At 64.0% G+C, this 56,083-nt stretch carries 58 protein-coding genes (2 of these 58 running past the window's edge); 19 read left to right on the top strand and 39 right to left on the bottom strand.

What is annotated here, in order from left to right:
* The 19 genes from ftsA to K3165_RS09785 form a co-directional block, all read right to left on the bottom strand.
* Positions 1-48, bottom strand: the 5' portion of a protein-coding gene (gene ftsA, locus K3165_RS09875; protein ID WP_221548716.1) for a cell division protein FtsA. Its footprint begins 1,251 nt before the window's first position; only the first 48 of its 1,299 coding nucleotides appear in the window; its start codon is at positions 46-48; its stop codon lies beyond the left edge, outside the window.
* Positions 48-956 (bottom strand): cell division protein FtsQ/DivIB, encoded by a 909-nt coding sequence (locus tag K3165_RS09870; protein WP_221548715.1) that lies wholly within the window; start codon positions 954-956, stop codon positions 48-50. Before K3165_RS09870 ends, ftsA begins: the two co-directional genes overlap by 1 nt.
* On the bottom strand, positions 949-1,929 hold the full coding sequence (locus K3165_RS09865) for a D-alanine--D-alanine ligase (protein ID WP_221548714.1): 981 nt from the start codon (positions 1,927-1,929) through the stop codon (positions 949-951). Before K3165_RS09865 ends, K3165_RS09870 begins: the two co-directional genes overlap by 8 nt.
* A gap of 9 nt (positions 1,930-1,938) precedes the next feature.
* On the bottom strand, positions 1,939-2,868 hold the full coding sequence (gene murB / locus K3165_RS09860; RefSeq protein ID WP_247714095.1) for a UDP-N-acetylmuramate dehydrogenase: 930 nt from the start codon (positions 2,866-2,868) through the stop codon (positions 1,939-1,941).
* A gap of 38 nt (positions 2,869-2,906) precedes the next feature.
* A complete protein-coding gene (gene murC, locus K3165_RS09855; protein WP_221548712.1) occupies positions 2,907-4,316 on the bottom strand; it encodes a UDP-N-acetylmuramate--L-alanine ligase in 1,410 nt (469 codons plus the stop codon).
* On the bottom strand, positions 4,313-5,509 hold the full coding sequence (gene murG, locus K3165_RS09850; protein WP_221548711.1) for an undecaprenyldiphospho-muramoylpentapeptide beta-N-acetylglucosaminyltransferase: 1,197 nt from the start codon (positions 5,507-5,509) through the stop codon (positions 4,313-4,315). The genes murC and murG overlap by 4 nt, the downstream gene beginning before the upstream one ends.
* Positions 5,506-6,774, bottom strand: a complete 1,269-nt coding sequence (locus K3165_RS09845; protein WP_221548710.1) for an FtsW/RodA/SpoVE family cell cycle protein — start codon at positions 6,772-6,774, stop codon at positions 5,506-5,508. Before K3165_RS09845 ends, murG begins: the two co-directional genes overlap by 4 nt.
* Positions 6,771-8,048: a UDP-N-acetylmuramoyl-L-alanine--D-glutamate ligase gene (gene murD / locus K3165_RS09840; protein WP_221548709.1), complete on the bottom strand. Its 1,278-nt coding sequence runs from the start codon at positions 8,046-8,048 to the stop codon at positions 6,771-6,773. The genes K3165_RS09845 and murD overlap by 4 nt, the downstream gene beginning before the upstream one ends.
* Positions 8,045-9,115, bottom strand: a complete 1,071-nt coding sequence (gene mraY / locus K3165_RS09835) for a phospho-N-acetylmuramoyl-pentapeptide-transferase (protein ID WP_221548708.1) — start codon at positions 9,113-9,115, stop codon at positions 8,045-8,047. The genes murD and mraY overlap by 4 nt, the downstream gene beginning before the upstream one ends.
* 16 nt (positions 9,116-9,131) lie before the next feature.
* Complete coding sequence (locus K3165_RS09830) at positions 9,132-10,589, bottom strand: UDP-N-acetylmuramoyl-tripeptide--D-alanyl-D-alanine ligase (RefSeq protein WP_221548707.1); 1,458 nt, start codon at positions 10,587-10,589, stop codon at positions 9,132-9,134.
* Positions 10,586-12,064 carry a UDP-N-acetylmuramoyl-L-alanyl-D-glutamate--2,6-diaminopimelate ligase gene (locus K3165_RS09825; protein WP_221548706.1) on the bottom strand — a complete coding sequence of 493 codons (1,479 nt, stop codon included), beginning with the start codon at positions 12,062-12,064 and terminating at the stop codon, positions 10,586-10,588. Before K3165_RS09825 ends, K3165_RS09830 begins: the two co-directional genes overlap by 4 nt.
* Positions 12,051-13,763 carry a peptidoglycan D,D-transpeptidase FtsI family protein gene (locus K3165_RS09820; RefSeq protein ID WP_221549012.1) on the bottom strand — a complete coding sequence of 571 codons (1,713 nt, stop codon included), beginning with the start codon at positions 13,761-13,763 and terminating at the stop codon, positions 12,051-12,053. Before K3165_RS09820 ends, K3165_RS09825 begins: the two co-directional genes overlap by 14 nt.
* Before the next feature lie 41 nt (positions 13,764-13,804).
* The gene (locus tag K3165_RS09815) at positions 13,805-14,326 is read right to left on the bottom strand and encodes a hypothetical protein (protein ID WP_221548705.1); all 522 of its coding nucleotides are present in this window, start codon (positions 14,324-14,326) and stop codon (positions 13,805-13,807) included.
* Positions 14,323-15,261, bottom strand: coding sequence for a 16S rRNA (cytosine(1402)-N(4))-methyltransferase RsmH (rsmH, locus tag K3165_RS09810; RefSeq protein ID WP_221548704.1), 939 nt, complete (start codon positions 15,259-15,261; stop codon positions 14,323-14,325). Before rsmH ends, K3165_RS09815 begins: the two co-directional genes overlap by 4 nt.
* Positions 15,258-15,743, bottom strand: coding sequence for a division/cell wall cluster transcriptional repressor MraZ (locus K3165_RS09805; RefSeq protein WP_221548703.1), 486 nt, complete (start codon positions 15,741-15,743; stop codon positions 15,258-15,260). The genes rsmH and K3165_RS09805 overlap by 4 nt, the downstream gene beginning before the upstream one ends.
* A 361-nt stretch (positions 15,744-16,104) precedes the next feature.
* Positions 16,105-16,872, bottom strand: coding sequence for a motility-associated ABC transporter substrate-binding family protein (locus K3165_RS09800; RefSeq protein ID WP_221548702.1), 768 nt, complete (start codon positions 16,870-16,872; stop codon positions 16,105-16,107).
* Entirely contained in the window at positions 16,850-17,215 is a 366-nt protein-coding gene (locus K3165_RS09795) for a hypothetical protein (protein WP_221548701.1), read from the bottom strand. The genes K3165_RS09800 and K3165_RS09795 overlap by 23 nt, the downstream gene beginning before the upstream one ends.
* 32 nt (positions 17,216-17,247) lie before the next feature.
* Positions 17,248-18,264 carry a cysteine synthase A gene (locus K3165_RS09790; protein WP_221548700.1) on the bottom strand — a complete coding sequence of 339 codons (1,017 nt, stop codon included), beginning with the start codon at positions 18,262-18,264 and terminating at the stop codon, positions 17,248-17,250.
* Positions 18,265-18,306: 42 nt separating this feature from the next.
* Positions 18,307-18,624, bottom strand: coding sequence for a 2Fe-2S iron-sulfur cluster-binding protein (locus tag K3165_RS09785; RefSeq protein WP_221548699.1), 318 nt, complete (start codon positions 18,622-18,624; stop codon positions 18,307-18,309).
* A gap of 88 nt (positions 18,625-18,712) precedes the next feature.
* Here K3165_RS09785 and K3165_RS09780 point away from each other — a divergent pair, with 88 nt between their 5' ends.
* Together K3165_RS09780 and K3165_RS09775 are read left to right on the top strand one after the other, a co-directional pair.
* Positions 18,713-19,330, top strand: a complete 618-nt coding sequence (locus K3165_RS09780) for a DNA-3-methyladenine glycosylase family protein (protein WP_221548698.1) — start codon at positions 18,713-18,715, stop codon at positions 19,328-19,330.
* 15 nt (positions 19,331-19,345) lie between these two features.
* On the top strand, positions 19,346-20,152 hold the full coding sequence (locus K3165_RS09775; RefSeq protein ID WP_221548697.1) for an SDR family oxidoreductase: 807 nt from the start codon (positions 19,346-19,348) through the stop codon (positions 20,150-20,152).
* Positions 20,153-20,162: 10 nt separating this feature from the next.
* Here K3165_RS09775 and K3165_RS09770 read toward each other — a convergent pair whose 3' ends face one another.
* Positions 20,163-21,242, bottom strand: a complete 1,080-nt coding sequence (locus K3165_RS09770) for a hypothetical protein (protein WP_221548696.1) — start codon at positions 21,240-21,242, stop codon at positions 20,163-20,165.
* Entirely contained in the window at positions 21,239-21,529 is a 291-nt protein-coding gene (locus K3165_RS09765; protein ID WP_221548695.1) for a 4a-hydroxytetrahydrobiopterin dehydratase, read from the bottom strand. The genes K3165_RS09770 and K3165_RS09765 overlap by 4 nt, the downstream gene beginning before the upstream one ends.
* 57 nt (positions 21,530-21,586) lie before the next feature.
* Between K3165_RS09765 and ccmA the strand changes: the two genes are divergently transcribed.
* The 3 genes from ccmA (at position 21,587) to K3165_RS09750 (ending at position 23,501) form a co-directional block, all read left to right on the top strand.
* Positions 21,587-22,165 carry a heme ABC exporter ATP-binding protein CcmA gene (gene ccmA, locus K3165_RS09760; RefSeq protein WP_221548694.1) on the top strand — a complete coding sequence of 193 codons (579 nt, stop codon included), beginning with the start codon at positions 21,587-21,589 and terminating at the stop codon, positions 22,163-22,165.
* Complete coding sequence (locus tag K3165_RS09755; RefSeq protein WP_221548693.1) at positions 22,165-22,824, top strand: heme exporter protein CcmB; 660 nt, start codon at positions 22,165-22,167, stop codon at positions 22,822-22,824. Before ccmA ends, K3165_RS09755 begins: the two co-directional genes overlap by 1 nt.
* 95 nt (positions 22,825-22,919) lie before the next feature.
* A complete protein-coding gene (locus K3165_RS09750; protein ID WP_221548692.1) occupies positions 22,920-23,501 on the top strand; it encodes a J domain-containing protein in 582 nt (193 codons plus the stop codon).
* Between the two features lie 4 nt (positions 23,502-23,505).
* Here the strand turns inward: K3165_RS09750 and map are convergent, their stop codons facing one another.
* On the bottom strand, positions 23,506-24,333 hold the full coding sequence (gene map, locus K3165_RS09745) for a type I methionyl aminopeptidase (RefSeq protein ID WP_221548691.1): 828 nt from the start codon (positions 24,331-24,333) through the stop codon (positions 23,506-23,508).
* 41 nt (positions 24,334-24,374) lie between these two features.
* Complete coding sequence (locus K3165_RS09740; protein ID WP_221548690.1) at positions 24,375-25,193, bottom strand: PdaC/SigV domain-containing protein; 819 nt, start codon at positions 25,191-25,193, stop codon at positions 24,375-24,377.
* 44 nt (positions 25,194-25,237) lie between these two features.
* On the opposite strand from K3165_RS09740, the gene K3165_RS09735 reads away from it, so the two are divergent.
* From K3165_RS09735 to K3165_RS09695, 9 genes are all read left to right on the top strand, one after another.
* Positions 25,238-26,626 carry a leucyl aminopeptidase family protein gene (locus tag K3165_RS09735; protein ID WP_221548689.1) on the top strand — a complete coding sequence of 463 codons (1,389 nt, stop codon included), beginning with the start codon at positions 25,238-25,240 and terminating at the stop codon, positions 26,624-26,626.
* 69 nt (positions 26,627-26,695) lie between these two features.
* Positions 26,696-27,049 carry a hypothetical protein gene (locus K3165_RS09730; protein WP_221548688.1) on the top strand — a complete coding sequence of 118 codons (354 nt, stop codon included), beginning with the start codon at positions 26,696-26,698 and terminating at the stop codon, positions 27,047-27,049.
* Entirely contained in the window at positions 27,039-27,977 is a 939-nt protein-coding gene (argC, locus tag K3165_RS09725) for an N-acetyl-gamma-glutamyl-phosphate reductase (RefSeq protein WP_221548687.1), read from the top strand. The genes K3165_RS09730 and argC overlap by 11 nt, the downstream gene beginning before the upstream one ends.
* A gap of 174 nt (positions 27,978-28,151) precedes the next feature.
* Positions 28,152-28,490: a P-II family nitrogen regulator gene (locus K3165_RS09720; RefSeq protein WP_221545638.1), complete on the top strand. Its 339-nt coding sequence runs from the start codon at positions 28,152-28,154 to the stop codon at positions 28,488-28,490.
* A 60-nt stretch (positions 28,491-28,550) separates the two neighbouring features.
* Entirely contained in the window at positions 28,551-29,960 is a 1,410-nt protein-coding gene (glnA, locus tag K3165_RS09715; protein WP_221548686.1) for a type I glutamate--ammonia ligase, read from the top strand.
* Positions 29,961-30,133: 173 nt separating this feature from the next.
* Positions 30,134-31,135: a PilZ domain-containing protein gene (locus K3165_RS09710; RefSeq protein WP_221548685.1), complete on the top strand. Its 1,002-nt coding sequence runs from the start codon at positions 30,134-30,136 to the stop codon at positions 31,133-31,135.
* A gap of 86 nt (positions 31,136-31,221) precedes the next feature.
* The gene (locus K3165_RS09705) at positions 31,222-31,815 is read left to right on the top strand and encodes a lysozyme (protein WP_221548684.1); all 594 of its coding nucleotides are present in this window, start codon (positions 31,222-31,224) and stop codon (positions 31,813-31,815) included.
* 85 nt (positions 31,816-31,900) lie between these two features.
* Complete coding sequence (locus K3165_RS09700) at positions 31,901-32,896, top strand: hypothetical protein (RefSeq protein ID WP_221548683.1); 996 nt, start codon at positions 31,901-31,903, stop codon at positions 32,894-32,896.
* Between the two features lie 14 nt (positions 32,897-32,910).
* Positions 32,911-33,483 carry a fasciclin domain-containing protein gene (locus tag K3165_RS09695; protein ID WP_221548682.1) on the top strand — a complete coding sequence of 191 codons (573 nt, stop codon included), beginning with the start codon at positions 32,911-32,913 and terminating at the stop codon, positions 33,481-33,483.
* A gap of 4 nt (positions 33,484-33,487) precedes the next feature.
* Here K3165_RS09695 and K3165_RS09690 read toward each other — a convergent pair whose 3' ends face one another.
* The 4 genes from K3165_RS09690 to K3165_RS09675 all read right to left on the bottom strand — a co-directional run bounded on the left by K3165_RS09690 (position 33,488) and on the right by K3165_RS09675 (position 42,058).
* Positions 33,488-37,681, bottom strand: coding sequence for a translocation/assembly module TamB domain-containing protein (locus K3165_RS09690; RefSeq protein WP_221548681.1), 4,194 nt, complete (start codon positions 37,679-37,681; stop codon positions 33,488-33,490).
* Positions 37,681-39,876, bottom strand: coding sequence for an autotransporter assembly complex protein TamA (locus K3165_RS09685; protein WP_221548680.1), 2,196 nt, complete (start codon positions 39,874-39,876; stop codon positions 37,681-37,683). The genes K3165_RS09690 and K3165_RS09685 overlap by 1 nt, the downstream gene beginning before the upstream one ends.
* Complete coding sequence (locus K3165_RS09680; RefSeq protein WP_221548679.1) at positions 39,812-40,654, bottom strand: arginyltransferase; 843 nt, start codon at positions 40,652-40,654, stop codon at positions 39,812-39,814. Before K3165_RS09680 ends, K3165_RS09685 begins: the two co-directional genes overlap by 65 nt.
* 150 nt (positions 40,655-40,804) lie before the next feature.
* Positions 40,805-42,058, bottom strand: a complete 1,254-nt coding sequence (locus K3165_RS09675; protein WP_221548678.1) for a threonine ammonia-lyase — start codon at positions 42,056-42,058, stop codon at positions 40,805-40,807.
* Positions 42,059-42,165: 107 nt separating this feature from the next.
* Here K3165_RS09675 and K3165_RS09670 point away from each other — a divergent pair, with 107 nt between their 5' ends.
* Complete coding sequence (locus K3165_RS09670) at positions 42,166-43,815, top strand: amidohydrolase (protein ID WP_221548677.1); 1,650 nt, start codon at positions 42,166-42,168, stop codon at positions 43,813-43,815.
* Here the strand turns inward: K3165_RS09670 and tatC are convergent.
* The 9 genes from tatC to K3165_RS09625 form a co-directional block, all read right to left on the bottom strand.
* Positions 43,800-44,609, bottom strand: a complete 810-nt coding sequence (gene tatC, locus K3165_RS09665; protein WP_221548676.1) for a twin-arginine translocase subunit TatC — start codon at positions 44,607-44,609, stop codon at positions 43,800-43,802. The genes K3165_RS09670 and tatC overlap by 16 nt on opposite strands.
* Before the next feature lies 1 nt (position 44,610).
* Positions 44,611-45,054 carry a Sec-independent protein translocase protein TatB gene (tatB, locus tag K3165_RS09660; protein WP_221548675.1) on the bottom strand — a complete coding sequence of 148 codons (444 nt, stop codon included), beginning with the start codon at positions 45,052-45,054 and terminating at the stop codon, positions 44,611-44,613.
* 23 nt (positions 45,055-45,077) lie between these two features.
* The gene (tatA, locus tag K3165_RS09655) at positions 45,078-45,308 is read right to left on the bottom strand and encodes a twin-arginine translocase TatA/TatE family subunit (protein ID WP_221430548.1); all 231 of its coding nucleotides are present in this window, start codon (positions 45,306-45,308) and stop codon (positions 45,078-45,080) included.
* 64 nt (positions 45,309-45,372) lie between these two features.
* Positions 45,373-45,936 (bottom strand): SMC-Scp complex subunit ScpB, encoded by a 564-nt coding sequence (gene scpB, locus K3165_RS09650; protein ID WP_247714089.1) that lies wholly within the window; start codon positions 45,934-45,936, stop codon positions 45,373-45,375.
* A gap of 50 nt (positions 45,937-45,986) precedes the next feature.
* Positions 45,987-46,790 carry a segregation and condensation protein A gene (locus tag K3165_RS09645; protein ID WP_221548673.1) on the bottom strand — a complete coding sequence of 268 codons (804 nt, stop codon included), beginning with the start codon at positions 46,788-46,790 and terminating at the stop codon, positions 45,987-45,989.
* Positions 46,787-47,806, bottom strand: coding sequence for a beta-N-acetylhexosaminidase (nagZ, locus tag K3165_RS09640; RefSeq protein ID WP_221548672.1), 1,020 nt, complete (start codon positions 47,804-47,806; stop codon positions 46,787-46,789). Before nagZ ends, K3165_RS09645 begins: the two co-directional genes overlap by 4 nt.
* A 91-nt stretch (positions 47,807-47,897) precedes the next feature.
* Positions 47,898-48,596 carry an SPOR domain-containing protein gene (locus K3165_RS09635; protein ID WP_221548671.1) on the bottom strand — a complete coding sequence of 233 codons (699 nt, stop codon included), beginning with the start codon at positions 48,594-48,596 and terminating at the stop codon, positions 47,898-47,900.
* Between the two features lie 3 nt (positions 48,597-48,599).
* Entirely contained in the window at positions 48,600-50,336 is a 1,737-nt protein-coding gene (gene argS, locus K3165_RS09630) for an arginine--tRNA ligase (RefSeq protein WP_221548670.1), read from the bottom strand.
* 60 nt (positions 50,337-50,396) lie between these two features.
* Positions 50,397-51,047, bottom strand: coding sequence for a hypothetical protein (locus tag K3165_RS09625; protein ID WP_221548669.1), 651 nt, complete (start codon positions 51,045-51,047; stop codon positions 50,397-50,399).
* A 93-nt stretch (positions 51,048-51,140) separates the two neighbouring features.
* Here K3165_RS09625 and ispH point away from each other — a divergent pair, with 93 nt between their 5' ends.
* From ispH to rnhA, 3 genes are read left to right on the top strand one after another with little or no spacing between them, the layout of a single operon-like run.
* On the top strand, positions 51,141-52,127 hold the full coding sequence (ispH, locus tag K3165_RS09620) for a 4-hydroxy-3-methylbut-2-enyl diphosphate reductase (RefSeq protein WP_221548668.1): 987 nt from the start codon (positions 51,141-51,143) through the stop codon (positions 52,125-52,127).
* Positions 52,128-53,078 carry a homoserine kinase gene (gene thrB, locus K3165_RS09615; RefSeq protein ID WP_221548667.1) on the top strand — a complete coding sequence of 317 codons (951 nt, stop codon included), beginning with the start codon at positions 52,128-52,130 and terminating at the stop codon, positions 53,076-53,078.
* A gap of 27 nt (positions 53,079-53,105) precedes the next feature.
* Positions 53,106-53,552, top strand: coding sequence for a ribonuclease HI (rnhA, locus tag K3165_RS09610; protein WP_221548666.1), 447 nt, complete (start codon positions 53,106-53,108; stop codon positions 53,550-53,552).
* A 2-nt stretch (positions 53,553-53,554) separates the two neighbouring features.
* Here rnhA and K3165_RS09605 read toward each other — a convergent pair whose 3' ends face one another.
* The 3 genes from K3165_RS09605 to K3165_RS09595 form a co-directional block, all read right to left on the bottom strand.
* Positions 53,555-53,731, bottom strand: coding sequence for a YegP family protein (locus K3165_RS09605; RefSeq protein ID WP_221548665.1), 177 nt, complete (start codon positions 53,729-53,731; stop codon positions 53,555-53,557).
* A gap of 69 nt (positions 53,732-53,800) precedes the next feature.
* Positions 53,801-54,898, bottom strand: a complete 1,098-nt coding sequence (locus K3165_RS09600; protein ID WP_221548664.1) for an NAD(P)/FAD-dependent oxidoreductase — start codon at positions 54,896-54,898, stop codon at positions 53,801-53,803.
* The gene (locus K3165_RS09595; protein ID WP_221548663.1) at positions 54,895-55,887 is read right to left on the bottom strand and encodes an alpha/beta fold hydrolase; all 993 of its coding nucleotides are present in this window, start codon (positions 55,885-55,887) and stop codon (positions 54,895-54,897) included. The genes K3165_RS09600 and K3165_RS09595 overlap by 4 nt, the downstream gene beginning before the upstream one ends.
* Positions 55,888-55,950: 63 nt before the next feature.
* On the opposite strand from K3165_RS09595, the gene K3165_RS09590 reads away from it, so the two are divergent.
* On the top strand, positions 55,951-56,083 hold the beginning of the coding sequence (locus tag K3165_RS09590; RefSeq protein ID WP_221548662.1) for an A24 family peptidase. The gene runs 581 nt beyond the window's last position; only the first 133 of its 714 coding nucleotides appear in the window; its start codon is at positions 55,951-55,953; the stop codon falls past the right edge of the window.

Raw genomic sequence — 56,083 nt, 5'->3', positions numbered from 1 at the left:
GAAGACGCGGGTGACGCGCGGGAGCGGGGCGCTTGCAGGAGTAGCCATTATTCCGCCTCCACCTGTGCGCTCATGCCCTGCGGACAGGGCCCGTCGGCACAGCGAAGATAGGCCCGGTCGGGCACGCGCATGTCGATGGCAATCGCCTTGCCGCCGATGAGCCGGTTGCGCCCGTCCATTTCGGCGAACTTGACCAGCGCCGCGGGACCCTTGTCGCCTTCCGGCAGGGCAAGCAGCTGGTCGGTCTTGAAGGTGAGGTTCCAGCGCCTGTTACCGACCCATTCCGCCCCTGCGATCTGCGGCTTGAGCGCTGGCGCAGCATCGAGCAGGCGGTTTAGTTCGGCGACCTGCTTTTGCGCGCCGGGGCCGGAGATCAGCAGCATTCCCTTTGCCTGCTCACTCGAGACGGGTTCGAGTTCATGCCCTGTCGCATCGACGAGGATCAGCCGGTCGGGCTTGCGAACCACGGCATGCGGTTCTCGCTCGACGATATCGATGCGCAGGAGATCGGGCAGCTGACGCGAGACCCGCGCGTCCTTGACCCAGGAGAGCTCAAGCAGCCGCTCGCGGATTTCGTCGACCTCGACCAGCGGCATCGGGCGATCCTGCTCGCCCAGCACGCGTTCATAGACCGCCTGCCGGTTGAGCCGCTCGACCCCGGTGACGCGCACCCTTTCCACTTCGAAACCCGCACGGCTCGCCGATTTCGCTATTTCCGTCCGCGCCATTTCCGGCACGCCCGCATAGCTTGCGACAGTCCATGCAATGCCGAGACCGGCAGCGACGATCAGGAACAGGAAGAACTTGTGCCACTGCTCTTCGGTAAACGGCAGCGCGGCCATCGCCCGGTCGAGCAGGCCGGAAGTGTGTTTCTTGGCCGCCCGCGCTTTCTGGGTACGGCTACGCGCCGCGGCGGAACGCCGGACGCCTGTCGGTTTGCGCTTGACCTTAGCCATCGCGCCCCGCGTCCCGTTTTCTGGCTGTGTGATCGCGCAGCGCGGCCGCAATGACCGTCTCGACCAGTTCCGCATATTCGATACCGGCGTGCTTCGCCTGTTCGGGAACGAGGCTGAGCGGCGTCATGCCCGGCTGCGTGTTGGTTTCGAGCACGAAAAGGCCGTCCTCGCCCTGTTCCTCGTCCCAGCGGAAGTCGGTGCGGCTGGTGCCCTTGCACCCCAAGAGCTTGTGCGCCTTCAACGCGATCTCGAGGCACAGGTCGCGGATGTGGTCGGGTATGTCGGCAGGACAGATATGATCGGTCATGCCGTCGGTGTATTTGGCGTCGAAATCGTAGAAGCCGCTTTTGGGCTTGAGTTCGGTCACGGCAAGCGCGCGCGGACCGTCCTCGAAATCGACGACTGCCGAGGTCATCTCGCGACCCTTGATATAGGGTTCGGCGAGCAGTTCGTCGAAATCCTGCCACGGGCCCTTCGCATCACGCGAAATCGGATTGCCGTAATTGCCCTCGTCGGTAACGATGGCGACGCCCACCGAACTGCCCTCGTTGACGGGCTTCAGGACATAGGGTCGCGGCAGCGGATCGCGTTCGAACACGTCGGCGCTCTTCACGATGCGCCCGCCGGGCATTGGAATGCCATGTGGGACCAGCGCCTGCTTGGTCAGTTGCTTGTCGATCGCGATGACCGAGGTTGCGAGGCCCGAATGCGTATAGGGCACGCCCATCAGGTCGAGCATGCCTTGCACGCTGCCATCTTCACCCGGCACGCCGTGAAGCGCGTTGAAAACGACATCCGGCGCAGTCTCGGCGATGCGGGCAGCGACCTGCCTGTCCATGTCGATCCGCGTGACCTTGTGGCCCCGGCCTTCGAGCGCCTTGGCGACGCCTTCGCCAGACATGAGACTCACGGGCCGTTCATTGGCCCAGCCACCCATCAGGACGGCGACATGCAGTTTGGGAAGATCGGTCATGCTGTGTTCCTACGGACGCCCCACGCGCTGGATTTCCCATTCGAGCTCAATGCCCGAATTCTCGTAGACGCGGCGCTTCACTTCCTCGCCCAGCCCCTCGATATCGGCACTGGTCGCATTATCGACATTGAGCAGGAAGTTGGTGTGCTTCTCGCTCACCTGGGCCCCGCCCATCTTCAGGCCGCGGCATCCCGCAGCATCGACCAGCTGCCAGGCTTTCTCGCCCGGCGGGTTCTTGAAGGTGGAGCCACCGGTCTTGGTGCGCAGCGGCTGCGAATTCTCGCGCGCTTCGGCGATCTCGTCCATCTTCGCGCCGATGACTTCAGGGTCGCCCGGCTCACCCTTGAAACGGGCGGACACGACCACGGCCCCTTCCGGCAGCGCCGAGTGGCGATAAGAATACTGGAGGTCGGAGGCTGGCAGCGTATGGCACTCGCCATTGGGCATGATGACCGTGCAGTCGACCAGCACGTCAGCGACTTCGGTGCCGTAGGCTCCGCCGTTCATGCGAACGAAGCCGCCGACAGTACCGGGAATCCCGCGCATGAATTCGAGGCCTGCGACACCAGCGTCTCGCGCCGCGCTGGCGACGAGGATGCCATGCGCACCTCCGCCGCATTCGACGATGCAGCTGTCTGCGTCGATCGAGACATCGGCGAACGGCTTGCCGAGCTTGATCACGACGCCGGGAACGCCGCCATCGCGCACGATCATATTGGAGCCGAGACCCAGCGCCATGACAGGCAGGTCGCCGTCGAGGCGGCCGAGGAATTCTTCGAGGTCGGCGCGGTCTTCGGGTTCGAACAGCCAGTCCGCCTTGCCGCCGGTCTTGAACCAGACGAGCTTGGCGAGCGGCGCCTGCGGGGTCAGCTTGCCGCGCAGCCCTTCGGTGTCGATCGGCGCTTCGATACCGCCTTCGACGGCGCAATCGGGCGCCATGCCGTTATCCCAGTTCCAGACGTCGTCGGGCTGATCCATTACGAAGCGCGTTCCTTCTCGATGGCATCCGCCAATCCGGCTGCCCACTTCGTGATATCGCCTGCACCGAGGCAGACGATAAGGTCGCCTTCCTCGATATCGCCTGCCAGCTTGGCCGCGAGATCCTCGCAGCTTTCGACCGTGGCTGCCGAGCGGTGCCCGCGCGACTTGAGACCGGCGACGAGGCTTTCGGAGCTCACGCCCTCGATCGGGTCTTCGCCCGCGGCATAGACCGGGGTGACATAGACCTGGTCGGCTTCGTTGAAGGCGCTCTGGAAGTCGTCCATCAGGTCGTTGAGGCGCGTGTAGCGATGCGGCTGCATCACGGCGATCACGCGGTTGCCGGTCGCCTCGCGCGCTGCCTCCAGCACGGCGCGGATTTCGACCGGGTGGTGGCCGTAATCGTCGATGACAGTCGCGCCTGCAACGGTTCCGACATTGGTGAACCGGCGGCGCACGCCGCTAAAGCTGCCGAAGCCATTGCAGATCACCTCGTCCGGACAGCCCATCTCGATGGCGACCGCAATCGCGGCGAGCGCGTTCTGGACATTGTGCCGTCCGGGCATGGGCAGCGTCACATTCTCGATCCGGCGATCTTCCTCGCCGCGCTGGCGCACGATGACGTCGAAGCGGTTGCCGCCTTCATGCGGCTGGACGTTCACGCCGCAAATATCCGCCTGCAGGTTGAAACCATAGGTCATCACCCGGCGGTCGCGCACCTTGCCGATTACGGCCTGCACTTCGGGATGGTCGATGCACAGGATCGCCGCGCCATAGAAGGGCACGTTATGGATGAACTCGACGAAAGCATCCTTGACCCCGTCGAAATCGCCGTAGTGGTCGAGATGTTCGGGATCGATATTGGTGACGACCGCAATCGTCCCGTCGAGCCTCAGGAAGCTGCCGTCGCTTTCATCGGCCTCCACGACCATCCAGTCGCTGTCGCCGAGGCGCGCATTCGAGCCGTACTGCTCGATGATGCCGCCGTTGATGACGGTCGGATCGATCTCGCCGCAATCGAGCAGCGCGGCAATCATGCTGGTGGTGGTCGTCTTGCCGTGCGTGCCGGCCACCGCGATGGTGGACTTCAGGCGCATAAGTTCGGCGAGCATTTCCGCGCGCCGCACGACCGGAATACGGTTTTCGAGCGCATGGGCGACTTCGGGATTGGTCCGTTTGACCGCAGTCGAGGTCACGACGACGGCTGCGCCTTCGACGTTTTCCTTCTCGTGGCCGATCTTGACCGAGATGCCCTGCCCACGCAGCCTCTCCACGGTCGGGCTTTCGTTGAGATCGCTGCCCTGGACCGTGTAGCCGAGGTTGTTCATCACCTCCGCAATACCGGACATGCCGATCCCGCCGATGCCGACGAAGTGGATGATACCGATATCTGTCGGAACGCCCCTCATTTCATGCGCTCCCTTTTCGCACCCTGGCCCGCGACCTGCCCCTGAGTGGCGCCGCGAGCATTGTTTCCGCCGACGCGGATTACATCCATCATGTCTGCCCCGCCGAAGCTTTCGACGAGGTCAGCAAGGTCTTCCACCGCCTTGGGGCGGCCGCAGTTCCACGCAGCATGGGCCGCATTGGCGAGCCCCTGCGGATTATCCGCCAGCGCGCGGATCTGCTTTGCGAGTTCCTTGCCCTCGAACTTCTCCTGCCGGATCATCCGCGCGCCGCCTGCTTTTACCATCTCGCGCGTATTGGCGGCCTGGTGATCATCGGTCGCAATGGGCAGCGGGATCAGGATAGCCGGACGACCCACGGCCGTGAGTTCGGCAATCGTGGAAGCACCAGCGCGGCCGATGAACAGGTGCGCATCGGCCAGCCGCTCGGCCATGTTTTCGAAATAGGTCGCAAGCTCCGCGGGAATACCGTGATTGCTGTAACGCTCGCGCACGGCATCGAGGTCTTCGGGGCGGCACTGCTGCGTCACCTGCAACCGCTGGCGGATCGCGGGCGGCAGCATAGCAAGCCCGTCGGGCACGATTTCGGACAGCACCCGCGCACCTTGGCTACCGCCGGTAACGAGCACGCGCAGCAGCCCGTCCTCGTCATAGGCGGGAAAAGGCTCGTCGCGCAGCGAGAGCACCTCGTGGCGAACGGGATTGCCGACCAGATAGGTCTTGCCCTGGTGGCCCGCCTTCAGGCGCTGGACGTCGGGATAGGCGGTTGCGATCGCCTGCACGCGGCCAGCCAGCAGGCGGTTCACGCGGCCCAGAACGGCGTTCTGTTCGTGAACGACTGTCGGGATGCCTGCCGAAGTGCTGGCAAGGATCGCGGGAAGCGAGGGATAGCCGCCGAAGCCGACCACCGCGCTCGGCTGGAAGCTGTCGAAGAGGCGAAGCGCCATCTTGCGGCCTTCGAGCACGGCCTTCGTGCCCTTGATCCACTGCAGCGGGTTCTTGCCGAAGCGACCCGCAGGAATGACATGCGCGGGCATGAAGTCGGGCTTGCCCGGGATCGCCTCACCGCGCTCGTCGGTGATCAGCGCGACGTGATGCCCTCGCCGGTCGAGTTCGGCCGCCAGCGCGAAAGCGGGAAGCAGGTGCCCCCCGGTGCCGCCGGCGGCGAGTACGTAATGGCGGGAAGAGCGGGTCACTGGTGAATCTCGCGCGAGCTGCGCGCCTGTTTTGCATTCATTCCATCCCCCTGCCCGAAGCCCAGCAGGTCGCCAAGTCCCCTTGTCGTGGTTTTGAGGTAGGGATTGCGCCGCGTGACGGCGATCAGAAGGCCGACGGTCAGGCAGATGGCGATGGTCGACGAGCCGCCATAGCTCACCAGCGGCAAGGTCATGCCCTTGGAGGGGAACAGCTGCAGGTTGACGAGGATATTGATGAAGGCCTGCCCGCCGAACAGCGCGACGAGGCCCGTTCCGGCAAGAAGTGCGAAAAGGTCTTCCTCGTCCACCAGCCGCATCAGCACCCGCACGACGATTGCAAGGTAAAGGGCAACGATAACGCCGCAGACGATCAGTCCGAATTCTTCGCCGATGACGGAGAAAATGTAGTCGGTATGCGCTTCTGGAAGGCTCATCTTGCGAATGCCGAGGCCATAGCCAGCGCCCGTCCAGCCACCGGCGACCAGCGTCCGGCTCGCAAGATCGACCTGGTCGAAAGCCGTGCCGCCGCCGAAGAAGGCATCGATACGGTGGCGCGCATTGTCATAGAGGAAATATGTTGCGGTCAGCGCCACCGTAACGCCGCCGATGACTGCCCCGAGCTTCTTCACCTCCACGCCGGAGAGGATTACCATCACGAACCAGACGCCTGCGAACAGGATCGCTTCGCCAAGGTTGGGCTGGAGCATCAGTAGCGCGGCGATCAGCGCCAGCAGGCCGGTGCCGACGACAAGGACGGGCAGATTGGGATCGCGCATCCGCCACGATAATATCCACGCAAGCGTAATCGCGAAGGCAGGCTTGAGGAATTCCGATGGCTGGAACTGCATACCCAGGTTGATCCAGCGCCGCGCGCCGTTGATCTCCACACCGATGAAGGGAACGAGGAACAACAGGCCGATCATGCCTGCCGCAAGTAGCACGCCGAACCTGCGCGCATTCTCCCGCGTCAGTAGCGAAGCCCCGATCAGCACGCCGAGCGCGATCACCTGCCAGACGAGGTGTCGCCAGAAGAAGTAGAGTGGGTCGAGAGTTTCGGCAGAGGTCGACAGCCTGTTTGCGCTCGCCGGACTTGCCGCGGCAACGGCGATGGTGCCCAAAGTCATCAGCGCAAGGATGAGCGTGAGGAGCACGCGGTCGATCTCGCGCCACCAGATCTTGATCTGGCTCCAGCGCGACAGCTTGCCGCCCGGTATATGGGCGGGCTTGCGCTTGGCACCGGGGACGAAGGGCTGCGGCGCGTTCATGCGAGCGCCTCCACGAGCTCGCGGAAATGCTCACCGCGCTTTTCGAAGTCGGTGTACTGGTCGAAACTCGCGCAGGCGGGCGAAAGGAGGACGGTATCGCCGGCCTCGGCATTGGAGGCCGCTGCGGTTACCGCGCGGTCCAGCGTTTCGCACTGCTCCACCGGCACGCGGCCTTCCAGCAGCGCGGCAAAGTCCGGACCGGCCTTGCCGATGGTGTAGGCGGCTTTGACGTGGCCTAGTTTGGCCTCGCACTCACCCAATCCCGCTTCCTTGGCCAGCCCGCCGAGGATCCAGTGGATCTCGTCGAACGCCGCCAGCGCGGGCGCGGAGGCGGCGGTGTTGGTGCCCTTGCTGTCGTTGACGTAGGCGACACCGGAGATTTCGGCAACCCGCTCCATGCGGTGCGGGAGGCCGCCATAGGTTTGCAGGCCCTGCTCGATCTGCTCGACGGACAATCCCAGCCAGGCACAGGCTGACATCGCCGCACCGGCATTCTCGGCATTGTGCGGTCCGGAAAGCGACGGCCAGTTTGCCTGTGCCTCACTGTCGGCGGCCATGATACCGTTGAAACCGGCCTTGCCCGAATGGATCAGCCCGGAAGTGAAAGCGGGCCAGTTCACCAGCGCGTAGCTTTCTTCGCCCTGCATATCGAGCAGGCGGTTCTTGCTCGCCGCATAAGCGTGAAAGTCACCGTCATAGCGGTCGAGGTGATCGGGCGTGATATTCAGCAGCACCGCCACATCGCAATCGAGCGAATAGGTCAGGTCGATCTGGTAGCTCGACAGTTCCAGCACATAGACCCCGCCTTCCGGGAGCGGCTCCTGCTCGAGGATCGGGAGGCCGATATTGCCGCCCATGGTGGTCGGCACGCCGGCGGTCTTGAGGATGTGGTTGACCAGCGCGGTGGTGGTCGACTTGCCGTTGGTGCCGGTAATGCCGACGACCTTGTGCGGCGGCAGGTGCTCGCGCGCCTGCGCGAAAAGCTCGATATCGCCGATCACCGGCACGCCGAAGCTGTCGGCATGGGGCTTGATCGGGTGGGTGTTGAGCGGGACGCCGGGGCTGACGACCACGCCAGCATAGCCGGTCAGGTCAGCCTCCAGCGGATCACCGATGGCGCATCGCCCGCTGTACGGTTCGCGCGCTTCCTCGCGGTCGTCCCACACCAGAACGTCCGCGCCAGCCGCCAGCAGCGCCTCGACCGTCGCCCGGCCGGACCGCGCGAGGCCTAGCACCGCGTACTTCTTGTCCTTCCAGGCGGGCGAGGTGATCATCTGAGCTTGAGCGTTGCCAGTCCCAGAAGTGCGAGCACGATGGCGACGATCCAGAAGCGGATCACGACCTTGCTCTCGGACCAGCCGAGCTGCTCGAAATGGTGGTGGATCGGGGCCATGCGGAACACCCGCTTGCCCGTGCGCTTGAACCAGAAGACCTGGATGATGACGCTGAGCGCTTCGAAAACGAACAGTCCGCCGACGATCGCCAGCACGACTTCGTGATGCGTCGCCACCGCGATTGCGCCCAGCGCGCCGCCAAGAGCCAGGGAACCCGTGTCACCCATGAAAACGGCGGCAGGCGGCGCATTGAACCACAGGAAGGCGAGACCCGCCCCCATGATCGCCGCACACAGGATTGCCAACTCACCAGCACCCGGTACGTGCGGGATGCCGAGATATTCGGAGTAGTCCACGCGGCCCACGAGATAGGCGATGACCGCAAAGGTGCCCGCCGCGATGATCACCGGCATGGTTGCAAGGCCATCCAGCCCGTCGGTCAGGTTCACCGCATTGCCCGCCCCCACGATCACGAAGGCGGCGAAGACGAAGTAGAGCGGCCCGAGCTCGATGCCGAAGTCGTTGACGAAGGGCACGTAGAGGAAGGTGTTGATCTGGCTGACGATCAGGTAGCTCGCCACGCCTGCCACGAGGAATTCGAACAGCAGGCGCACCCTGCCCGAAACGCCCTTGTGGCTGGCCTTGGTGACCTTGTCGTAATCGTCGAGGAAACCGATCAGGCCGAAGCCGCCGGTCACGGCCAGGCATGCCCATACGAAGGGATTGGAAAGGTCCATCCACAGCAGCATCGAAAGCGTGAGGCTGATGAGGATCATCAAGCCGCCCATGGTCGGCGTTCCGACCTTGGCGAGATGCGTCTGCGGGCCATCTTCGCGGATCGGCTGACCCTTGCCCTGTCGCACGCGCAGCATGTCGATGAAGCGCGGCCCAATGAGCAGGCCGATCAGCAATGCCGTAAGCAGCGTCGCCCCTGCGCGCGCCGTCTGGTAGCGCACGAGGTTGAAGAGACCTTCGAAATTGAAATACTCGGCGAGGAAGTACAGCATCGGGGCGCAGCGGCTCCTAGGTAAAGTGGTCCACGAGCTTGCCGAGGCCGACCGAATTGGAACCTTTGACGAGCACGGCGTCGCCGGCGACGATACCGAATTCCTCGATCAGCTCGATAGCCTCGTCGGCCGAATTGCAATGCTCCCACTCGAGCGGCTTGCCAAGCGAGTTGAAGGCCGGTTTCCCCAGTTCACGGGCCAGCGCGCGCATCTCGTCGCCCACCAGCAACGCATAGTCGACATCGGCCGCAATAAGGGGTTCCGAAAGCTGTCCGTGGAACTTGTCGGCAAAGTCGCCCAGCTCCTTCATCGAACCCAGCACGGCGATCCGGCGGGTCGATGGCGTCTGGCCCAGCTGCGCTAGCGTTGCGCGCATGCTGGCGGGGTTGGCGTTGTAGCTCTCGTCGATCAGCAGAGCCTTGCCGCCCGGCACGTCGATACCGTGGCGCGCACCGCGACCCTTCAGACCGCCCATCTCGGCAAGCGCGAGGCCCGCTGCTGCAAGATCGCCCTTGGCTGCACGTACTGTCGCCATGACTGCGAGGGAATTCGTGACCCAGTGATCGCCCGGCTCGGCGACGGTGTAGCACAGGCGCCCTTCGGGAAATTCGCAGGTGACGAGGCTGCCGCCATTGGCGCTGGGGATAGCGTCCAGCAGGCGCATGTCAGCATGGCGCGCGCGGCCGAAGCTCACGACCTTGGCACCCAGCTTTTCGGCGGCGGTGCGGAGCTGTTCGTAATATTCGCTGTCGGCCGGAATGACGGCGATGCCGCCCGGCTCGAGACCGGCGAAGATTTCAGCTTTCGCGTCGGCAATAGCCTCCATCGAACCGAGGTTCTCGATATGAGCAGGCGCGATGGTGGTGATGACGGCGACGTGCGGGCGGACCTGCGTGGTCAGGCCTTCGATTTCACCGGCATGGTTCATGCCCATCTCGAAAATGCCGAAACGGCTGCGCGCCGGCATGCGCGCAAGGCTGAGCGGCACACCGACGTGATTGTTGTAGCTGCGCGTTGAGCGATGGGCTGCACCGCGGCTGGCGCGTTCCAACGCCGCGAAGATCGCTTCCTTGACGCCCGTCTTGCCGACAGATCCGGTGACGCCGATGATCTTGGCATCCGTGCGGGCACGCGATGCTGCGGCCAGCTTGCGGAGCGCCTCGGTGGTGTCGTCGACGAGGATATGCGGATAATCGACCGGTCGATCGACGATGGCGGCACTAGCTCCGTTTTCGAACGCCTTGTCGAGGAAGCGGTGGCCGTCCATCGCCTCGCCCTTGAGCGCAACGAAGAGGTCGCCGTTCACGACATCGCGGCTGTCCATTTCGACGCCGGATACCTGGAAATCTCCGCTAGCCGTTCCGCCGACCGCCTCGGCAATGGTGCGTGCGTCCCAAAGGGTGAGCGGAAGGCGGTCGCGCGGATCGGCAGGCCATTCGAGATAGGCGGGATGGCGCAGGATGGCGGCGCTCATGCGTCACCTCTGGCAATTTGCGCCGCGCATTCGCGTGCGACTTCCACGTCGTCGAAGGGGTGCACCCGCATGTTTTCTCCCGATCCGATGATCTGACCCGTTTCATGGCCCTTGCCGGCGATGAGGACGATGTCGTCCTTGCCCGCTTCGGCAATGGCAGCATGGATTGCTTCGCGACGGCCCGCTACCTCGCGCGCTTGCGGCGCGCCTTCAAGCACCTGGCGGCGGATTTCCGCAGCATCTTCACCGCGGGGGTTGTCGTCCGTGACGATGACGAGATCGCTGGCCTTGGCAGCAGCCTCGCCCATGGGCGCGCGCTTGCCATGATCGCGGTCGCCGCCCGCACCGAAAACGGTGATGAGCCTGCCCGAGACATGCGGACGCAGCGCCGCGATCGCGGCTTCGAGCGCATCGGGCGTATGGGCATAGTCGATGTAAACCGGTGCGCCGCTCGGAGCGATGACGGCACGCTCGAGACGGCCGCGCACGGGCTGGAGGCGTGCAACCGCATCCCATACGCGGCTCGCATCGATCCCGCTCGCCAGCGCAAGACCGGCCGAAACGAGGGCGTTCGAGACCTGGTAGGCGCCGATCAGGGGCAAGTTGATGGTGCGTTCGATCCCCGCGTGCTCGACCGTCAGCGACTGGCCGAGCTGCGTCGGCTCGCGGTGCGAGAGATGGATATCTCCGCCTTCCTCGCCCACGGTCATGATGGCAAGACCGCGGTTCTCGGCATGTTCGACGACGCGCTTGTTCCAACCGCTATCGCCTGCGCCCATCCAGATGACCGCAGTCGCATCGTCCAAGACGACCTCGTCGAACAGGCGCATCTTGGCCGCGAAGTAGTCTTCCATATCCGCGTGGTAATCGAGATGGTCGCGGCTGAAGTTGGTGAAGCCTGCCGCTTCGACGGGGATGCCCTCGTTGCGGTATTGCGACAGCCCGTGGCTGGAGGCTTCGTAGGCCACGTGGGTCACGCCTTCGCGCGCAAGGCCGCTCATGTTCGAGAGGAAAGTGACGATGTCGGGCGTGGTCAGCCCGGTCGACACGCTCTCGTCCGGTGTCGTGACACCGAGCGTCCCGATGCTCGCCGCGCGCTCGCCCGACATGCGCCAGATCTGGCGGGTCATCTCGACGCAGGAGGTCTTCCCGTTGGTGCCGGTGACCGCAACGATATGGTCGGGCACGGGCGTGAAGAACTGCGCTGCGAGGTCGGCGAAGGTCTTGCGCGGCGTGTCGCTGGCGATGTGGATCGCGCCTTCGACCTTCGCCTCTGCGCGCGCGACGACGGCCACGGCGCCGGCTTCGATCGCGGCAGGGATAAAGTCCTCGCCATTGACCTGCGTGCCCTGGAACGCGCCGAACACGGTGCCGGGCGCGACCTTGCGATTGTCGATGGCAAAGCCGGTGACATTGGTATCGCCGTCATCGGGACAATCCATGCCGGCCTGCGCGCAGAGCTTACTCAGCTTCATCCTGCGCCTCCGGGATCAGGGGAGTGATTGCGGAAATATCGATATCTCGCTTGTCGTCGGGGCGCACGCCGATGAGCGGGCCGATGCGCGGGACGAGGCGTCCGACGATCGGCGCAGCGTTCCATGCCGCGGTGCGCTGGTAGGAGCTTGCAAGGGTACCGCGCGGTTCGTCGAGCATGGCGATCACCACGTAGCGCGGGCGATCCATCGGGAAGGCCGCAGCGAAGGTCGAAACCAGCGCGGTCTTGCGATAGCCCGCCTTGCCGCCCGGCTTTTCTGCCGAACCGGTCTTTCCTCCCACGCGGTAGCCCGGGGCATCTGCATTGCGGCCGGTGCCATAGACCGCGATGGCGCGCATCATCTGGCGCATGCGGCTGGAGGTCGATGCCTTGAACACGCGGCGCCCCTTGGGCGCTTCGCCCGGACCCAGCTTCTTGAGCGTAGCCGGACGGTAGACACCGCCATTGACCATCGCCGCATAGGCGCTGGCGAGGTGCAGCGGCGTAACCGCGATCGAGTGGCCGAACCCGACCGTCATATTGGTGAGGCGCGGCCATTTGTCGCCCGGCCAGATGGGAAAGCCGCGGGCAGGAATTTCGATTTCCGGGCGAGCATTCATACCCAGATCTATCATGTAGCGGCGCAGACGTTCCGCACCCAGTTCATCGGCGATGCGTGCGCTTGTCGTGTTGGACGAATGGATCAGCGTTTCGACGGCATTGAGCGTGGCGCCCATCTCGTGGCTGTCACGGATCGTGAAACGCCCGACCGTGACCGGCGAAGCATCGAAACGGCGGCCAAGATCGCGCAGCATGCCGCTGTCGATTGCGGCGGCCACGGTCAGCGGCTTGAAGGTCGAACCGAGCTCGTAAACCTGGTTGGTCACCCGGTTGAACATGAGCTTCTGGCCTTCTTCGTCGATCTTGTTGGGATCGAATTCGGGAAGGCTGGCAAGCGCGACGACTTCGCCCGTGTCGACATCGAGCACGATACCCGCACCGCCCTGTGCGCGGGTCAGCTTCATGCCACGGCGCAGTTCATCCTCGAGCGCGCCCTGAACGCGCACGTCGATCGACAGCGCCACCGGCGTGCCGCGCGTCAGGGGATCGGACAAGTGCTTGTCGAAGACCTGCTCCATGCCCACTCGGCCCTTGCCGTCGGCACCGACATAGCCGAGCACATGGGCCGCCATGGCGCCCTGCGGGTAGTGGCGGTCTTCCTCGGTCGGCATCTCCAAAGCGAGTTCGCCCAGTTCGTGGACGCGGTTCGCTTCTTCGGGAAGCAGGCGCTTCCGGATATAGCCGGACTTGCCGCTCGCGAGCTGCGCGGCGACTTTCTTTTCATCGAGGTCGGGGAAGATTTCGGCGAGCTTGGCCGCCACATCTTCGGGCTTGCCGACGAGCGGAGCCTCGTCCTCGCCCATCGCCTTGGGGTTGAACCAGAGAGCGTAGGCCGGAAAGGCGCGCGCCATGGGCACGCCGTTGCGATCGACGATCTGGCCGCGCGAAGGCAGCAGCGCATCTTCGAGCGAGGTAGCGCGAGCGCCCTCGCCACCGATGCCGAGATAGGCAATCCGCGACAGTGCAAGCAGCGCCACGAAGGCGAAGGCTGCGGCAATCCAGAGAACGCGCCAGCGCGCGAGGTCGAGCGATTGCTGGCGCACCGTCACGAGCTGCACCCGCCCGCTCGCCATCGCCATGCTCACCGCTCCCGGGCCACCGTGGAGAGCGGAAAATGCGTTCACTGCGCGACCTCCGCTGCAGCGACGGAGACGCTGGCAGGCTGGGCGAGCCGCTGGGCAAGGCTGGAGGCGATCCGGCGCGAGGGATCGGCCGCGCGCGATTTCACCATGCGGGTCGGCTCTGCATCATCATCGCCCAACCAGTCCTCGAACAGGCCTTCTTCTTCGATGGGGCCGTTGTCGGCCATTGCGACACGAATGGGCTGTGGAGCACCGATGCCGCGCGGCGTTCCGAGCGCGGCAAGCTGGCGTTCCTGTTCGAGGTACTGGTCGGCGCGCGGCGCGGAATAGCCGAATTCGACCCGGTTCCAGTCAGCAAGCTGGTGCTGGTTGGCGCGGGTCTGGAATTCGGTTTCCAGCATCTGCTTGGACCGTTCGGCGGCAATGATCTGGCGTTCGACGATGCGCACGTCGCTCTTCACCGCGTTGACCTTGAAAGTCAGCGCGAGGAAAGCAGCGACGCAGACTGCGAGGAGGGCGAGCCAGCCGATCTGGCGGAGGCGCGAGGTATGGGCCATCATGCCGCCTCCCTTGCAGGTGTCGCAGTGCGGACTGCGTGGCGAAGCACCGAGGAACGGGCACGCGGATTGCGCGCGATTTCCGCCTCACCCGGCTTGATCGCCTTGGAAACTCTAGAGAAGACCGGATCGACCTGCGCGACCATGGGGACATGTCGCGAGGCGCTCGGGGTCGAGGATGCCTCGCGCAGGTAGCGCTTGACGATCCGGTCTTCGAGGCTGTGGAAGCTGACCACCGCGAGGCGGCCCCCTTCGCGCAGCAGGTGTTCGGCAGCCGACAGCCCCTGGGACAGTTCGTCGAGCTCGCCGTTCACATGAATCCTGATGGCCTGGAAGGTGCGGGTTGCCGGGTCCTTCTTGTCGGTCGGCTTGTATCCCAGCGCCTTGCGCACGACGCGCGCCAGCTCGCCCGTCGTCTCCAGCGGGCGCGCGGCGACGATCGCGCGCGCAACGCGGCGCGACTGGCGCTCTTCGCCATACTGGTAGATCACGTCGGCAATCGTGCCTTCCTCGGCGGTGTTGAGGAAATCGGCAGCGCTTTCGCCTTCCTGGCTCATGCGCATGTCGAGCGGGCCGTCCGACGAGAAGGCGAAGCCGCGTTCGGCCTGGTCCAGCTGCATCGACGACACGCCGATATCCATCACGACGCCATCCACGCTTTCGACGCCCGCATCGCGCATGACCTCCAGCATTTCGGAGAAGCGGTGCGGGTGGAGGATCAGGCGGGGCGGATTTTCCTCCGTCTCCCGCCATGTGCGACCCGAGGCAATAGCGTCGGGATCCCGGTCGAAGGCATGCACGGTCGCGCCGCGCTCGAGCAGCGCGCGGGTATAGCCACCCGCGCCGAATGTCGCGTCGATCAGCACGTCGCCCGGCTGCGGGTCGAGTGCCTCGATCACCTCGTCGAGGAGGACGGGGATGTGGGGCGCTTCGCTCATTTGCCCTTCGCCTTCGCGTCGGCAAGGAAGCTTTCGCAGGCAGCCTTGGCGCTAGCCCAGTCGTCGCCCATTTCGGCAAGCTGCGTGGGATTCCACAGGGTGAAGAAGCGGCCACCACCCTGGAAGTAGAGGCCATCCTCGATCCGGCCGAGCTGGCGCAGGTGTTCGGGCATGACGAAACGACCGCTGTCGTCGAAAGGCATTTCGACGAAACCGAAAAGCTGGCTGGCGCGGGTGTCGCGGTCGAAATCGCGGCCGACCTTGTAGGCAAGCTCTTCCTCGCGATCGAGCTGTGCGTCGAGTTCGGTCTTGCGGCTGAGGCCGAAGCCGGTGAGGCAGTTCCAGGTGGGGTGCTTCATGAGGCAGAGTACGCGGCCGTCGGAGCTTTCCTTGACGGCCTTGCGGAACAGCGGCGGAAGCACAAAGCGGCCCTTATCGCCCGCAGGCGAATAGGCTTGACCGCTGTACCCTCCGAATTGCACTGCCCTGTCCCCAGTTGGCGTTTATCGTTCTCCTCACCAGACAAGCCTCCCCCGTCCGCAGAAACACGAGCTTCCGCGGCTCGCATCGCCGTTGGCGGTGCGCGCAAAGACAATGGCATGTCCGATGTCTGGATGATTTATCGCGGGAAGCGCGGGGATGGAAGGGAAAATTGCGGGATTTTACGGGAATTGTCCGCAAATCATTGTTTTATCGAATGAATTATACCTCAATGATCTGTGGATTGGTTACCGAATAGCTAACGCAACCCTCGGAAAACTACCGGGAATCGGTCGTCATCCCGCACTTTCCCCGTGCGAGTCCCGCAAAATCCCCGGCCGAGTCCCGGGGACTTCTATCAGGTCATTCGGAAAGTGCTTCGCCGACCAGCGTGTCCAGCACCGCGCGCCTTTGGGGACTGTCGAAATGATCGTCGACCAGCGCGGCGTCAGCAACCAGTGTCACCTCGCCCTCGCCCAGCTTGCATCGCGCAATGAGGCCGCCGTCGCTAAGGGAGCAATCCGCCCGCGCATCGTTCCCGGCGAGCGCGAACTCGCCGGCCAGATCGACCGGGATCTCACCATCGCCGAAGCCGACGAGGCGCTCACCCTCGGGCTGGCGATCGTCGAACCGCAGTTCGAGCCCCCAGCGCGTAAACAGCGGCGACATGACGACCATGTCGTGCGGCCGGCGAGGATCGCCGAGCGGGTAGTCGCTGTGCTGGGTAAGAAGGGGATCGGCGAAGATCAGCGCGCGCCCGCCCTCGCGAAGCCAGCTATCAAAGGCGACATTCTCCGAAGGCGCCAATGGTCGTGGTTGCGCGAGAACCACATGGCCCAGGCCTTCGAGCGAGTCCTGCTCGAGCGTGTCGAGCGGAACGAGAGTAGCGCGCTTCTCAAGGGCCGGGCGCACCCAGCCCGGCTCGCTCGCGCCATCCAGCATAGAACCGATATCCGCCCCCTCGCCCCAGTAGATCGGAAGCGTGGTGAACAGGCCGAGGCTCACGCTTTCGGCGGCTTCCTGCCCCGTCGCACCTGGCTCGACCTGGCTGTCCGCAGAGCTTCCTCCGCATGCAGCAAGGCACAGGGCCAGTACCGGGGCGAGCGCCTTACTCAGGCGGCGTGGCTGCATCGGGCGAACCCTGTCCCGGCACGACCGCAGGCGATTGCGTCGATGTGGGCGTCGGTTGTGCGGGCAAGTCAGGGACCACGCCCGCTTCCACGAGCGGATCGTTCTGGACCGGCGCGGCACTGGGTTCCGTCGTGGGCGCAGCGGCGGGCACAGATGAGGCATCCACTTCGCGGGTACGGTCCTGGATGAGGCTGGCAAGGCCGACCAGCAGGATCATGAGGACGACGCCGCCCACACCCACCTGCAGGCGCTGCATGGCCTGCGCGCGCGTGCCGCCGAGCGGCACCTCGGAAAACTCGGTCACGCGCGGCTTGTCGCGGGTAAGATCGAATGAACGCGGCATGCCGGGAATCTTGGGCAATGCCGGCGCCGCCGTCAATCGCTGTCTTTGAGCCAGTCGAAGACCGGCAGGTTCTTCGAGCGGAGCCAGTCGGCATTGTAGAGCGTGGACAGGTAACGGAAGCCGGTATCGCACAGGATCGTGACGACACGCGGGTTCTCGCGCCCTTCAGCCACAAGCTGCTTGCCCAGTTCGACAGCGCCCGCGACATTGATGCCGCTCGACAGGCCGAGACAGAGACCCTCTTCACGCAGCAATCGTGCCACCCAGCCGAGGCCTTCCTCGTCAGAGATGCGGAACTGCGTATCGATAGGCGCGCCTTCGAGATTGCCGGTAATGCGGCCCTGCCCGATGCCTTCTGCGACCGAGGAGCCCTCGCCCTTCAGCTCGCCATTGGCGTAATAATTGTAGAGCGCTGCACCATGCGGGTCGGTCAGCGCGATAACGACGTTCTCGTCGAATTCCTTGAGGCCCATGCCGACACCGGCAATCGTGCCGCCCGTGCCAGCCGCGCAGGTGAAGCCGTCGATCCGTCCGTCCATCTGCTCCCAGATTTCCTTTGCCGTACCTTCGATATGCGCCTTGCGGTTGGCGGTATTGTCAAACTGTCCCGCCCAGATCGCCCCCTCGGTCTCCTCCGCCATTCGGCGCGAGACGTGCTGGAAATGGTTGGGATCGGCATATTTGGTCGGCGGGACCGTTACGAGTTCGGCGCCGAGCGCACGCAAGGTCGCCATCTTCTCGGCCGACTGGTTGTCGGGCATGACGATGATCGTGCGATAGCCAAGGGCATTGGCCACCAGCGCGATGCCGATGCCGGTATTGCCGGCAGTGCCTTCGACCACGCAGCCGCCCGGCTTCAGCTCGCCGCGCGCTTCTGCATCACGGATGATGTAGAGCGCGGCGCGGTCCTTTACCGAAGCGCCGGGATTGGCAAATTCGCACTTGCCGTAAATGTCGCAGCCGGCCTCCTTGCTGGGGCCTTCGAGCCGCACCAGCGGAGTGTTGCCGATAAGGTCGAGCGTACGCTCGCGAACGGGTATCTGTGTCATGCTGGACGAGGTAGGCGCGGGTGCCCCCTCACGCAAACAAGATCAATCTTCCGGCGCGATAGTAACCTTGAGGCCGTCGAGATCGCCGGTGAAGGGGATCTGGCACGACAGGCGCGAAGTTTCGACGCGGTGGTCGCTGCTTTCCAGCAGGTCGTCCTCGTCTTCGCTCATTTCCGGAAGCTTGCCGGTGAACTCGCTATCGACGTGGACGTGGCAGGTGGCGCAGCTGCAGCAGCCGCCGCACAACGCCAGCAATTCGTCGAAACCGTTGTCGCGAATGGCTTCCATCACGGTCAGGCCGTCTTCGACCTGGATTTCGGAAGTCTCGCCTTCACGGGTGGTGACGATCAGCTTGGGCATCGATGCATTCCTGTGTTGCGTCGCCCGCCACGCGGGCCGTATGCGAAGGGCTGCTATTCAAAGCGAAGCGGGAAGGCAAGCTCTACTCATGGGTCTCACGACTGCGCAGATACGCGAACACCTCGATGCCGTGGCGGCCGAAGACCGCGTGGTGGCAGGCGCGATCGAACGCGTCGGCTATCCCGAAGAACGCATTCGCCCGACCGGCTATCGCACCCTGTTGCGCACCATCGTGGGCCAGCAAGTGAGCGTGGCGGCAGCAGCCTCGGTGTGGAACAAGCTAGAGGCCGAGCTGGGCGAGGACATGCACGCCCACGAGTTGCTAGCGCGCGATTTCGACACGCTGCGCGCCTGCGGATTGTCGCGGCAGAAACAGGGCTATGCCCGCAGCCTTTGCGAACTGGTCGCGGGCGGCGAACTGGACCTCGAAAGCCTGCCGGAAGACGACGAGGAAGCCATCGCGCAGCTTACCCGCATCAAGGGGATCGGCCGCTGGTCGGCGGAAATCTACCTGCTGTTCGCGGAAGGGCGGCAGGATATATGGCCCGCAGGCGACCTTGCCGTGCAGGCAGCGTGCGGCAAGCTGCTCGACCTACCGGAAAGGCCGAGCGAAAAGGATACGCGCGCACTGGCAGAGAAGTGGAAGCCCTATCGCGGGGCCATGGCCATCTTCACCTGGCATGCCTATGCCGACCCGACGCTCTGAATTGGGAGAGAATTGGTGGGCACACGCAAGGCTATCTTCATCACCGGTGGTGCCTCGGGCATCGGGCGGGCCATCGCGCTCTATTTCGGCCAGCGTGACTGGTTCGTCGGGCTCGGCGATGTCGACACTTTCGGCATGGAAGCGACGATGGACATGATCGGCCACGGCTTCGTGTTCCAGCACAAATTCGATGTACGCGACCGCGCCGCTTGGGACGAGGCGCTGGAGAGCTTTGCCACAGCCACTGGCGGCCGGATCGATGTGCTCGCCAACAATGCGGGCATCCCCTTGGGCGGCGCGCTGGAAGAAAACAGCGTCGAGGAGATCGAGCGCTGCCTCGATATCAATTTAAAGGGCGTGCTGTTCGGCGCACAGGCGGCATATCCGCACCTCAAGAAGACCGCTCCCGGCTCATGCCTGCTGAATACGGCCAGCGCGGCGGGCGTCTATGGCACGCCGGGCGCCAGCGTCTATTCGGCGACGAAGTTCGGTGTGCGCGCGATCACCGAAAGCCTCGATGGCGAATGGGCGGAAGACGGCATCAAGGTCCGCTCGATCATGCCCAGCTTCATCGACACGCCGCTGCTCGATCACAACCCTAACGCCAAGAGCAACGAGGACATCCGCAGCCGCGTGACAGAGGCCGGCCTCGAGATTACGCCGGTCGAGGAAGTCGCCAAGGCCGCATGGGATGCGGTGCATGGCGAGAAACTGCACACGCTTGTCGGCAAGTCTGCCAAGCAGCTCGCCTTCGGCGCACGCTGGATGCCCGGCCGCGTGCGCAAGCAGACCCGTGGATCCGCTCGCCCGCTCGGGAAATAGCGACGGGCCGCTAGCGTTTTGCCTTGCTAAGCGCCGAGCGACCTTCTTCGGAAAGGAACGGCTCGAGATCGTCCCAGGGGACAAGAGTATCGTCGCCGCAAGGCGTCAGAACGTGCGGTACTGAGGGAATGAATCCCAGCCCGTCCTCGACCAGTCCGACGTTCCAATATAGCTGCTCGCCAATCGCTTCGCGACATTCCGCTTCGTCATTGTCGTAATAGCGCATCACCACATCACGCAGCTCCGGCGTGGCGACAATGCTGTCCCATTCGTTCGAGGCAAACCCGTTGGACGAAAAACAGCTCTCCGGGATGTCGATTTTGGTACCCGTTTCGCGATCGAATACGCGGTAATCCAGCCAGAAGTTGGGATGGGCACCGCCGCAAAAGTTGCCCGTGGTCGTGAGCGCGGAAATGAAGTTTGGATTTGCGAAGACCGGTTGCGTCCCGGCACTCACGTACCCATCCACCCCCAAGGAAGAGATGCTGCCGCTTATACAGTCGAACAATGCATCTCCCGGCTTGCCGGACGGCCGGTCCGCAGCAAGCTCTTGCAGGATCGCAGCGTCACCCGGCTGTTCCGGCACGAACTCGAACCCGGAATAACTATTGTCGGCAAGATGCGCGGGCGGTTGCCACTCGACCTCCCGGTAGCGCCAGCCGCCAAGCTCTTTTTCTTCGAAGGAGAAGTCCGGTTCGAAACTGCGCGGGCCGAGGAATTCGGCGGACCCGCATGCCTCACCCCAGCCATCTTCCGTTTCCGTCCACTCCTGACGCGCGAGCTCCAGCGACAGGACGCGCCCGCCCTGTGCCCAGTTGCCCGATGCGCGATTACTTCCCGAAAGGGTTAGCGACCAGTCCGGCGCCTCGTCACCATAACCCTCGGTCCAGATGCCGACCGCATCGCCATCGCGAAGTGAAATGGGGGTGAGGTACTTGTCGTAGTAATAGGAGCCCCGGCCGCGCGTGAAGCAGACCGTGACTGGCATCTTTCCGACGGTTCCGGTCCACAACCCATCGAAGGGATAGCCGGGTGGCTCGGTGGCTCCGGTTGCGCCCACGGACAGGAGCGCAGCGGCGACAAGGCTCATACGAGCTTGTCGATCTTCTTGGCCATGTTCACGTCGCGCAGCGACAGCCCGCCCGCGTCATGCGTGGTCAGCGTGATCTCGACCTTGTTGTAGACGTTGAACCATTCGGGATGATGGTCGCGCTTTTCCGCCATGATGGCGATCCGCGTCATGAAGGCGAATGCTTCGGCGAAATCGGCAAATTCGAACTTGCGCTCGATCGCCTTGCCTTCTCGCGAGAGCGACCATTCGGGCAGTGCGCGCATCCAGGTGTCGCGTTCTTCTGCGGTCAGCTGTTCAACGGTCATCGTGCCAGGTCCTCTCTTGCTTGTGGCGCGTGAGCCTTTTGCCTATCGCACCGTCCCATGCAAGCGCAGCTCATCGCAAACGACATTGCCTGCCGGCGCGGCGACAGGCTGCTGTTCAAGGGGCTGACGCTCGCCTGCGAGGCGGGCGATGCCGTCCATGTCGCGGGGGCAAACGGCGTGGGCAAGTCCAGCCTGCTGCGGATACTCGCCGGATTGCTGCGCCCCTTTGCGGGCAAGGTCGAGACCTCGGGAGCGATCGGACTGGTCGACGAGCGGCTGGCGCTCGATCCGAACCAGCCGCTGGGCAAGGCACTCGGCTTCTGGGAGCAGCTCGACAGCGTGGACCAGCCGGGCCGCGTCTACGGCCTCCTCCAGATCGAGGCACTGCTGGATGTGCCCGTGAGGTTCCTCTCCACCGGCCAGAAAAAGCGCGCTGCGCTGGCCCGGTTACTCAATAGCTCGAGCCCCATCTGGCTGCTGGACGAGCCGCTGAACGGCCTTGACACCGAGGCACAGCGCACTGTCGAAACGCTCGTGGCAGAGCATTGCGAGGGCGGCGGTATTGCCGTGGTTGCATCGCACCAGCAGATATCCCTGCCCGGCAACCGGACCGTGTCGATCGGGTACTTCTCCTGATGCGTGTTTTCCTGAGCCTGCTGCGCCGCGATCTCGGCCTGCTGATGCCCGGTGGCAGCGGCGGCAGCGGGGTCCTGCCGCTACTCTTCTTCCTCGCCGTGGCGATGCTTTATCCTTTCGCCGTCGGACCCGATGCAGCGCTGCTCGCGCGAACCGGGGGCGGCGTGATCTGGGTGGCGGCCCTACTGGCGGCTATCCTCCCGCTCGAACGTCTCGTGACCGGCGATCTGGAGGCGGGCGTGTTCGACCAGCTCCATGTGCGCGGTGTCTCGGAAGAGCTTGTGATGGTGGTGCGGCTGATAGCGCACTGGCTGGCCTTCGCGCCGCTGCTTCTCGTCGCGACGCTCCCTGCGGCCGCCCTCCTCGGCCTATCGGGCGAGACGACCGGGACCGTCCTGCTCGGCCTCCTCGCGGGCACTCCGGGGCTTGCGGCGGTCGGTCTCGCGGTCGGCGCGCTGACGGCTTCCCTGCGCGGGGGAGCGGCGCTGGCCGGACTGATGGTCATCCCCCTTGCCGTCCCCATCCTGATTTTCGGCGCGGGCGCCCTCTCGCGGCCCGACAGCAGCGGGATACTCCTGACTGCGGCTATCAGCCTTGCCCTGTGCGCCCTCGCCCCGCTTGCCGCCGCAGCTGCGCTAAAGGCGGCAAGGGAAAGCTGACCTGCGTATTACTGACACAATAGCCCTTTTGGGAAAGTGACAGCTGCGATCTATTTCAGTATTGGACGCGAACAGGCACCGCTACGGGGGCAACGGTGGAAGACGACGAAGATTTTGTAGACCTTTACGCTATTCTGCAGGTCGATCCGTTCTGCGAACGCTTGATCGTGGAGAAAGCCTATCGTCATTTCGCGCAGCTTTATCATCCGGATCATTCGGATACGGCGGACGTCGACAAGTTCCAGGAAGCCACCCGCGCCTACAAGGTCCTGAAGGACCCCCGCAAACGTGCCGATTATGACCGTGCCTACGCTACCGAAAAGGGTATCGATCCCGCCAAGCCGCAGCCACGCGACGATATCGTCATCGACGGATCGACCGCGGTCGAGGATGCCGAAATCCATGAAAAACTGCTGCTCGCGCTATACAAGCGTCGCCGCGAAAAGGCCGGCCAGCCGGGCGTCATGCCCTACCATATCCAGAACGATCTCGACTGTTCAGACGAGAGCTTCGACTTCCACATCTGGTACCTGAAGTCGAAGGGCTTCATCGAGATCACGCAGGAAAGCGAGCTCGCGATCACCATCGCGGGCGTCGATCACGTCATCTCGAGCAGCCGTGCCGAAGCCAAGGAAAAGCTGTTCCTCGAGCAGTCGAAGCGGGACGAGGCCGAATAGACGCTTAGTACGGCGGCTGGTGGAGGCCGCGCGGGCTGGTGGTGAAGATTTCCACGCCGTCTTCAGTAATGCCGATCGAATGTTCGAACTGCGCCGACAGCGACTTGTCGCGCGTCACAGCAGTCCAGCCATCGCGCAGCATTTTCGCATGCGGGCGGCCGAGATTGATCATCGGTTCGATGGTGAAGAACATGCCGGGCTTCAGAAGCGGTCCGGTGCCCTTGCGGCCGGTGTGGATCACTTCCGGAGCGTCATGGAACAGGCGGCCGAGACCGTGACCGCAGAATTCCTGGACCACGCCGTAGCGGTGCGATTTCGCGTGAGCCTCGATCACCGCACCGATATCGCCGAGACGCGCGCCGGGCTGGCTGGCGGCCTCGATACCGAGCATGAGGCATTCATAGGTCACGTCGACCAGCTTGCGCGCCTTCAGAGCAGGCTCGCCGGCGAAATACATGCGGCTCGTGTCGCCGTGCCAGCCGTCGAGTAGCGGGGTCACGTCGATATTGACGATGTCGCCGTCCTTCAGGGCCTTCTCGCCCGGAATACCGTGGCAGATGACATGGTTGATCGAGGTGCAGCAGCTATGTGCATAGCCGCGGTAGCCCATCGTTGCCGGAACAGCGCCCGCATCTAGCATCATGCCGCGAACCTTGTCGTCGATCTCGCCCGTGGTCACGCCCGGCGCGACGAAATCGGTCAGCTCGTCGAGGATTTCTGCGGCAAGGCGTCCGGCCTTGCGCATCCCTTCGAAACCTTCCGGCCCGTGGAGCTTGATGGTGCCGTCGCGATAGACGGTCTGTTCGCTGTCGATTACCTGGTATTCGGTCATGCGCGTCCATGTAGCGATGCTGCGCGCGAATTGCGAGAGTGTCAGCGCTTCACCCTGAAAGCGCTGGCATATTCGGGCTTCACGGCATCGATGACCGAAGCGGTGACCGGGAAATTGAGCTCGTAATCGCCCTCGGCATAGGGGCCTGCGACATAAGGTCCGAAATAGACGCCGATCCGGTCGAAGGTCTGGCCGTTCGAGGATCCGATCAGGACGCTCGCTTCGTCGAGACCCGGACAATCGTTGAAGAGATCGCCCGAATTGCGATCGATCTTGATACCGCGCTTCGCTTCGCGGGCACGGTCGAGCGCATTGCAGAGCCTCGCGCCGAGGGCGTTCTCCAAGGCGACGGGCGAAGTGAAGAAGTCGATCCCCGCGAGGCTGGTCCCTGCCCGCTTGTCCCAGACCAGCGACTGCCTGGTGTAATTGCCATGCGCGCCGCCGGTGTATTCGTAAATGTCGGCCGACAGGCTCAGCCAGTCGGGAAGATCTGCCACGACCTTCCATTCCTTTTCATACCCGCGTGCCTTGCAGGTCACGCAGTCGCCTGGGAAATCGACCAGCGACTGCTCCCACTCCCTCTTTTGCGAGGCGAGCGCTGCGTCGCGTTCCTCCTCCAACTGTGCCGCGAGCGCAGGCTGAGCATTTACCGCGGCGGGCCAGCTGTAGGCGAACTCGCGCGTTCCGCCGCTGCGCTCTTCATCATCGTCGAAGGTGACCGCTTCGGGGGACGGCTCGGGCGGTGTCGGGGGAACGGGCTGCGTCTCGGCTGCCGGAGCATCGACGGCGTTTTCGTCTGCCTGTTCGGAGCATCCCGCGCTCGACAGGGCGAGCGAAATCAGGAACAGGGGCGCACGCATCGAATTACCTTCGCAAGACCTACTTCGTATTCAAGGGACATATCATGGCCGACAAAGCCGACCTAATCCAAGCGGACCGTGGACAGGAGGCTATCCCCATCCATCTGGTAAACAAGGACGGATTTCCTGACTGGGTGAAATCGCTTTCCGCCGGGCAGCGCGCATCGCTGGCCGCACAGAAGTTCGATGGAAGCGGATACCAAGTCGCGATCGTGCCCGATGGTGATGGCTGGTTTGCCGTCGGCGGTGTTGCCAATCCCGATGAACTGTCGAGCTGGTGCATGGCGAAGCTCGCCGAAGCGCTTCCCGAAGGCACTTATCGCCGCGCGAGCGGTGAACCCGGCCCTGCCCTCCATGGCTGGCAGACCGCGCAATATTCCTTCGAACGCTACAAGAAGCCGACCAACCCGACCGGCCCGCGCATCCTGCTGACCAAGGAAGCCGGCAGGATCGACAATGCGATCGCCGAAGCGAAGGCGGTCTGTCTCGTGCGCGATCTGGTGAACACTCCCGCAGAGGACATGGGTCCGGCAGCGCTGGAAAAACAGTGCGAGAAGCTGGCCAAGGACCACGGCGGCAAGCTGTCGGTGGTCCGCGGCGATGCGCTGGAGCAGGACTACCCGATGGTCCACGCGGTCGGGCGTGCGGCGGCGCGCAGTCACGCGCCGCGCCTGATGCACCTGACCTGGGGCAAGGAAAGCGATCCGGTGATCGCCGTGGTCGGCAAGGGCGTGTGCTTCGACAGCGGCGGGCTCGATGTGAAGAGCTCCACCGGCATGCTGCTGATGAAGAAGGACATGGGCGGCGCCGCCCATGCGATCGCGCTTGCGGGCCTCATTATGGGCGCCAAGCTGCCGGTGCGTCTGCACCTGTTCGTACCAGCCGTCGAGAACGCGATCTCGGGCAACTCTTTCCGTCCCGGCGACGTGCTCAATTCGCGCAAGGGGCTGACCGTCGAGATCGGTAACACCGATGCCGAAGGCCGCCTCATCCTTGGCGACGCCCTGACCCGCGCTTCGGAGGAAAACCCGCAATTCATCGTCGATTTCGCCACCCTCACGGGCGCAGCCCGCGTGGCGCTGGGTCCGGACTATCCCGCCCTGATGACCCGGCGCGACGAGACCGCGGAAGACCTTATCACCGCGGGCCGCACGGTCGATGACGAACCTTGGCGTCTGCCCCTTCCCGAAGGCTATGCCGAATGGCTGTCATCGGACATTGCCGATACCAACAATGCACATGGCAATTCTTTCGCAGGGGCGAGCGTCGCCGGCCTGTTCCTCGACAAGTTCGTCGGCGAAGGGATCGACTGGGCGCATTTCGACACCTTCGCTTGGCGCCCCTCGGCCAAGCCGGGCCGGCCCAAGGGCGGAGACGCCTACGGCCTGCGCGCTTCGTGGCACATGCTCCAAAAGCGTTTCAAAGCGGCATAGTCCGTTTCTCGCGCTTGCCCCGGGCACCTGCCGGGGTTAAGCGCCCGCATCTGCAACAGGGATTTCAGCGTGAGCGAAGCTGCGAATTACGAATTGCCAACCGGTATCGTCGGACTGAAGGGTCCGATCGTAAAGCCTGCGCCCGGCACGCTGCCGCTGCGCGGCGACCTTGCGCATATCGCGCTGGCAGATTCCTTCCTCGCCGCCCACTACGTCATCCCCAAGGTCCGCCACATCGGCGGCAGCGCCGCCACTCTCAAGATCGCGATGCGCGACGATGCCGAGGACGGCGTCACCCTCGATGCCGGTTCGCCTGTCGAACTGCTCGACCAGGCGGGCGACTGGGCATGGATCACCTGCGGACCCGAAGGTCCGAGCGGATATGTGCGCGAAAGCGCTCTTGCCAGCGACAGTGACGCATAAGGTCTTCATCGACGGCGCGGCCGGCACGACCGGCCTCGAAATCGCGGAGCGGCTGGCTGGTCGCAGCGAATTCACGCTCATCACGCTGGGCGATGCCCGGCGCAAGGACACCGAGGCACGGCGCGAGGCGCTGAACGAAGCCGACGTCGCCATTCTCTGCCTGCCCGACGATGCGGCGCGCGAGGCTGTCGAACTGATCGATCCGGCAGGCGGTACCCGCGTGATCGACGCCTCCAGCGCCCATCGTACCGCCGAGGGCTGGTGCTATGGCTTTCCCGAGCTGGTCGGTGCCGCGCGCGTTTCCGATGCCCGCCGCGTCAGCAATCCCGGGTGCTATCCCACCGGCTTTCTCGGCCTTGTCGCGCCGCTCGTACGCGAAGGCCTGCTGCCCGCCGACTGGCCCTATACGGTCAATGCGGTCAGCGGATATTCCGGCGGCGGCAAGGCGCTGATCGAACGCTTCGAGGCCGAAGGTGCACCTGCCTTCCGTGCCTATGGCTATGACTTGGCGCACAAGCACCTTCCCGAGATGAAAGAGCATGCCGGGCTGGAACACCCAGTCCTGTTCGCGCCTTCGGTCGTGCCTGCCTATCGCGGCATGATCGTCGAGGTGCCGCTCCATCTCGGCGCCATGGAAGGCGAGCCGCATGCAGACGCGCTGCGCGATTGCCTCAAGGAATTCTACCGTGACGCGCCGGTCGTGACCGTGCACGAGAAGCAGGTCATGGGCGAAATGCTTCTGGAAACGGACAGCGAGCCGAGCGATGCCCTAGAGCTGTTCGTCTTCGGCAATGAGGGCGGCTGGAATGCGCGCCTCGTGGCCCGGCTCGACAACCTCGGCAAGGGCGCGAGCGGCGCTGCCGTGCAGAACCTCAACCTGCTGTGCGGCCTGCCCGAAACTGCAGGCCTCAAACTGCCCCGTGCCTAATTTTTAGGCAGTCCACGTCCAGCCTTTGAGCAGGTCTCACTACACCCGCTTCACCAACTCCCCGAATTCCGCCATTTGTGCAGTTGGCACGTTTCTTGGAACGTCGCGCGCAAGAACACATTAGGCCAGTGTGCGGACTCTTTCCCGCACGGCTCAGACGGGACCGGTGGACACGTGAAAAAGATCGAAGCGATCATCAAGCCCTTCAAGCTCGACGAGGTGAAGGAGGCGCTGCACGAGATCGGCGTATCCGGCATTACCGTCACCGAGGCCAAGGGCTTCGGCCGCCAGAAAGGCCACACCGAACTTTATCGCGGCGCCGAATATGTCGTCGACTTCCTGCCCAAGGTGAAGCTCGAGGTCATCGTGCCCAGCGACATCGCGGAACGGACCGTCGAAGCGATCGCTGCGGCCGCCCAGACCGGGCGCATCGGCGACGGCAAGATCTTCGTCAGCGCGATCGAGAGCGCCCTGCGCATCCGCACCGGCGAAAAAGACGAAGACGCGATCTAACCAATTCCTGCCCGTCACGCGGCGGGCGCAATACGAACAATCCCAACGGAGACAATCAACATGGCAAGTGCGAAAGACGTCCTGAAGCGTATCGAGGACGAAGGCATCGAGTGGGTCGATCTCAGGTTCACCGACCCCAAGGGCAAGTGGCAGCACCTGACCATGGTCGCCAAGGCGCTTGACGAAGACCAGCTTGAAGACGGCCTGATGTTCGACGGTTCGTCGATCGCCGGCTGGAAAGTCATCAACGAAAGCGACATGATCCTGCGCCCCGATCTCGACCGTGTCTACGTCGATCCGTTCAGCGCCGAACCCATGCTGATCCTGTTCTGCGACATCGTCGAACCCTCGACCGGCGAACTCTATTCGCGCGATCCGCGTTCGACCGCCAAGCGCGCCGAAAGCTTCGTGAAGAGCACCGGCCTCGGCGACACGATCTACGTTGGCATGGAAGCCGAATTCTTCATGTTCGACGATGTCCGCTTCGAAGACGGCTATGCCGGTTCGGGCTATGCGATCGACGACATCGAGCTGCCGACCAACACCGGCAAGGAATACGAGAGCGGCAACCTCGCTCACCGTCCGCGCGCCAAGGGCGGCTACTTCCCCGTGGCCCCGGTCGACAGCGCAGTCGACATCCGCGGCGAAATGGTCTCGACCATGATCGAAATGGGCCTGCCCTGCGACAAGCATCACCACGAAGTGGCTGCTGCCCAGCACGAGCTCGGCGTCACCTTCGGTACGCTGGTGGAAACCGCCGACAATCTGCAGATCTACAAGTATGTCGTGCAGCAGGTCGCCCACATCTACGGCAAGACCGCGACCTTCATGCCCAAGCCGATCAAGGACGATAACGGCAGCGGCATGCACACCCACATGTCGATCTGGGACGGCGGCAAGCCGACCTTCGCCGGCAACCAGTACGGCGGCCTGAGCGAAAACTGCCTCTACTACATCGGCGGCGTCATCAAGCACGCCAAGGCACTGAACGCCTTCACCAACCCGACCACCAACAGCTACAAGCGCCTGGTGCCGGGCTTCGAAGCGCCGGTCCTGCTCGCCTACTCGGCGCGCAACCGTTCGGCCGCCTGCCGCATCCCCTATGGTGCGGGCGACAAGGCGAAGCGCGTGGAGTTCCGTTTCCCCGATGCGATGGCCAACCCCTACCTCGCCTACGCCGCGCTGCTGATGGCCGGTCTCGACGGGATCCAGAACAAGATCCACCCGGGCGAAGCCATGGACAAGAACCTCTACGACCTGCCCCCGGCAGAGCTCGCCGACGTTCCGACCGTTTGCGGTTCGCTTCGCGAAGCGCTCGAAGCGCTCGAAGCCGACCACGAGTTCCTCTTGAAGGGCGACGTCTTCACCAAGGATCAGATCGACGCTTATGCCGAACTGAAGTGGGAAGAAGTCCTGCGTGTCGAAACCACGCCCTGCCCGGTCGAATTCGACATGTATTACAGCGCCTAAGGGCGATCAGAATAGGCCCCTGCATCGAGCAAGGGCCAGACAGAGGGGCGTCCGGAGCGATCCGGGCGCCCCTTGTTCATTCCCGCAGGCATCCCACTCCCCGCCCTACACGCTTTCTTAGGGTGCTGGGGCTAGTCGTGAGACCTCGGAACCTCCGGCAAGACGGGAAAGACATGAATTTCTGGCGCAAGGACATCACCGAAGAAGCCGCTGAAACGCGTGCGGACGTGATTATCCAGAAGAAGAAACGCAAACAGGACCCGCAGGCTTCCGGCCTCGGAGCCGTCGCTATCCCGCGCCGTGGCAAACGAAGCATCCACCAGCGGAACGAGGATCGCCACTACCTCGAAGGCACGACGGCAAAGGCCCTGATCGACGGGGTCGAACACGAGGTAGAGGTGATCAACCTGTCCTCCAACGGCGTCATGATCGGGTATGAAGGCGATGCGCCGATCGGGGCGACCGTCCGCCTTGCGATCAACGAGTGCGCGCCGATCACCACTGCGGTACGCTGGGGGCGACGCGGCCGCGTGGGCCTCGAATTTATCGCGGAAACCGTGATCATCGCGGAAGCCGGCGTGCAGGACTTCATCGTCAAGACGATTGCGCGTGAACGGGCGATGGAAGGCTATAACGCCAAGCCGCTGATCGGCGCCGAACAGCGCGGTATCCAGAAGCGCCACCCCTTGGTCTTCATCGGCAAGCTTCGTTGGAAGGACCGCGACGCGACGGCTCGCCTGCGCAATATTTCCAAGCACGGTGCCATGGTGGCCATCACGCAGGCAAACAATCTGGCGAGCGGGGACGAAGTCCGCTTGTCGCTTGCCGCATCGGGCGAAATCGCTGCCACCATCCGATGGATCGCAGGCCAGCACTACGGCCTCGAATTCGCCGAAGAATTCGACGTCGCACAACTCGCTCACGAGCTTTGTGCGGAACTTGCGCCGCCGGACGATGCCCGCGGACTTCGCGCTCCGGCAGAGCAGGACAGCGTTGTCGACGAGGATAGCGACAGCCTCGTCGTCCGCATGGGCAAGGTCGAAAACCCGCACCAGCCGCCCGAAATGCACTACGAGCGCCTGACGCTCGACGAGCTTTACGCCACGCTATACCCGCATGGCCGGCCCGGCACCGACAAGGCGGGAAAGGATAAGGACGCGGCCTCCGAGGCCTGATCCCGCCAACCGGCCGGGATCGTTTTCCTACGCGACAACATTGTGCCTACTTGCTGCACCTCGTCTCAAAGCAAGAGGTGCCAGTCATGAGTCGCAAGTCCCTGTTCGATACCGTCCGCCGCATGCTCGGGCGTGGTTTCCGGCAGTCCGAAGTGGACCGCCTCGATACCGCGATCGACGCCTCGCTGGATTCGTCCCAGGACCGTGTTCCAGCCGTTCCATCCTGTGGGGTTTCCAAGGCCGGTCTCAAATTGATCAAGGCGTTCGAAGGCTGCGCGAGATTGCGCCACGACGGCATGGTGGAAGCCTATCCCGACCCCGGCACCGGTGGCGACCCGTGGACGATCGGCTGGGGCGCGACCGGCGCGGATGTCACTTCGGGCACCGTCTGGACACAGGCGCAATGCGATGCACGGCTTGAAGCGGATGTCGCGCGCCATGCGGCTGACGTACGCAAGGCCATCGGAGATGCGCCGACCACGCAGGGGCAGTTCGATGCGCTGGTCAGTTTTCACTACAATACCGGCGCAATCGCCCGTGCCACCCTCACCCGTCGACATTTGGCAGGCGATCACCAGGCGGCCGCTCGGGAATTCGCCAAGTGGAAGCATGCCGGTGGCCGCGTCCTCAAGGGTTTGGTCCGTCGTCGCCGCGCGGAGGTAGCCCTCTACCGCAGTTAAAGACCCCCCTCCGCGCGACGAACAGCTAAAATGGCCGGAACCCGATGCCTTTTCACCCCGTTGGGGAAGACAAAGGAGTATTGAAATGCGTCTTATCATGGCTGGAGCGGCGGCCATCGCGCTCGCCGCAAGCGGGGCTTATGCCCAAGGAAATGGCAAAGGTAACGGTCAGGGCAATGCAGGCAACAAGCCTGCTGCTGCCCAAGGCCATAAAGGCAATGGGAACGGGAACGGCAAGGCTCGCGCCGATCGTGGCCCGGACCGGAGCGAAAAACGGCAAGACCGTCAAGTTGAGCGCCGCGTCGAGCAGCGCGGCAATTCTGCCGAACGCCGGGGCAACGGCCAGGACCGCCAGGCCGAGCGCCGCGGTAACGGACAGGGTCGCAGCAATGCCGCCGATCGCCGTGACGTTCGCGTCACCTATGACGATCGTGACGATCGCCGCGTGATCCGTGGCGATCGCGACTACCGGTGGCTCTCGGAAGATCGTTCGCGTGGCCTCATCGATGGCTGCCCTCCGGGGCTCGCGAAGAAGCGCAATGGCTGCAACCCTCCGGGACAGGTCCGTGATCGCTACGAGCGGAGCCTCTTCGGTTCGGCCTATCGCCCGAGCCTGTTCGGCCTGAACAACTACGGCCGTGGAGACTACTACTACAACGACGGCTACCTCGTCCGCTACGGCGATCGGGGCGGTATTTCCGGCTGGATCCCCCTGCTCGGCGGCGCGCTTGGAATCGGCAATGCCTGGCCGAGCGGATATCGCAGCTACGAGGTGCCGGATTATTACGTCGACTATTACAATCTGGGCGGTCCGGATCGCTATCGCTACGCCGATAACGTGATCTACCGCGTCGACCCCGAGGATGCTGCGATCACTTCCGTGGCAGCGCTGATCACGGGTGACGAAATCACCGTGGGCCAGCCCATGCCGCGCGGTTACGACGTCTACAACGTGCCCTATGCCTACAGGGACCGCTACTACGACAGTCCGGACCGCATGTACCGCTACTCGGACGGATACGTGTACCAGATCGACCCCGAAACGCGCCTCGTCGCCGCGGCGATCGACCTGCTCATCTGACCTGGAGAAAAGAGATGAAGACCAACTTCACGAAACCCTTCGTGCTGGCCGGTGCAATTGCCGGTCTGGCGATCCTGCCGGCATGCAGCAGCGGCGAAACCGAGGAAGGCGTTGAAGAGACGCAGGACTACACCACGCGCACCGTGGCGGCTGCTCTTGGCGATCTTCCCGAAATGGCGAGCCTTAATGGTGCCATCTCGAGCGCACAGCTGAACTCGATCTTCGATGGCCCCGCCAGCTACACCGTGCTTGCCCCGGTGGACGAGGCTTTCAACGCGCTCGGCGAACAGGGCCAGTCGCTGATGACGGAAGAGCAGCGTCCGGTCCTTGCCGGCGTGCTGCGCGAACACATCCTGCCCGGCCACCTGACGCCGGAAGATATCACGGCTGCTATCGAGAGCCAGGGCGGTGAAGTGACGATGACCACCTTCGGCGGCGGCGATCTCACATTCTCGATGGATGGCGAGACTGTCGTTGCGACCAATCCTTCGGGCGAGGTTGCGCGTTTCAGCGGTGCCGCAACCCAAGCCACCAATGGCGTGATCATCCCTGTCGACGCGGTCATGATTCCCGGCGACGAAGGCTAGCCGATCAATAGTCGCGGCTGACTTCCACCACCGCGCTTTCGCGACCGATGGTCGAGACGCTCCCCAGCAACGATAGCCAGCTGGTGATGCGGAACTCGATCTCGGTCGCGCTGTATCCGCGGCCATCGGTGATGATTTCCACGTAGAAGCGTCGGCCGAAGTTCTTGCCCAGGGCAACTCCGGTCCCGCGTTCGAGCGCCGGGTCGGCCGAGACGATGCGCAGCCGGTCGAGACCGATCGCGCTGCGCAGTTGGTTGATCGGATCCATCCCACCGCCGCCGCGAAGGCTCGCCAGTGCCGCGCCCAGCTGGAGCGCATCGGTCGCAGAAAGCGTGGTGATCGACCCGCCGAACAGCAGCCGCGCGAGGATTTCCTCCTCCGGCAGGGCAGGATCGGAACTGAAGGTCACCTCGGGCTGCTGCGCGCTGCCCGTCACGGTGACGATCACGTCGACCCCGTCACGCTCTGTCTCCGCACGAATATCGAGGCGCGGGTCGATCGGGACGCTTTCGTCGAAATCGATCTCGCCGCGGGTCAGTTCGAAGCGCGTGCCTGCAAAAGTGTAGTCGCCGCGGACGACTTCCGCGCTGCCGCCGATGCGCGGATCGTCGGTCGTCCCGCGCAGGATGATATCGGCGCCCCATTCGCTGTCGAGCCCCATGCCATCGACATCGATCCGGCTGCGGCCCTTGGCATCGATGAGGTAGCGCCACGGCCTGCTTGGAGCGACGCGTGCAGCGCGGTCTGCGGGCGCGTTGACCTCACGTGTCGGAATAACGGGCAGGCGCATGTCTTCCGCAGCAGAGCCCAGCGACCAGCTCGCGCGGTCGATCCTCACGCGGCCTGCAATCGTGCCGCCGAGCCCGTTGGAGACGATGCGCAATGGGCCGGTGATGGTAGCGCTAAGGCCGTTCGCTTCGAGGAGGCGCGCATTCTTCACGCTGGCCCTGAGGTCGAGCGTCGGGCCGCGGATTTCGACAAGCCTGCCCTGGACCCGCTCGCCAAGGCCTTCCAGGTCGACGATCCCGCTGCCGGTTACCGTGCCGCCATTCTCGGTCGTGCCGGCAAATCGTGTGAGCTGGAGCCGCGAACCTGTAAACTTGCCGCGTACACTGACGCCCTGGATGTCCGTGCCAGACAGCGAGCTGCGTACACGCAAATCGTCGCTTACGACGGTCCCGCGTACCTGAGGCGACGCAAGGGTGCCGCTGGCATTGGCGGCCACGGCGACCTGTCCGGTCAGATCGAAAGCCTCGACCGCCGCAAGTCGCCAAAGGCTCTCGGCGGCGCCCTGATAGCGTAGCTGCCCATCGAGGCGACCTGCTCGCAGCCGCTGCGTAAGGTCGCCCGAGGCAGGGAGACCGGTGATGACAGCCTGCACCCGCCCGCGCCTGATATCCTCATTCGCCAGTACCGCACGCGCTTCGAAGCTGGTTTCGGTCAGTTCGGCCAGCAGCGACAGGTCTACCGGCTTGGAAGAGAGAACCAGCCCCGAACGCGTGAGGTCCTCCACCTTCACACGCGCGGTGCCGGTCGGCAGTCCGCCACGCGGGCTACGAAAGGCAACCACGCCCGACATGGTGCCGCCAAGGCCGAGGTCTTCTACCGCCACGTCGACCAGCGAGAGCGGCATGCTTGCAAGCTTGAGCTCGAGCGCAGCCGCATCGGGCGCATACATGCCCGACGCGATCGCTGCGCCATCGCCATAGTTCAACTGCGTTGGAGCCAGCCTCCACCCGCCACCGTCGAGCGCGGTCAAGACGGCGCGCCGCGGCATGGATATCTGGCGACCGGAGAACTGGCCCTTTGCTGCCACGGCGATGCGCTCGGGCCGGAATTGCGCATTCAGGTCCAGCGCGAAGCGGTTGCCGCGCCGTCCGGCGATACTCGCATCGACACTGCCGACGCCGTTTTCGACTTCGCCCCTTGCCGCAAGTCGTCCGATGAACACCGTACCGTACTGTATGCCCTGCGCGCTGGCGGTGCCCGAGAAGCTCGTCGAACCATCGCCGATGAGCCCTTCTGCATCGATTTGCGCACGACCGATCGTCAGGGGCGTATCGCCGCCAAAGCTCGCGTTTCGCGCAGAAAGATCGAGACCGATACTCTGCCTGCCCTGCTTGGGTGCAAGAGCGATGGTGCCATTCAGACCACCGCCTGCAAGCGCGAGATCGCCGCGTGCACCACCGTCGACCAATGTCAGGTCGCCGGAGATATCGGTGTTGGAGACTGCGAGACGCTCGATATCGATGCGCGTGGGTCCGCCTTCGGGCGCGAACAGCGCGAGGACGCCGTCGAACGGGCCGAGAAGGGAATCGCCAGCGGTATCGATCGAGAAGCCTTCATCACTCGGCGCAATCGCGACACGAACGTCTTCAAGCCCGGTGAAGGGTTTCGCGAAGACCAGTTCCGCAGTCGGCGCGCCGTCCTCGATCTGCCCTTCGACCGTGAAGTCGCCGTATTCCGTGTGAGAGCCCCGGCCCGCAAGCGTCGTGGTGCTGTCGGCAATTGCCCCGTCCAGCGCCATGGTCAGCTTTTCCGAAGACACCCTCATCTCGTCGAAGTCGATCGCTGCACCGTTGCTGGTGGCAATCCCGCCGCGCACGCGGATTGCGGGACCGGCGAGATTGGCCAGCGTGTCGTTGCTGACGGGCGAGACGCGCGCATCGAGCTGCGCGCCAATTCGCCAGCCCGAGGGCAGGACGTCGAAGTCCACCAGCGCGGTGCCGCCCGCAACACCCACATTATCGAGGGCAATCCCGTTGGCGCGAACCGGTCCGCGCAGCTGGTAGCGCCCTGCATCGAGGTTGCCGCGCAAGGCAAGATTGGCAGCCAGACCTCGGAAGGAGAGGCGAATGTCATCGCCGGTCAGCTGGTTTCCGGAAAGCGACAGCCGTCCGCGGCCATCGCCGTTGACCAGGCGCGCGTCGACCAGCGCGTTGCCGGTCCGCACGCGTGATACCGAAAGCGCGAGCGGCAAACGCCAGGTCGAACCATCGTAAGAGAGCGTTCCGCGCTGGCGCAGGTCGTCCAGCACGGCGGTGCCGGCCTGGAGGCGTGCCACGCGCAGGTCGTGAATGATCGCGAGGTCGCTGAACGGACCATTGAGCGTTGCATCCAGACTCGCATTCTCGAGCCGCAAATCCTCGCCGAATATCGCCGGATCGGTCAGACGAGCGACGACTTCAAAGTCGTCGACCCGGTTCTCGGCAAGATCGACAAGCCCCTCGCCTTCAAGGCGGATACCGCTCCCGATCACGATCGTCCGACCGTCGAACGCCCGGTTGTCGATTTCGACGCGCGAGGAAATCGCAACGTCCTCGCCAACGGCATTGGCGACCACACCCTCGAGGAAATCGCTCGGATCGATCTTTCCGAGCGCTCCGAACCTGCCGCCCTGATTGGTTATGCGCAGCGCGGCGATCCGTTCGTCGCCTGCCCGGACGAGCAAGCCGCCGCGCCACTGCGACCACGTGCCCTCGCCGATCAGGTCCGCCCGGTAACCGCGCGGCAGCCCCAGCATTCCCACCAGCACCCCTTCGTCAGCGGCACGCACGCCCGCTGAAAGATCGAAGCGATCTCCATCCGGTTCTGCATCGAGAAAGATTGCGAGACTGTCTTCTGCGCCGAGGGTGGCGTTCCCGTCCACGAAGAGTCGCCGGTCCTCGACCTGCACTTCGGCGAGCAGATCGACCTGCTCGGCCTCACCGCCGGTAATGGCCGGAGCAAGCGTCAGCGCGTCGATCTCGAGCCGGTCGAGCGAAATGTCGAAGCCCGGGAGGATCGGTCCCTCTTCCTCGCTCGGCAGGAACTCCGGAATTCGCGCGAGGGTTGCACGGCGCGCTACGAAACTGTCGATATCGAGGCGATTGTAGAGCCATGCGCGCGGGTTCCAGTCCACCTCCGCGCGCGGGATCGTCAGGAAAACACCCTCCGGGTCCGAGAGGGCGACATCGTGAAGCACCGCCTCGCCATAGATATTGCCCTCGATCCGCCCGATGCGGATGTTGAGCCCGTTGGGAAAGGTTTCGCGGGCGATACGATCGGCAAGGAACCGCTCACCGATGGGCGTATTCAGCAGCGCGAGCGCACCGATGATCAGGAGCAGCAGCGCCCCCACAATGCCAAGCGCCCACTTCCCCACCCGGCGTTTGCGGAACCGGCGTGGCTGGACTGCGGTTTCGTCCGTCTCGGCCATCAGAATGCCTGGCCCAGCGAGACATAGACCGCCACCGGCGCATCGTCGGGGTCGGGATTGAGCGGCAGCCCCACATCGAGGCGCAGCGGGCCGAAGCCGGTGTCATAGCGCAGGCCCACGCCCGCGCCGTACTTCACGAAACGGAAATCGGGTGTTTCCTCGATCGACACCGCGCCGAGATCGAAGAACGGGACGACCGATACCGCGCCGTCGAAGAAACCGGTGTCGATGCGCGCTTCCACGGAAGCTTCCACGAGACTGCGTCCACCAGTGGCCTCGCCGAAATCGTTCTTGGGACCGATCGCCTGATAGCCGTAACCGCGGACCGAGCCGCCGCCGCCCGCATAGAGCCTGCGCGACGGCGGGATCGCAAAGATCGGCGCACCGACTATGCTGGAATAGCGGACGCGGCCTGCCGCCACGACGCTCGACCCGACCGACTGGTAATAAGAAGCATCGGCCTGGTTCGCGAAATAAAAGTACTGCTCGCCAGCGGTGCGCGAGGTTGTGGGAGAGACGAAGCCCGCCAGCCTGAACCCTTGCGTGGGATCGAGCAGCGAGTCGGTCGTATCGATCTGTGCGCGGCCCGAAAGCGCTGCAACGAGATAGGTCTGGCGAGGCCGCGGCACGCCTCCGATGACGCGATTGCGTTCATCCGAGGCGAGGATGGTCGCCCCCAGGGACCAGCTGAAGGGTTTCTGGAACAGCAGTGTCGAAAGCCGCTCGTAGGTCCCGGTCAGGGCGACGGTGTTCGCATCATATGCGACCGTGTCCTGCGCCGAGGCATAGGCATCGACCGTAAGAACCTTGTCGCGACCGCCGAAATTGTTCTTGCGGAACGTGACCCCGCCCAGCTGCTCCTGCGTACCGAGGATTGCGCGCAGCCTCAGCGAGCCTTCTGGCGGGAAAAGGTTGCGATGCTCCCAGCTTGCCTGGAGTCGGAAACCTTCTTCCGAACCGTAACCGATCGCACCAGCTATGGTGCGTAGCTTGGCCCGTTCCAGATCGACGTCCATCTCGACCACGCCGGGCTCATCGCCTTGCGGCGGTGTAACCTCGCGCGGGGTGATACTGACCGAGGAAACGAGGCCGGTGGCGGTCACGGCACGGCGCAGGTCCAGAGAGAGGCTGCGCTGGTAGACATCGCCTTCCTCGAACCGCGCGATGGAGCCCAGATGCCGTCCCGAGAGGAACTTGGGATCGCTGCTGACCACACCGCCGAACACGTATTTGCCGCCCGGTTCGACCTCGAGCGTGAGATCGCCTTCCTCGCGCTCGTGATCGATCAGGAGCTGGGGCTCGTCGATCTCGGCGAAGGCATAGCCGGTCTCGCCCAGCTTGCGGTCGAGCGAGAACTGCTCCTGCACGATCGTATCGCTCTGCAAATAGTCGCCCGAGGTGATGCCGAAGGAGGCACGCAATTCTTCGTAGTCGGGCGCAGCTTCGAGATTACCGAGGTCGATCGTTCCGAAGCGATAGCGATTGCCCGGTATGACGTCGAAGCGCACGGTCGGCGTCTCGGTGGCGACGTCCTCTCCCGGCTGGAGCGCGCCGATCGAGCGGATGATCTGCCCGTCGTAATAACCGTAGACCCTCAACAGATCGCCGAGGAGTTCCTCGTCTTCTCGCGCACGAGCAGCGAGCTGCGCGACGCTCGCGTCTTCGTTCTCCAGCTCCTCGATCGTCGAAAGCGCGGAGAACCGCTCGACGAAATCGCCGCGTTCGGAAAACGGCGGTTCGCTTTGCGGAAAGCCCAGTACGAGATTGTCGGCGAGCCGTTCTGTCTCGGCCTGCTCGATGTCCACCTGTGCACGGCCGAGATCGAGATCGACGAATTCGATTTCCTCTTCCGGTTCGAGCGGCTCGACCCCGTCGATCTCGATGTCCTCGGGCCATGGCAGGGTGAAACCCTGCGGACTCTCGATCGGCGTGTCGGGGGCGGGGACCGCGTCTTGGGCAGCATCGTCCTGCGCGTCGGTGCCCTGCGAGGCCCAGTCCTCGGCATTGTCGACTGCGCTATCGGGAATGAGGTCTTCGAGCGTTTCCGGCGCATCGCGATCCTGCGCGACAGCAGGCACCCCTGCCAGCGACAGCGCGGCGAGGATCGAAGTCAGCGAATATCTGAAGCGGTCAGTCGGCGAGTTTGTATTCCAGCTGGTTGCCGTCCTTTGCCGGCAGGGCAGCCCCTTCGGCATCGCGGCGTTTTCCGGTCGCGGCGCCGATAAGGCGTTTCTGCTCGTCTTCGGGCATACGCTCCCACCCGCCGCGGGTGAGCCGCTCGATCGGGCGATAGCGGACCTTGTACTGCATGCGGTCCGACCCTTCGACCCAATAGCCGAGGTAGACGTAAGGCAGCCCATTCTCCGCAGCACGGCGGATGTGGTCGAGGATAATGAAATTCCCAAGCCCGGCGCGATCCTCAATATCAGGGTCGAAGAAGCTGTAGATCATCGACAGCCCGTCACCCTGTACGTCCGTGAGGCATGCTCCGACCAGTCGACCCGGTTCGCAGCCTACTCCCGGCTCCCGATATTCAACGACATAGCTGGATACCGGAGTATGTTCCACCATATCCGCGAAATCGGATTCGTCCATCTCGGCCATGCCGCCACCGGGATGACGTGCCGCAAGGTAACGACGAAGCAGCTCGTACTGCTCCTCCGTCGCCCATGGGCGGCATTCGGACACGACGAGATCGCTGTTCGACTTCATCGTACGCTTCTGGCTGGATGAAGGCTTGAATTCGCCCGCCACTACGCGGACCGAAACGCATGCCTGGCAATCGAGGCAGGACGGGCGATAGGCGACGGTCTGGCTGCGGCGGAAACCGATCCGGCCGAGCGCCTCGTTAAGCTCGTCGGCACTCTCGCCGCGCAGCTCGGTAAAGACCTTCCGCTCGCTGCGGCCCGGCAGGTACGGACACGGCGCAGGGCTGGTCACGAAAAACCGGGGGAAGCGAATGGGTGCCGTCACGGCTGGCGGGTCCTCTCGTTGCTACGAAGTTCAATTCGTTAACAACTCCTTTATGCATGACCTGTGCCTGCGTTTAAAGACCATTAACCACGAAAAATGGGCGGCCCTGACGAGTCGCCCGTTTTGCAGGGGGTTAGCGGTTAAGATTCCTCAGGCGAGCTCGGCCAGCTCCACGCTGTAACCCTTGGCTTCCATCGCTTTCACGAGCCTGTCGATCTGCGCACCGTCGCGCGCCTCGCACTCGATTTCGGTGATCAGGCCCTTCGCCGGAAGCGTGGTGAAGATGCGCTGATGGTAGATTTCGATGATGTTGACATTGTGCTCGTTGAACTCGCGCATGACCTTGTAGAGCGCGCCTGGGCGGTCCTGCAGGGTGATGCGAAGGCGCGCGAGGCGGCCCGAACGGGCCAGGTCGCGCACGAGGACGTTCGCCAAGAGGCGCGTGTCGATATTGCCGCCGCACAGCACGAGGCCCACGGTCTTGCCCGCGAACTTCTCGGGATAGGAAAGCACCGCGGCGAGACCGGCAGCACCTGCCCCCTCGACCACGGTCTTCTCGATCTGCAGCAGCAGCGAAACCGCGCGTTCCAGCTTGGGTTCTTCGACCAGCAGGATTTCATCGACGAGCTCGCCGATGATCTGCCGTGTGAAAGCACCCGGTTCCTTCACCGCGATGCCTTCCGCCAGCGAATCACCGCCACAGGGCAGCTCTTCACCCGTGACGGCCGAATACATCGAGGGATAGAGAGCTGCCTGCACGCCGACCATCTCGATGTCGGGCTTGAGCGCCTTGGCGACGGTCGCCATGCCGCTCATCAACCCGCCGCCGCCGATCGGCACCACGAGGCAATCGAAATCGTCCTTCTGCTCGAGCATTTCGAGCGCAACCGTGCCCTGCCCCGCAGCGACCTGCGGATCGTCGAAGGGGTGGACGAAGGTAAGCCCGCGCTCTGCCTCGAGCTCGCGCGCATAGGCATAGGCTTCGTCGAAGGTCTCGCCGTGAAGCACGACATTACCACCCACGCTCTCGGTCTGCATGACCTTCACGCTCGGCGTGGTCGAGGGCATGACGATGGTGACCGGCACGCCAAGGCGGCGGCCATGATAGGACAGGCCCTGCGAATGGTTGCCGGCCGAGGCGGCGATAACGCCCTTGTTGCGCTGCTCCTCGGTCAGCTGGAGCAGTGCATTGAGCGCGCCGCGTTCCTTGTAGGCGGCAGTGAACTGCAGGTTCTCGAACTTGAGCCAGATATCGGCGCCGGTAATTTCCGAAAGCGTAATCGAGTGCATCATCGGCGTCTTGACCACCGCGCCTTCGATGCGCTGCGCTGCCGCGCGCACATCGTCGAGTGTCAAAAGGTCGGTCGCGCGTTCTTCGGCGCGAAGGGATGCTGCTTCGGTCATGTTCCCGGCCCTAGGCCGCACGCGGCTGCTTCGCAATCGCCGAAAGGGTTTGCTCAGCCCAAGCTATGCCTTATCGCTTGCGGCAACCGATTGTCAGGGGTCACCAGATGAAGCTCAAGATCGCCGCCGCACTTCTCGCAAGCGCCATTGCAATGCCTGCCCATGCCGATGTCCTCATCGACAACGTCACCGGCATCACCATCGATGCAGACGGCAAGGTCAAACGGTTCGAAGCGCTGGTGATCGATGACGATGGCAAGATCGCGCAGGTGATCGAGCGCGGTCAGGAACGGCCCCGTACCGATTACCGAGAGGACGGCGAAGGCCGCGTCATGATCCCCGGGATCATCGATGCCCATGCCCATGTAATGGGCGTCGGCTTCGGCGCGCTGACGCTCGATTTGTCGGACACCAATTCGCTCGAGGAAGCGCTCGAAAAGATCCGCACCTTCGCTGCCGAAAACGAGGCCCGCCCGTGGATCCTCGGTCGCGGCTGGAACCAAGAGAAATGGGGTCTCGGCCGTTTCCCGACGGCCGAAGAACTCGACAGCGCCGTATCCGACCGGCCGGTCTACCTCGCCCGCGTCGACGGGCATGCAGGCTGGGCCAACAGCCTCGCGATGCGCGCAGCGGGCATTACTGCCGATACGAAGTCGCCCAGCGGCGGGCGGATCGAGAAGCTGGCCGATGGCAAGACGCCCTCGGGCATTTTCGTCGACGCGGCCGAAGAGCTGATGAATGCCGCCGTCCCTGCCCCGCGCCCGATCGAACGCGACCTCGCCTTCATCGAAGCGCAGAAGGTCCTGCACAGCTTCGGCATCACCGCCGTCGCCGACATGGGCACGACCATCGAGGACTGGCAGGCCTTCCGCCGGGCAGGCGACAACGGCTCGCTGACATTGCGGATCATGTCCTATGCGGCCGGTCCCGACCAGATGACGCTGATCTCCGGAGCCCGCCCCTCGTTGTGGCTCTATGAGGACAAGCTGCGGATGAACGGGGTGAAGCTCTATCTCGACGGAGCTCTGGGCAGCCGCGGTGCATGGCTCAAGCAGCCCTATTCGGACGATCCGCACAATACGGGCCTGCCGCTCATGGCACCGGCGCAACTGCGCAACGTGCTGGTGCGCGCCGCACAGGGCGGCTTCCAGCCCGCTGTCCACGCGATCGGCACGGCGGCCAATGCCGAGGCCCTCGCCGCGATCGGCGAGATTGCCGAAAGCTTCGACGGTGACCGCCGCTGGCGTATCGAGCATGTCCAGATCGTCGACCCGGCAGACCTGCCGAAGCTGGCAGAGCACGGCATCATTTCCAGCATGCAGCCCGTCCACCAGACCAGCGACATGTTCATGGCCGAGGCACGGCTGGGCGAAGAGCGTCTGCAAGGGGCCTATGCGTGGAACACGATCCTTGAAATGGGCGGACGTCTCGCATTTGGCTCCGACACGCCGGTGGAATCGCCCGATCCTTTCGCCGGGTTCGCGGCAGCCATCACCCGCAGCAATGCGGAAGGCGAGCCCTTTGGCGGCTGGCGGGCAACCGAACGCGTCAATCGCGAACAGGCGCTTTCGGGATTCACCGCAGATGCAGCCTATGCAGGCTTCGCCGAGGGTCGTTTCGGCAGGCTGCTGCCCGGCGAGCGGGCCGACTTCGTCCTCGTCGATGTCGATCCGCTACTGGCAACGCCCGAGGAAATCCGCGGGACGAAGGTGCTGGAAACCTGGGTGGGTGGTCAGAAGGTCTACGACGCCGACTGATCGGCTTCGGGATCGTCCTTTCCTGCCGGCGCTTCCTTCGCGCTGCGCTTGTCGAAAATGCGCATCAGTACGAGCGAGCCTTCGAACAAGAGTAGCAGGGGCACGGCCAGAAGAAGCTGCGATCCGGGGTCGGGCGGTGTGATGATTGCCGCCAGCGCCACGACCAGCACGATCACATATCGGCGCGCGCCTACCAGCTGGTCGCGCGTCACGATCCCTGCACGATGCAGCAAAAGTAGCAGCACCGGCAGCAGGAAGCTCATCCCGAAGGCGAGGATGAACTGCATGACGAGGCCGAGATATTCGTTCGCTGTCGGCAGCGCCTGAATCTCCAGCCCGCCTGCCGAACCCTCGAAGCCGAGGAACCACTCGAATGCGGTCGGCATGACGATGTAATAGGCAAGGCTCGCACCGGCCAGAAACAGGAAGGGCGTTGCGAAAAGAAAGGGCAGGAACGCCTTCTTTTCCTTCGCATAAAGGCCCGGGGCGACGAAGGCCCAGAGCTGGTTCGCGATATAGGGAAACGAGATGCAGAAGCCGGCAAACAGCGCGACCTTGAGCTCGACGAAGAAGACCTCGTAGAGCTTGGTGAAGATCAGCTGGCCCTGCCCCTCGGGGAAGGCCTTCTTGAGCGGCTGGATGAGGAAGCCGAGGATCTGATCGGCAAAATAGAGGCAGACGCCGAACGCCAGCACAAGCGCGGCGACGCAGCGGACCAGCCGGGTGCGCAATTCGATCAGGTGATCGAGCAGCGGCGCCTGCGTCTCGTCTATGTCCTTGACCTCGAACGCCATGTCAGCCGTCCTTTTCCGGCTTGCCGAAGGGCAGGCCCGGTTCGTCTGCGGACCGCTCGCCGCCATGCTCGGGCGCCTTTTTCGGCGCCGCCCGCTTTATCGCGGCCTCGGCGGCGGCATCGGGATCGGCGGTTTCGCCGGCCGAGGCGAGCGGCTCCATCTCGGGCGGCAGGAGATTTTCCGGCGCGCCCCCGTCCGGTTCGTTGCCGGTCGGGTATTTCGCCATGATTTCCTTGTTCTTCTGCGCCCACTTCTCTTCCATGTCCTCGATTTCGGCCTGGCGGACCATTTCATCGAGGCCGGAACGAAAATGCGAGGACATCCGGCGCAGCTTGCCGATCCAGCGACCAGCGGTGCGCATGGCTTTCGGCATGTCCTTGGGGCCGATCACGAGGATCGCCACAACGACGATCACCAGCAATTCGGCCGCGCCGATGTCGAACATGGATCAGCGGCTCTCTGTCGGGCTTACTTCGGGTCGGACGTGGTCTTGACCTGATCTTCCGTCAGGCCTTCGCCCGCAGGCTTCGCATCGTGCGAGATCTGCTTCGCGGGTTCGGAGTCTTCCTCGTTCATGCCCTTCTTGAAGCTTTTGATTCCCTTACCGAAATCACCCATCATCTCGGAAATGCGACCACGCCCGAAGAGGACGAGGATCACGAGGGCGATAATGATGAGCTGCCAGGGGCCGAGCGACATTGTGAATACCTTCTAAGCGTGAGCTGTTGGATACAATATAGGGACGTGGCAGCGCGAAAGCCAGTCAGGCTGCATCGGAGGCTTCGTCGGCCTCTCGATCGTCCTGCGAGGTCTCTTCCGTATCGTCCGTGCCCATCAGGTCCTCGTACGCGTCCTCGACCGGATCGAGCAGGCCTGTGGCGCGCAATTCCGCGATTCCCGGCAGGTCGCGGCGGCTGGTAAGACCGAAGTGGTCGAGGAATTCCGGCGTGGTCGCATAAATGGTCGGCCGCCCCGGCACCTCGCGCCGCCCGGCGATCTTTACCCAACCCGCTTCCATGAGGACGTCGAGCGTACCGCCGCTGGTCTGCACGCCGCGGATCGATTCGATTTCCGCGCGGCTGACCGGTTCGTGATAGGCGATGATCGCAAGGACTTCGGTGGCCGCGCGGCTCAGGCGGCGGACCTGTTCGCGCTCCTTGCGCAGCAGGTGCGCCAGTTCGGGAGCAGTCTCGAAATGCCAGCGCTTGCCCCGTTCGACGAGATGCACACCGCGCTTCTCATAGGTTTCGGCAAGCGCCTTCAGCGCCTCGCGCACTTCCGTTTTCTCCGCGTCACCCAGGAACCCCGCCAGCGCATCCACGCTCATCGGCTCCTCCGACGCGAACAGCGCAGCTTCGACGGCGCGTTCCAGTTCGGTCACGCGACCCGCCTCAATCGCATCGGGCCGAAGACTTCTTCCTGCGCGATTTCGGCCTTGCCCATACGCGCCAGTTCGAGCGCGGCGACGAAACTGGAGGCGAGCGCCGACTTGCGCAGGCGCGGTTCGGCATGCGGCGGCAGGAATTCGCGCAATTCCATCCACTCCAGCGTCACACCGAGCATGTTCGACACGCGATCGAGCGCGGACTCGAGCGTCATCACCGGTCGTTCGCGAACCATGTGGACCGCCGGCGCGGTGCGCGCCTTCACGCGGCCATAGGCTTCGATCAGGGCATACTGGTCGCATTCCCATTGCGTCTTGCGGACAATGGCGAGCCCTTCGGGGGAGCCGCGCAGGAACACATCGCGCCCGATCCGGTCACCGCCCATCAGGCGGCCAGCGGCCTCACGCATCGCACCGAGGCGCTGGAGGCGCAGTTGCAGCTTGAGCGCGAGCTCTTCGGGGCTCGGGTCTTCCTGCTCTTCGCGGGGCAGAAGCATGGCCGACTTCAGATAGGCGAGCCACGCTGCCATCACGAGGTAATCGGCAGCCAGTTCGAGCTTCAGCGCTTCGGCCTGCTCGATATATTCGAGATACTGTTCGACAAGCGCGAGGATGGAGATTTCGCGCAGGTCGACCTTCTGGCGCCGCGCGAGGTCGAGCAGGAGGTCGAGCGGCCCTTCCCAGCCATCGAGCTCGAGATAGAGGGCATCCTTGTCCACCGTCGCTTCGGCAGCGATGCCGTCCCAGTCGTCGCCTTCCTGCTGGGGAGTATCGGCAAACAGCATTCCTTCGGTCATGCCGCCTCCTCCACAATCGCCAGCAACGCATCACGCTTGGCGAGAAGCCCTGCGACATCGCAATCCTGCGCCATGTCACCCATGGCCCCATGGACTCGTTCGAGCCGCGCGGCAGTCACCTCGGGCATCGTCGGGAAGCGGTTCGCGATTTCCTGCTGGTCGTCCATTTTCGCCCAGCAATTCAGGATGATGTCGCAGCCCGCCTCGAGCGCTTTCGCGGCGCGATCGGGGATCGTGCCGTCGAGCGCCTGCATGTCGATATCGTCGGTCAGCAGCAGGCCGTCGAAGCCGATTTTGCCGCGGATGACATCTTCGATGACCGTCTTGGAAAGCGTCGCCGGATTGTCTGCATCCCACGCATCGAAAACAAGGTGTGCGCTCATGCCGAGCGGATGCGAGGACAAGCTGCGGAAGGGTTCGATATCGACTTCCAGTTCCGCCTCGCTCGCGCTGACGCGCGGCAGTTCCTTGTGGCTGTCCACCGTGGCCCGCCCGTGGCCGGGCATGTGCTTGAGGCAGCCGACCACGCCACCGCGCGCCATACCGTCGAGCACCGCGCGCCCCAACGCTGCGACCTGCATCGGCTCGCTGCCGAGAGCGCGGTCACCGATAACGTCGTCGGTCTCCGGCCGCCTGACATCGAACGGCGCGTGGTAGTCGACGCTGACGCCGACGAGCGCCAGTTCATAAGCCATCGCCTCGGCATTGACCCGCGCCGCCTCGATCGCGGAGGCAGGAGCAATTTCGTAGAGTTTGGCAAAGGCCTCGCCAGCAGGATATTTCGGCCATTCGGGCGGCTTCATCCGCGACACGCGTCCGCCTTCCTGGTCGATCGAGACGATCAGGCGATCACGCCCGTGGATTGAGCGCAAGTCATCGGTCAGCGCGCGCATCTGGTCACGCGTTTCGCAGTTACGTCCGAACAGGATGTAGCCCGCAGGATCGGCCTCCTTGAAGAAGGCGCGTTCGTCGGCCGTGAGTGCAAGACCGGAAATGCCGAAAATGGCGGGCGTCATGGAAGGAAACTGCTGCTTTTCGCGCGCAATGCCAAGCTCGGCGGAGTCGGCAGGTGTGGAAATTAAGGCAGTCCGAGTCCGTCAGGGGCCCCTATTTGACGAAACAGGCCAATCCATCGCTCTTGAGCCGGTCGCACAGTGCATTTGCCGCCGTGCGATCACCCGGCATCGCCTGCAGGCGATAGACGGTGCCGATATCGACCTGAGCCTCGACCACACGGTGACGTACACCGTTTAACGCTTCGGTCTGGCGCATCAGCCGACCCCAGGCCTCGTTTGCCGCGGTCCGCGTGGGAAATGCGCCCACCTGCACGGCAACGCCGGTGGGCGCAGCGGGGCGCGGACCTTCGTTGAGCGTGCTGGCGAGCGACGGGCCTGCCACTTCGGCTTCGGACAGCGGTTCGGGTGCGGGGGGCGTGTCGGCCAGCTTGCCTTCGCGCGTCTGCCCCTCGCCAACGGCATAGCTGGTATCGCCCGTGCCTGGGAAAGTCTTGCCACCCGCATCTTCGGGCTTGGTCTTGTAGGGTTCGTCGGGCGCCTCGATCAGGCTACCGTCGGCAATCGGCTCATCACTATTCGATCCCAGCAGGAACCATGCGCCAGCGACCAGCGCGCCGACCAGCAGCAGCGACAGCGCGCCCAGCATGAGCAGCCGCGAGGTGGCGAAACCACCGGCCTCGTCTTCCTCTTCATCCGCCTCGAGCCAGGGCAGGCGATCTTCGGACTCGATCAGCTCGAGATCCTCGGCCTCGTCCCAAGTATCGCTCGTCTCGTAGGGCGAATGCGCCATGCCTTACATCTCCTCGACCGCCTCGACACCCAATATGCCGAGGCCGTTGCGGATCACCTGTCCGACCTGTGCCGCGACGAACAGCCTTGCGGCGGTAAGTTCGGCGTCGCCTTCCTGGATAATCCGCTTTGCCGGATCATCATTACCCGCATTCCAGAAGCTGTGGAAGGCGGCGGCGAGATCGCCGAGGAAAAAAGCAATACGGTGCGGTTCGCGAGCCTTTGCAGCGGCTTCGACCACACGCGGGAATTGCGCCGCTTCGCGTACGAGCGCCAGTTCGTCCGCACCGAGGCGATCGAGATTTGCATCGCTCGGTTCGACGCCTGCCTTTCGCAGCGTCGAGCGGATACGGGCATGGGCGTACTGGAGGTAGAAGACCGGGTTGTCCTTGCTGGCTTCCACCACCTTGGCGAAGTCGAATTCCATCTGCGCTTCGGGCTTGCGGGTCAGCATGGTGAAACGCACCACGTCCTTGCCCACTTCCTTCACCACGTCGGCGAGGGTGACGAAAGTACCTGCACGCTTCGACATCTTCACCGGTTCGCCGTCGCGCATCAGATTGACCATCTGCACCAGCTTGACGTCGAAAGGCACGTCGCGGCCAGCGCCCTTGGTGAGCGCGGCGACGGCTGCCTTGATCCGCTTGACCGTGCCCGCATGGTCCGCGCCCCAGATGTCGATCAGCGCATCGGCGCTTTCGGCCTTCTGGAAGTGATAAGCGAGGTCGGCGCCGAAATAGGTCCACGCGCCGTTGGATTTCTTGATCGGGCGATCCTGGTCGTCCCCGAATTCGGTCGAGCGGAACAGCGGCAGTTCGACCGGCTCCCAGTCTTCGGGCGGCGCCTTGCCCTTGGGCGCTTCGAGCACGCCGTCATAGACGAAACCATGTTCGCGCAGCCACGCCTCGGCCTCTTCGGGCTTCTTCGCTGCCTGCAGCTTGGCCTCGGAGGAAAACAGGTCGTGATGGATGCCGAGCAGCGACAGGTCTTCGCGGATCATGTCCATCATCGCGGCGACCGAGCGTTCGCGGAAGAGCTCGAGCCATTCGCTTTCGGGCGCGTCCTTGTAAGCCGGGCCGAATTCCTGAGCGAGGCGTTCGCCGACCGGCTTCAGGTAGTCGCCGGGGTAAAGCCCCTCGGGGATTTCGATCTCTTCGCCGAGCGCTTCGCGGTAGCGCAGGTGTGCTGAGCGGGCGAGCACGTCCACCTGCCCACCGGCATCATTGACGTAATATTCGCGGATGACCTTGTGGCCGGAAAACTCGAGCAGTCCGGCCAGAGCATCGCCCACCACCGCGCCGCGGCAGTGGCCCATGTGCATCGGGCCGGTCGGATTGGCCGAGACATATTCGACATTGACCGTCTGTCCGCCACCCAGCTCGGAACGACCGTAATCGTCGCCAAGCGCGGCGATCGCTTCGAGTTCGCGCACCCACGCCATGTCCGACAGGCGCAGGTTGATAAAGCCGGGGCCTGCAATGCTTGCCTCGGTGATATCGGGCTCGCGCTTCAGGTGCTCGACGATCAGTTCGGCCAGCGCGCGCGGATTGGTCTTCGCCTGCTTGGCGAGAACCATCGCGGCATTCGTCGCAAGATCGCCGTGCGAGGGATCGCGCGGCGGCTCTACGGTAACGCCAGAACGGTTGGTCTCGGGCGGAAGGTGGCCTTCCATCTCGAGGGCATTGAGAACGGCGTCGATTTTCGCCGCGAAACCGGCGTGGAGAGTCTGGATGTCGGACATGCCCGCGCGCCTAGACGATTGGCGCAAAATCGCAAGATGTCAGAGCATCCCCCTGCGCGATTAGCGCGTGGCGTTATACCGCAGCTGGTCCTCGGTCAGCTGGAAGCCGACGAGCAGTTCGAAGGTCGCACGCTGCACGGCGGCGCGGACTTCGGGATCGGCCAGCGGATCAAGCGCCGCGTCGGGATCCCCGGGCTTGCGCTTGCGAGTGATGCGTTCGACCACATCGGCGGGAAGCGTCGCTTCTGCGCGGTTGACGAAGGCTCCGGCCTTGCCGCTGGCCTGCGCGCGCTCCTGACCGTCGGCGAAAGTCAGAGTGACGGTGCCGACGCGCTTGGTAACGACTGCGCTACCACCGCGAAGAACTGTAGTGAAATAGGGGAGCTGAACCGTGCGCGAGCCGCGAACATCGGTACGGCGCGCCACCACATCGAAGCTGGCTTCCGAATAGACGCGTTCGCCTTCCTCGTTGCAGGTCGAGGTGAGGTTGGTCATCGCCGCGGTCACATCGAGGTCTGCGAGCGTCTCCGTCGCGCCGCGGAACAGCGTAACATCGCCGGTGTAGTCGGGAATGCCGACTGCCGGACAGGCAGTACGCACCGCCGTGATACCAACCGCATTGCCCTGAACAACGAGCTCGCCATCGGTCTTGCAACCGGCCAGTGCGAGACCCATTCCAAGGGCAGTAAGGAGGCGAAAGCGATTGGTCATGTCGGCGACATTCCTCATGTGTTCGTATTCAACTGCCCTTCGGGGCGACGCGTGCCCTAGCTTGGCGCGATGCAAAGCGCTAGAGGGGCGAGCATGAACGCCCCCTTTCCGTCCACGACACAGAATCCCTCCAGTTCCGATCCGCGCCTGCCGTTGCAGCTGCTGATCGCAGCTCCGCGGGGCTTCTGCGCCGGCGTCGACCGCGCCATCGAAATCGTCGAACGCGCGCTCGAGAAGTATGGCGCGCCCGTCTACGTGCGCCATGAAATCGTCCACAACCGCTACGTGGTGGACAGCCTGAAGGCCAAGGGCGCCATCTTCGTAGAAGAACTGGACGAAGTGCCCGACGACGTACCGGTCGTCTTTTCCGCGCACGGCGTTCCCAAATCGGTCCCGGCAGAGGCCGACCGCCGCAAGCTACTTTATGTCGACGCCACCTGCCCGCTGGTCAGCAAGGTCCACCGCCAGGCCGAACGGCAGATCGAAAAAGGCCAGCACATCCTCTTCATCGGGCACGAGGGCCATCCGGAAGTGATTGGCACCATGGGCCAGGTCCCCGAAGGCCGGATTACCCTGGTGGAAACGGTAGAAGATGTCGCGACCCTGCCGTTCTCGCAGGAAGACGACCTTTCCTATCTCACCCAGACGACGCTGTCGGTCGACGACACGGCCGACATCATCGAAGCGCTCGAAGCACGCTATCCGCAGATCGTTGCGCCCAAAGCGGAAGACATCTGCTATGCCACCAGCAACCGGCAGGCTGCGGTCAAGATCATCGCGCCCAAGTGCGATCTCGTCCTCGTCATCGGCGCACCGAACTCTTCCAACTCGCTTCGCCTCGTCGAGGTCGCGGAACGGCTGGGTACCGATGCGCGGCTGATCCAGCGTGCCGACGAGATCGAACCCGAATGGCTCGAGGGCGTCGGGACCATGGGCCTCACTGCTGGCGCTTCCGCCCCGGAAAAGCTCGTCCGCGAGGTTGTCGACCGCTTGTCGGACTGGCGCTTGGTCCAGGAAGAACCGATTGCTGCGGCCGAAGAGAACATGGTCTTCAAATTGCCACGCCAGCTCACCGAATAGGTGGCGGTCTACACCCATCTCGGCGCCGAGGAGCTTGCGCGCCTGATCGGCGAATGCGACGTCGGCGATCTCATATCTGCCAAGGGGATTGCCGAGGGCGTTTCCAACTCCAACTGGCTGGTCGAGACCACTGAGGGCAGGTTCATCCTGACCATGTACGAGCGCCGGATCGATACCGCGCAGCTCCCGTTTTTCCTCGGCCTGCTCGACCACCTCGCAGCGAAGGGATGCGCGGTTCCCGCTACGATCCATGACCGCTCCGGCGCGGCATTCCGGCATGTCGACGGCAAGGCGGTCGCGCTGATCGAGTTCCTGCCCGGCGTCTCACCCAGCATTCCGACTGCCGAACAGGCCCGATCCGCCGGAGCAGCGCTGGCACGGGTCCATCTCGCAGCGCAAGACTTCGACGGGAGACGGGCAAACGATCTCGCGCCCGCGGACACGCTCGCTATCCTGCAGAAATGCGGCGCGGAAAATCTGGCGGGGATCGATCCGGAACTGCCTGCTATTTTGCCATTGGCGAACGACCTCGTGGCACAATGGCCGCAGGACCTGCCCTGTTCGATCATCCACTCCGACCTGTTTCCCGACAATGTCCTGATGCTCGGCAACGAGGTCTCGGGGATGATCGACTTCTATTTCGCCTGCAACGACGCGATGGCCTACGATCTTGCAGTGACCCATGCTGCGTGGTGCTTCCCCCAAGGCAGCTATGACGCCGTGCTCGGGCATGCGCTGGTCGCCGGATACGAATCGATACGCAGCCTCGAGGAGGCAGAACGCGATGCCCTCCCGCTGCTGGCCAAGGGTGCCTGCCTGCGGTTCATCGCCAGCCGCGCGGAAGACTGGCTCGACACGCCGCCCGACGCGCAGGTCTTGCGCAAGGACCCCATGGAGTTCGTCCGGCGCTGGCAATTTTACGACAATGCGGGCCGTGAAGCGTTTGAATAAGGCGGCGCAGGCGCTAGGGCGACTGGCATGAAGCGGGTCGAACTGTTCACCGACGGAGCATGCAAGGGCAATCCCGGGCCGGGCGGCTGGGGCGCATTGCTGCGCATGGGGCGCCACGAAAAGGAAATGTCCGGCGCCGAAGCCCAGACGACCAACAACCGCATGGAGATGACGGCTGCGATCCGCGGGCTGTCAGCCCTGATCGAGCCGTGCGAGGTCGCGATCTATACCGACAGCAAGTACCTGATCGACGGTATCACAAAGTGGGTGCACGGCTGGAAGAAGCGTGGCTGGATCAATGCGAGCAAGAAGCCGGTGATGAATGCCGACCTGTGGCATGACCTGATCGAGGTGACGGCTCGTCACAAGGTGGAATGGCACTGGGTGAGAGGCCATTCGGGCCACCCGGAAAACGAGCGGGTGGACAGCCTCGCCAGCAACGCCGCCGAAGCGATCGCCGCTGGCGGGACATAGAATTACGAATTGTCGACGGTTTCTGCGCCGGGTCCGTTCTTCTGGATCGAGGCGATCGCGTTCTTCGCGCTATCCTTCGAGCTGTAGCCTTCGGTCGAAAACATCACTTCCGAATTGTACTTGAAGCGCACGCGGAACTCGCCTGCCTTGTCTTTGTAGATTTCGAAATGGTGACCCATCGTTATTCCTCTCGTCTGCGGTTGGGTTGGTGGATTCGGGGATCACATTAACAATTGATACGCGCTTGGCTAGGCAAAGCGGGCAGGATCATAGAGCGAGGCGTCGAGCTGTTCGGTCATCCGGTCTCTCGCGCGCCCGAGAAGGATCTGTCCCGCAAGCCTTGCTGCCGCTGGCGAGGTCTGGATGCCATAGCCCCCCTGCCCGGCGAACCAGGCGAACCCTGCAACTTCGGGATCCCAGCCATAGACCGGGCGGCGATCCGGCGCGAAGCTGCGCAGCCCTGCCCAGCGGCGCTCCAGCCCCACGATGTCCCAGTCCACCACCTGCTGCAGGCGGTCGATAGCCGTGGCGACGTCCAGTTCTTCGGGCGCGGCGTCGCACGGTTCGCTCGGCACCTCGTCATGCGGACTGAGCCAGAGGCGCCCTGCTTCGGGCTTGAAGTAGAAGCGCCCCGAAATGTCGAGGACGAGCGGCTGATCCGGCAATGGAGCGGGATCGGTACGCAGTTGCACCACCGTCCGGCGGAGAGGCCCGATACCGACCGGTTGAGCGCCGGCCATTTGGGCAAGCCCGTCGGCCCATGCGCCCGCAGCGTTCACAAGCGTTTCGGCGATTGTTTCATCGCCGCTTTCGGTCCGGATCGTCCACGTGCCGCCAGCGCGTGTGGCTGACACGACCCTCGAGCGGCATTTCAGGTCGACCCCGGCCTTGCGCGCACGCGACAAGTAATGGGCGTGGAGCCCCGCCACGTCGATATCGGCGCAGGCGGGCTCCCAGATGGCACCCGTCCATTCCTCCTTCAGGCCGGGAAGCCGTGCCTCCAGCCGGTCGCGCCCCAGTCGCTCGATCGTCGCGCCGGTATCGGCAAAGCGCTCCATGAAGGCATCGAGTGCGCCGGCATCCTCGTCGCGGCCGATGTAAAGGGCGCCGCGCTTCGTGAGGAAGCCGTTCTCCCGCAAATATGGTCCCGATGCGAGGGTCAGGGGTACGATTTCCGGACCGCCGTAACACTCTTCCCAGAATGCGGCGGACCGGCCGGTCGAATGATAGCCCGGCTGGTCCTCGGCTTCGAGGACGCAGACGCTGGCCCCGCCCTCTGCCAGTTCGGCGGCGAGGCTGGCACCGGCGATCCCGGCTCCGACAATGGCGAAATCGAAATCCGTCACGTCGCGGCTGGAGCTACCTTGTCGAGGAATGCGGAAATGCCGTCCATGGCCTTGCCGCGCACGGCATCGACTTCACGCAGGATCTCGTGATGCGCCTCGGGGCCGAATTCGATCAACTCGCCATTCGGGAAGCGCCCGGCCGCGCGCACGGCCGCCTTGTGGTCGACCAGCTTGTCGATCGATGTCGACACGACAAGCACGGGTACCTGCACATTTTCCATCGCGCCCGGCTTTTCGAGTTCACGCGTGGAGGCATAGGCACGTTCGACCCAGCCCCAGCTGCCCGGCCCCATCGCAAGCTCGGGCCGTTTCTCACGCCACCACAATTCGTCGTCGTATCGATCGTCGTCATGGGTCAGCAGGTCGCGGCGGCGTGCGGGCATTTCGCCCGGTTTCTCGCTCCATTTCCAGGCCGGACGCTTGGGTGAACCGATACGGGTCATGACCCGCGCGACGGAATGCAGGACTGCCAGCGGGAGCGGCGGACCGGCCATCCCCAGCATCGGAGCCGACAGCACGACCGCGTCTGGCTTTATCGCCCCGTCGACAAGGGCGCGGGCAACGATGTGACCACCCATCGAATGGGCAACCAGCACGTGCGGTCCAGGCGTTTCCTGTATCCAGCTGTCCCAGAAGTGCTTGAGGTCGGCGACCCAGTCGGAAAAATCTTCCACGTGGCCGGTCAGCCGGTCATCGCCCAGCCGCCCGGACCCGGCCTGGCCGCGCCAATCGGCAGCGGTCACGCGCCATCCGGCGCGGTGCCATTCCTCGAGGCTCTCCAGGTACTTTTCGTAAAAGTCACCGCGCCCCGGAAGGAAAAGCAACGACCCCCGCGTTTCTTGTGAAGGTGTCTTCCAGTCGATCCGGCGCAGTTCGTGGCCGTCCTCTGCAGTCCAGCAACTCTCGGTCGCATTGGCGGGAATAGCCCGGCGATCGATCGGCTTTTCTAGCGTTCCGGTGATGGCAGCCTCCGTTGCACCGCGTGTCATGGTTACTATTTGGTAAGCATGTTTGTGTAGCCCGATACCGAAGCAAAATTCGGAAAGCGGGTCATGGACCAAGAAATTTTCACCTACGTTCTGCTCGGCTCCTTGGCAATCGCGCTGCTGGTCGCTGCATTCACCGACCTGAAGAGCCGCACGATCGGCAACAAGCTGAACATCGCCATTGCTGCAGGTGCCCCGC

The organism is Qipengyuania xiamenensis (assembly GCF_019711495.1).
Lineage (GTDB): Bacteria > Pseudomonadota > Alphaproteobacteria > Sphingomonadales > Sphingomonadaceae > Qipengyuania > Qipengyuania xiamenensis.
This window is presented reverse-complemented; position numbering and strand designations above follow the sequence as displayed.

Coding starts and splice junctions, on each gene's coding strand:
- K3165_RS09870 (WP_221548715.1), bottom strand. CDS start 956: ATGGCTAAGGTCAAGCGCAAACCGACAGGCGTCCGGCGTTCCGCCGCG.
- K3165_RS09865 (WP_221548714.1), bottom strand. CDS start 1,929: ATGACCGATCTTCCCAAACTGCATGTCGCCGTCCTGATGGGTGGCTGG.
- murB (WP_247714095.1), bottom strand. CDS start 2,868: ATGGCGCCCGATTGCGCCGTCGAAGGCGGTATCGAAGCGCCGATCGAC.
- murC (WP_221548712.1), bottom strand. CDS start 4,316: ATGAGGGGCGTTCCGACAGATATCGGTATCATCCACTTCGTCGGCATC.
- K3165_RS09845 (WP_221548710.1), bottom strand. CDS start 6,774: ATGAACGCGCCGCAGCCCTTCGTCCCCGGTGCCAAGCGCAAGCCCGCC.
- murD (WP_221548709.1), bottom strand. CDS start 8,048: ATGATCACCTCGCCCGCCTGGAAGGACAAGAAGTACGCGGTGCTAGGC.
- mraY (WP_221548708.1), bottom strand. CDS start 9,115: ATGCTGTACTTCCTCGCCGAGTATTTCAATTTCGAAGGTCTCTTCAAC.
- K3165_RS09830 (WP_221548707.1), bottom strand. CDS start 10,589: ATGAGCGCCGCCATCCTGCGCCATCCCGCCTATCTCGAATGGCCTGCC.
- K3165_RS09825 (WP_221548706.1), bottom strand. CDS start 12,064: ATGAAGCTGAGTAAGCTCTGCGCGCAGGCCGGCATGGATTGTCCCGAT.
- K3165_RS09820 (WP_221549012.1), bottom strand. CDS start 13,763: ATGGCGATGGCGAGCGGGCGGGTGCAGCTCGTGACGGTGCGCCAGCAA.
- K3165_RS09815 (WP_221548705.1), bottom strand. CDS start 14,326: ATGATGGCCCATACCTCGCGCCTCCGCCAGATCGGCTGGCTCGCCCTC.
- rsmH (WP_221548704.1), bottom strand. CDS start 15,261: ATGAGCGAAGCGCCCCACATCCCCGTCCTCCTCGACGAGGTGATCGAG.
- K3165_RS09800 (WP_221548702.1), bottom strand. CDS start 16,872: ATGCAGCCACGCCGCCTGAGTAAGGCGCTCGCCCCGGTACTGGCCCTG.
- K3165_RS09795 (WP_221548701.1), bottom strand. CDS start 17,215: ATGCCGCGTTCATTCGATCTTACCCGCGACAAGCCGCGCGTGACCGAG.
- K3165_RS09790 (WP_221548700.1), bottom strand. CDS start 18,264: ATGACACAGATACCCGTTCGCGAGCGTACGCTCGACCTTATCGGCAAC.
- K3165_RS09785 (WP_221548699.1), bottom strand. CDS start 18,624: ATGCCCAAGCTGATCGTCACCACCCGTGAAGGCGAGACTTCCGAAATC.
- K3165_RS09780 (WP_221548698.1), top strand. CDS start 18,713: ATGGGTCTCACGACTGCGCAGATACGCGAACACCTCGATGCCGTGGCG.
- K3165_RS09770 (WP_221548696.1), bottom strand. CDS start 21,242: ATGAGCCTTGTCGCCGCTGCGCTCCTGTCCGTGGGCGCAACCGGAGCC.
- K3165_RS09765 (WP_221548695.1), bottom strand. CDS start 21,529: ATGACCGTTGAACAGCTGACCGCAGAAGAACGCGACACCTGGATGCGC.
- ccmA (WP_221548694.1), top strand. CDS start 21,587: ATGCAAGCGCAGCTCATCGCAAACGACATTGCCTGCCGGCGCGGCGAC.
- K3165_RS09755 (WP_221548693.1), top strand. CDS start 22,165: ATGCGTGTTTTCCTGAGCCTGCTGCGCCGCGATCTCGGCCTGCTGATG.
- map (WP_221548691.1), bottom strand. CDS start 24,333: ATGACCGAATACCAGGTAATCGACAGCGAACAGACCGTCTATCGCGAC.
- K3165_RS09740 (WP_221548690.1), bottom strand. CDS start 25,193: ATGCGTGCGCCCCTGTTCCTGATTTCGCTCGCCCTGTCGAGCGCGGGA.
- K3165_RS09735 (WP_221548689.1), top strand. CDS start 25,238: ATGGCCGACAAAGCCGACCTAATCCAAGCGGACCGTGGACAGGAGGCT.
- glnA (WP_221548686.1), top strand. CDS start 28,551: ATGGCAAGTGCGAAAGACGTCCTGAAGCGTATCGAGGACGAAGGCATC.
- K3165_RS09710 (WP_221548685.1), top strand. CDS start 30,134: ATGAATTTCTGGCGCAAGGACATCACCGAAGAAGCCGCTGAAACGCGT.
- K3165_RS09705 (WP_221548684.1), top strand. CDS start 31,222: ATGAGTCGCAAGTCCCTGTTCGATACCGTCCGCCGCATGCTCGGGCGT.
- K3165_RS09700 (WP_221548683.1), top strand. CDS start 31,901: ATGCGTCTTATCATGGCTGGAGCGGCGGCCATCGCGCTCGCCGCAAGC.
- K3165_RS09695 (WP_221548682.1), top strand. CDS start 32,911: ATGAAGACCAACTTCACGAAACCCTTCGTGCTGGCCGGTGCAATTGCC.
- K3165_RS09690 (WP_221548681.1), bottom strand. CDS start 37,681: ATGGCCGAGACGGACGAAACCGCAGTCCAGCCACGCCGGTTCCGCAAA.
- K3165_RS09685 (WP_221548680.1), bottom strand. CDS start 39,876: ATGCCGAAGGGGCTGCCCTGCCGGCAAAGGACGGCAACCAGCTGGAAT.
- K3165_RS09675 (WP_221548678.1), bottom strand. CDS start 42,058: ATGACCGAAGCAGCATCCCTTCGCGCCGAAGAACGCGCGACCGACCTT.
- K3165_RS09670 (WP_221548677.1), top strand. CDS start 42,166: ATGAAGCTCAAGATCGCCGCCGCACTTCTCGCAAGCGCCATTGCAATG.
- tatC (WP_221548676.1), bottom strand. CDS start 44,609: ATGGCGTTCGAGGTCAAGGACATAGACGAGACGCAGGCGCCGCTGCTC.
- tatB (WP_221548675.1), bottom strand. CDS start 45,054: ATGTTCGACATCGGCGCGGCCGAATTGCTGGTGATCGTCGTTGTGGCG.
- tatA (WP_221430548.1), bottom strand. CDS start 45,308: ATGTCGCTCGGCCCCTGGCAGCTCATCATTATCGCCCTCGTGATCCTC.
- scpB (WP_247714089.1), bottom strand. CDS start 45,936: ATGAGCGTGGATGCGCTGGCGGGGTTCCTGGGTGACGCGGAGAAAACG.
- K3165_RS09645 (WP_221548673.1), bottom strand. CDS start 46,790: ATGACCGAAGGAATGCTGTTTGCCGATACTCCCCAGCAGGAAGGCGAC.
- nagZ (WP_221548672.1), bottom strand. CDS start 47,806: ATGACGCCCGCCATTTTCGGCATTTCCGGTCTTGCACTCACGGCCGAC.
- K3165_RS09635 (WP_221548671.1), bottom strand. CDS start 48,596: ATGGCGCATTCGCCCTACGAGACGAGCGATACTTGGGACGAGGCCGAG.
- argS (WP_221548670.1), bottom strand. CDS start 50,336: ATGTCCGACATCCAGACTCTCCACGCCGGTTTCGCGGCGAAAATCGAC.
- K3165_RS09625 (WP_221548669.1), bottom strand. CDS start 51,047: ATGACCAATCGCTTTCGCCTCCTTACTGCCCTTGGAATGGGTCTCGCA.
- ispH (WP_221548668.1), top strand. CDS start 51,141: ATGAACGCCCCCTTTCCGTCCACGACACAGAATCCCTCCAGTTCCGAT.
- rnhA (WP_221548666.1), top strand. CDS start 53,106: ATGAAGCGGGTCGAACTGTTCACCGACGGAGCATGCAAGGGCAATCCC.
- K3165_RS09605 (WP_221548665.1), bottom strand. CDS start 53,731: ATGGGTCACCATTTCGAAATCTACAAAGACAAGGCAGGCGAGTTCCGC.
- K3165_RS09595 (WP_221548663.1), bottom strand. CDS start 55,887: ATGACACGCGGTGCAACGGAGGCTGCCATCACCGGAACGCTAGAAAAG.